Source organism: Enterobacter sp. UCD-UG_FMILLET (genome assembly GCF_000762975.1).
Taxonomy (GTDB): domain Bacteria; phylum Pseudomonadota; class Gammaproteobacteria; order Enterobacterales; family Enterobacteriaceae; genus Enterobacter; species Enterobacter dykesii.
This window is the reverse complement of sequence record NZ_JRJC01000006.1, coordinates 400,620-442,334: the sequence shown is the minus strand read 5'-3', so window position 1 is coordinate 442,334 and position 41,715 is coordinate 400,620. Positions and strand designations below refer to the sequence as shown.

The following is a 41,715-nucleotide window of genomic DNA, read 5'->3' as shown; positions in this document are numbered from 1 at the left end:
TAAGTTTGATGCTCGTGAATTAAACTTCGTAATGAATTACGTATGTTCACTCAGAGACTTGGTATTCATTTATTGTCCGAAGACATTAAGAATCCATGTCACTTTGAGTGCCCACACAGATTGTCTGATAAATTGTTAAAGAGCAGTGCCGCTTCGCTTTTCGCTGCGGCGCGGGGTGTGCATATTACGCTTTCCCGCTTCAGAGTCAAGTAATTAATTTCGCTTTTCTCTGCTGACCCGGCGGCGTGCGTGCCGTTGTTCCGTGTCAGTGGAGGCGCATTATAGGGAGTTATTCCGAAGCCGCAAGGGTAAAGTGAAAATTATTTACTGACCGCTCAATTTCCAGGCAATATTTACTCCAGACCTCAATTTTCGCCTGGTTTTTAAACAAAAACGAGCCGCAAGCGGCTCGTTTTTGCGTTTTGTGACTTACTGCACTGCCACAATCCGATCGTCGTGGGCTTCCAGACGGATAACTTTGCCTGGAATCAACTCTCCGGAGAGGATCTGCTGCGCCAGCGGGTTTTCGATCTGCTGCTGGATAGCACGTTTCAATGGACGCGCACCGTACACCGGGTCGTAACCATTCTCGCTCAGCAGCTTCAGCGCCTCGTCGGAGATATGAATTTCATACCCACGCTCTTCCAGACGTTTGTAAAGACGCTGCAGCTGGATCTGCGCAATCGACGCAATGTGTTTCTCACCCAGAGGATGGAACACCACCACTTCATCAATACGGTTGATGAACTCCGGACGGAAGTTATGGCTGACGACACCGAGCACCAGATCCTTCATATGGCTATAGTCCAGTTCACCGAAACGTTCCTGAATCAGATCGGAACCCAGGTTCGAGGTCATGATGACAACCGTATTACGGAAGTCGACCGTTCTCCCCTGCCCGTCTGTCAGACGACCATCGTCCAGCACCTGAAGCAGGATGTTGAACACATCCGGGTGCGCTTTTTCCACTTCATCCAGCAGGATGACGGAATAAGGGCGACGGCGAACCGCTTCCGTCAGATAACCACCTTCTTCATAACCTACGTATCCCGGAGGCGCACCGACCAGACGCGAAACGGAGTGTTTCTCCATAAACTCGGACATATCAATACGCACCATCGCATCGTCGCTGTCGAACATAAAGTTAGCCAGCGCTTTACACAGCTCAGTCTTACCGACGCCGGTTGGCCCCAGGAATAGGAACGAACCAATCGGGCGGTTTGGATCGGACAGCCCTGCACGGCTACGGCGAATGGCGTTGGAAACCGCCTCAACCGCTTCGTTCTGGCCAATCACCCGATTATGGAGATCTTGCTCCATGCGCAGCAGTTTTTCACGCTCGCCTTCCAGCATGCGCGCCACCGGAATACCGGTCCAGCGAGCAAGCACTTCCGCGATTTCTGCATCCGTCACTTTATTACGTAACAGACGCATCGTTTTCCCTTCTGACTGCGTCGCTATCTCAAGCTGTTTTTCCAGCTCAGGAATTTTGCCGTACTGCAGTTCAGACATCCGCGCCAGATCGCCGACACGGCGAGCCTGCTCAATGGCAATTTTTGCCTGTTCGAGTTCAGCTTTGATGGTCTGCGTACCGGAAAGGGATGCTTTCTCGGCTTTCCACTCTTCTTCCAGCTCAGAATACTGGCGCTCTTTATCGTCCAGTTCTTCATTGAGCATATCCAGGCGTTTCTTACTGGCTTCATCAGACTCTTTCTTCAGCGCCTGCTGTTCCAGCTTGAGCTGAATGATGCGTCGGTCGAGCCTGTCCAGCTCTTCCGGCTTCGAGTCAATCTGCATACGAATGCTCGACGCCGCTTCATCAATCAGGTCGATCGCCTTATCCGGCAGCTGACGGTCAGCAATATAACGGTGCGAAAGCGTTGCCGCCGCAACGATGGCCGGGTCAGTGATCTGCACGTGGTGGTGCAGTTCATAGCGCTCCTTCAAACCACGCAGGATCGCGATGGTATCTTCAACGCTTGGCTCAGCAACAAACACTTTCTGGAAACGACGTTCCAGCGCAGCATCTTTCTCAATGTACTGACGGTACTCGTCGAGCGTGGTGGCACCGACGCAGTGAAGTTCACCGCGCGCCAGCGCAGGTTTCAGCATGTTCCCGGCATCCATCGCGCCGTCCGCTTTACCCGCACCGACCATAGTGTGCAGTTCGTCGATGAACAGGATAACGTTCCCTTCCTGCTTCGCCAGATCGTTAAGCACGCCTTTGAGGCGCTCTTCAAACTCGCCGCGGTATTTCGCACCGGCCACCAGCGCGCCCATATCCAGCGCCAGTACGCGGCGACCTTTCAGGCCTTCCGGCACTTCGCCGTTTACGATACGCTGCGCCAGGCCTTCAACAATGGCGGTTTTACCGACACCCGGTTCACCAATCAGCACCGGGTTGTTCTTGGTACGACGCTGCAGTACCTGAATCGTACGCCGGATTTCTTCGTCACGGCCGATAACCGGGTCAAGTTTGCCCTGTTCAGCACGCTCGGTCAGATCGACCGTAAATTTCTTCAAAGCCTGACGTTGGTCTTCGGCTCCCTGATCGTTCACGCTTTCACCTCCGCGCATTTTCTCAATCGCCTGGGTCACATTGGCGGTGGTCGCACCGGCAGATTTCAGCAGGTCGGTCAAGGTACCGCGTGATTCAAGCGCCGCCAGAACAAACAGCTCTGACGAAATAAAGTTGTCCCCACGTTTTTGCGCCAGCTTGTCGCAAAGGTTCAGCACGCGCACCAGATCCTGCGACGGCTGAACGTCGCCGCCGGTACCTTCTACCTGCGGTAAACGGCTCAGCGCCTGATCGATAGCAGTGCGTAACTGGCCAGCATTAATGCCAGCGGACGTTAATAAAGGACGTACCGATCCCCCTTCCTGATTTAGCAAGGCGCTCATTAAATGAAGAGGTTCGATAAACTGGTTGTCGTGCCCCAGTGCGAGGGACTGGGCATCGGCGAGAGCAAGCTGGAATTTATTGGTAAGACGATCCAGACGCATAACTCCTCCCATAACAGGTCAAATTTGCTACTGGAGATTAAATGAGGTCATCCCTCAATTATTCAAGGTTAATGACCTGAATTATGTGAAAAGAAAACGGCACGTACCGGATCGTCTTGATTCTTTAGGTTATATCAGCCAAATGAAACTTGCCATACGCCCCGTGGTCTTGTCGCGACGATAGGAGAAAAAATCACCCTTTTCGGTGAATGTGCAGCGATCGCCGCCGAAGATCTGCGTAACGCCAACGTTATTCAGACGCTGACGGGCGAGCTGGTAAATATCGGCCAGATATTTATCCCCCGAAGGCAGGAAGGCTTCAACCGCTTGCGGATCTTTATCCATAAAGGCTTCGCGAACCTCCGGCCCCACTTCAAAAGCGCGAGGACCAATGGCCGGGCCAAGCCAGGCCATAATATTGGCGGGCTCATCGCTAAAGCAGGCGAGAGTTTCTTCGAGCACGCCTTCACACAGACCACGCCAGCCCGCGTGTGCTGCTGCCACCTCGGTACCTGCACGGTTACAGAACAGAACCGGCAGACAATCGGCGGTCATCACGGCACAAACGGTTCCCGGAGTATTACTGTAAGAGGCATCTGCGCGTTTAGAAGCATAGGGTTCCCCCGTCAACTTCAGTACCGCGTTACCATGAACCTGTTCCAGCCAGACCGGTTTCGACGGCAAGTTCCCCGCAGCAAACAGACGTTTGCGGTTCTCTTCAACATGCTCCAGGTTGTCGCCACAGTGCGCACCGAGGTTCAAAGACTCCCACGCGCCCTGGCTAACACCGCCAATACGGGTTGAGCTACAGGCAGACACGCCAGCAGGCAATGGCCACTCCGGGACAATCAGTTTGGTCATAACCAGTCCACTTGATCCTTATGTTCTTCGAAATCAGCACGCATGGCGTCGATAAGATCCACCATATCCTGCGGGATAGGCGCATGCCACTCCATCTGAATACCGGTGATAGGGTGATAAAGACGCAGCATAGTCGCGTGCAGCGCCTGACGATCGAATTTACGCAATACGCTGATGAACTCATCCGATGCGCCTTTAGGCGGACGCGGACGACCGCCGTAGACCTGATCCCCCACCAGCGGATGGGTAATATGGGCCATATGCACACGGATCTGGTGAGTACGTCCGGTTTCCAGACGCAGACGCAGGCGCGTATGAATACGGAAGTGCTCCATAATGCGATAGTGCGTCACCGCCGGTTTACCCATCGGATGCACCGACATATGGGTACGTTTGGTTGGGTGACGGCTGATTGGCTCTTCCACCGTTCCGCCAGAGGTCATATGCCCAATGGCTACCGCTTCATACTCGCGGGTGATTTCGCGCAGCTGCAGCGATTCCACCAGACGGGTTTGAGCAGGAACGGTCTTCGCCACTACCATCAAACCGGTGGTGTCTTTATCCAGACGGTGCACGATGCCCGCGCGCGGGACATCCGCGATCGGCGGATAATAATGGAGAAGTGCGTTAAGCACCGTACCGTCAGGGTTCCCCGCGCCCGGATGTACAACCAGGTCGCGCGGCTTGTTGATCACCAGAATGTCATCATCTTCATAGACGATGTCCAGTGGGATATCCTGCGGCTCGAAGCGGATTTCCTCTTCGATTTCAGCATTGATGGCGACAGCTTCCCCACCTAACACTTTCTCTTTTGGTTTGTCCCAGATCTTGCCGTTTACCAGCACGCGCTGGTCAAGGATCCATTCTTTTATGCGTGAACGCGAATAATCAGGGAACAATTCGGCCAAAGCCTGATCTAAGCGTTGACCGAGCTGATTTTCGGAGACTGTTGCGGTGAGTTCTACTCGTTGTGCCATAAACTGCTTCTTCGTTTAACGTTGGGTTTTACGGCTTTGCCGTTTAATATAGTGTGCTATTGTAGCTGGTCTTAATCGGGAGCAGGAACAGAGTTTCTCCCGGACAAACATTTGAGGAAAGTCAAAACGTCATGACGCGCATGAAATATCTGGTGGCAGCGGCCACGTTGAGCCTGGCTTTGGTGGGCTGCTCCGGTTCAAATGAACAGGTCCCTGACAATCCGCCGAATGAAATCTATGCGACTGCACAACAAAAGTTGCAGGACGGTAACTGGAAACAGGCGATAACGCAACTGGAAGCGTTGGATAATCGCTATCCATTTGGTCCGTATTCGCAGCAGGTACAGTTAGATCTCATCTACGCATACTATAAAAATGCCGATCTGCCTCTGGCTCAGGCAACCATCGATCGTTTCATGCGTCTGAACCCGACTCATCCTAACATCGACTACGTGATGTACATGCGCGGCCTCACCAATATGGCGCTGGACGACAGTGCGCTGCAGGGCTTCTTCGGCGTGGATCGTTCCGACCGTGACCCGCAGCATGCTCGTGATGCCTTCAATGACTTCTCCAAGCTTGTGCGCGGCTATCCGAACAGTCAGTACGTGACCGACGCGACCAAACGTCTGGTATTCCTGAAAGATCGTCTGGCAAAATATGAATACTCCGTAGCGGAATACTATACCCGCCGTGGTGCATGGGTTGCTGTGGTTAACCGCGTAGAAGGTATGCTGCGTGATTACCCGGATACTCAGGCAACGCGCGACGGCCTGAAGCTGATGGAAAATGCCTATCGTCAGATGCAGATGACCGCTCAGGCTGAAAAAGTGGCGAAAATCATCGCCGCGAACAGCAGCAACACCTGATCTTGCCTCAATACAAAACGGCAGCCCAAAGGCTGCCGTTTTTTTATTCATTTTAGCGCGTCGCTGAAGCGCTTAAGCCCCAACACATCCAGTCAACTATGGCCCCAATTTTTTCCTTCGACAAGGTAAATCTCACCTCTTCCTGCCCTGCCTCACAAAAAAGATTCCCTGACAAAAACCGACAAAATAACGTGATCTAAATCACACATTTTGACATTAGGTCGGGTATGCTGGAATCACCAAGACGGAAAGACAAGAGGTAAAATTTATGACAATGAACATTACCAGTAAACAAATGGAAATTACTCCGGCAATCCGCCAACACGTCTCAGACCGTCTCGCCAAACTGGATAAATGGCAAACTCATTTGATTAATCCACATATCATCCTGTCCAAGGAGCCGCAGGGTTTCATCGCTGACGCAACTATCAATACTCCAAACGGCCATCTGGTCGCCAGCGCAAAACACGAGGATATGTACACCGCAATTAACGATTTGATCAACAAGCTGGAACGGCAGCTCAATAAAGTGCAACACAAAGGTGAAGCCCGTCGCGCCACGACGTCGGTGAAAGACGCCAGCTTCGCGGAAGAAGTTGAAGAAGAGTAATCCTTTAAATTGAGTGTACCGCCAACGCGCCTTCGGGCGCGTTTTTTGTTTTTTATTGACAGGGTGAAAACAGTACGGGTACTTTAACGGTATCAATCACAGGATGACTTTATGAAACTTACGCCGTTCTTCTTCGCATTCTTTTTTACCTTCCCCTGAACGGGAGGCGTTTCGTCGTGTGATAAAGAATGCGAAGACGAACAACAAGGCCTCCCACACCGGGGGGCCTTTTTTATTGATAACGATAAAATGAGACAGGCAACACTATGACACCGGAAAACCCGTTACTGGATCTGCGAGTAAAAATCAGCGCGCTGGATGAGAAACTGCTGGCGCTGCTGGCCGAACGCCGCGCGCTTGCCGTTGAAGTGGGCAAAGCCAAGCTGGATTCCCATCGTCCGGTCCGTGATATTGACCGCGAGCGGGATCTGCTGGAACGTCTTATTCAGCTCGGCAAAGCGCATCACCTCGATGCCCACTACATCACCCGGTTGTTCCAGCTCATCATTGAAGACTCCGTTCTCACCCAGCAAGCGTTACTCCAGCAGCATCTGAATAAAACCAATCCACACTCTGCGCGTATCGCCTTCCTCGGTCCGAAAGGATCTTATTCTCACCTGGCCGCACGTCAGTATGCCGCACGCCATTTCGAAGAATTTATTGAGAGCGGCTGCGCGAAGTTTGCCGACATATTTAATCAGGTTGAGACCGGCCAGGCGGATTACGCCGTGGTGCCGATTGAAAACACCAGCTCCGGCGCCATCAACGACGTTTACGATTTGCTGCAACACACCAGCCTGTCGCTGGTTGGCGAGCTGACGATCCCAATCGATCACTGCGTGCTGGTCTCCGGATCAACCGACCTGAGCAAGATCGAAACGGTTTACAGTCATCCACAGCCGTTCCAGCAGTGCAGCCAGTTCCTGAACCGCTATCCGAGCTGGAAAATTGAGTACACCGAAAGCACCTCGGCGGCGATGGAAAAAGTGGCGCAGGCTAACTCCCCAACCGTCGCCGCGCTCGGCAGCGAAGCGGGCGGGGCGCTGTATGGTTTGCAGGTGCTGGAACGCAACCTGGCGAACCAGACGCAAAATATCACCCGCTTCGTGGTGCTGGCCCGCAAGGCAATCAATGTATCAGACCAGGTGCCGGCCAAAACCACGCTGCTGATGGCAACCGGCCAACAGGCTGGGGCGCTGGTTGAAGCCCTGCTGGTGCTGCGTAACCACAACCTGATCATGACCAGGCTGGAATCACGCCCAATCCATGGTAACCCGTGGGAAGAGATGTTCTACCTCGATATCCAGGCCAACCTGGAGTCTGCTTCCATGCAGAAGGCCCTGCGCGAACTGGGCGAGATCACGCGCTCCATGAAGGTGCTGGGCTGCTATCCGAGCGAAAACGTCGTCCCGGTCGATCCGACCTAACGTTCGATAAAGCGGCTTTTCTTCATCCCTGCCACGTTCACGGGCAGGGTGAAGATGCCGCCGGAGAGCGGATACTTCGCCACCTCGTCCGCATCCATATTTTCCCGCGTGGTGGTAATAAACAGCGTTTTCATGTCATCGCCGCCAAAACAGACCATCGTCGGGCAACGTACCGGCATGCGATATTCTTCCAGCTGTTCCCCTTGCGGAGAAAAACGCGCAATACGCCAGCCATCAAACAGCGCGCTCCAGTAGCAGCCTTCCACATCCATCGCCGCGCCGTCCGGTATCCCTTCGCCCTCTTTAAACTGACGAAACACCTCGCGCCTGCCGGGTTCGCCCTGCTCATCAAGCGGCGTTCGGTAAATAACGCCATTTGGCGTATCTGAAGTAAACATCCATTGATTATCCGGGCTAAACGCTAAGCCGTTATGACCGTGAATATCGCACTGGATCACTTTCGGCGTCAGGTCGTTGTCGATGCGCATCAACAGGGCACCGTTGTAATCTCCCGGCCCCCAAAACGTGCCCGCGTAGAATCGTCCCAGAGAATCGGTGCCGCCGTCGTTAAAGCGTGCGAGCTGTGGGTTAGAGGGGTTATCGCACACCTTGCGCTGCAGGAGGCCATGCTTATCGGCAAGCCAGATGCCATTACGCATGGCGACGATAAACCCGCCGCGCTCGCGCAGCGCGAAACAGCCCACCTCCTCATGGAAAGAGAGTATGGTGTGTTCTGCCGTCGGCAGATGGTAGCGGTGGATCTCCCCTTCCAGAATATCGGCCCAGTAGAGCGCGTGCTCTTCTGCGCTCCACGTCGGGCATTCAGGCAAATGCCCGGTGTAATTCAACAGCAGCTGCGGTTCGGCCATGACAGTTCCCCAAAATAAAAAAAGCCAGCATTGCTGGCTTTCAGTATATACATCATCGCATTACTGGCGACTGTCATTTGCCTGGCGCAACAGCGTCCGGCTCTCACTCTGGAAACGCTGCGCGTAATCACCAAACCAGTGCTCGACCTTGCGGAAGCTGTCGATAAACGCCTGCTTGTCTCCGCGCTCCAGCAGCGTAATGGCTTCGCCAAAGCGCTGATAGTAGCGCTTGATGAGCGCCAGGTTGTTCTCGGAGGACATAATAATGTCCGCATAAAGCTGCGGATCCTGAGCAAACAGGCGCCCGACCATCGCCAGCTCCAGACGATAGATAGGTGAAGAGAGCGCCAGAAGCTGTTCAAGCTGCACGTTCTCTTCTGCCAGATGCAGACCGTAGGCAAACGTCGCAAAGTGGCGCAACGCCTGAATAAACGCCATGTTCTGATCGTGCTCAACCGCGCTAATGCGGTGCAGTCGCGCGCCCCATACCTGAATCTGTTCCAGGAACCACTGATAGGCTTCCGGCTGACGACCGTCGCAGTAAACCACCACCTGCTTAGCCAGGCTGCCGCTGTCCGGGCCAAACATCGGGTGCAGACCCAGCACCGGGCCCGTATGCGCAGCCAGCATCGCCTGCAGCGGACCATTTTTGACGGAGGCCAGATCCACCAGGATGCAATCTTTCGGTAAAGGAGGAAGCTTCCCGACGATCTGCTCCGTCACGTGGATCGGTACGCTGACGATAACCATCCCGGCATCTTTCATGAGTTCCGGAGCATGCGCCCAGTCCTCTTTTTCCAGAATGCGCACCTGATATCCAGAAAGCGTCAGCATTTTTTCAAACAGACGCCCCATTTGCCCAGCCCCGCCGACAATCACCACCGGCCGCAGGGACGGGCAGAGGGTTTTAAAGCCCTTGTCGTTTTCGCTGGAATAGGATTCCCGCATCACGCGACGCAGAACATCTTCAATTAAATCAGGCGAAACGCCCAGCGCCTGGGCCTCTTTGCGACGAGAGGCCAGCATTGAGGCTTCGCGCTCCGGGACGTAAATCGGCAGGCCGTATTTGCTTTTCACCTCACCGACTTCGGCTACCAGCGCCATGCGGCGCGCCAGCAGGTCCAGCAGCGCCTTATCCACTTCATCAATTTGATCGCGCAGTGCGGTCAATTCAGCAACCATAACTAACCTCTTAAGCCAGACGCGTCGCCAGCTGGCCGTTCAAATCTTTGTGGATCTCACGCAGCAGCGCATCGGTGGTTTCCCAGTTGATGCAAGCATCCGTCACGGAGACGCCGTGCTTCATTGCGCTACGCGGTTGTTCAGATGACTGATTGCCTTCATGAATATTGCTCTCAATCATCAGACCGATAATCGAACGGTTGCCATCTTTGATCTGTGCGACCACGGATTCCGCAACCGCAGGCTGGCGACGGTAATCTTTATTCGAATTACCATGACTGCAATCTACCATCAGTGCCGGGCGCAGTCCCGCCTGCTCCATCTCTTTTTCACACTGTGCCACGTCCGCCGGGCTGTAGTTAGGTGCTTTCCCGCCGCGCAGGATCACGTGACCGTCCGGGTTGCCCTGCGTTTGCAGGAGGCAGACCTGACCCGCCTGGTTGATACCGACGAAACGGTGCGGCATCGCAGCAGCGCGCATGGCGTTGATCGCCGTCGCCAGGCTGCCATCGGTACCGTTTTTAAAGCCAACCGGCATTGACAGGCCAGACGCCATCTCGCGGTGGGTTTGCGATTCTGTGGTACGCGCGCCAATCGCCGACCAGCTGAACAGATCGCCCAGGTACTGCGGGCTGTTAGGGTCCAGCGCTTCGGTTGCCAGCGGCAGCCCCATGCTGACCAGCTCCACCAGCAGGCCACGCGCAATCTTCAGGCCTGCTTCCACGTCAAACGAGCCATCCATGTGCGGATCGTTAATCAATCCTTTCCAGCCGACGGTAGTACGTGGCTTCTCAAAATAGACGCGCATCACCAGATAGAGGCTATCGCTGACCTCCTCCGCTAATGTTTTAAATCGACGAGCGTACTCAATGGCGGTTTCAGGATCGTGAATGGAGCAAGGACCGCATACCACCAGCAGGCGCGGATCGCGGCCGGCGATAATGTCAGAAATGGTCTGGCGAGAGTGCTCGATCTGAGCCTCCTGCGCGACGCTCAGCGGAAATTCCGCTTTCAGTTGATCCGGAGTGATTAACACCTGTTCGTCAGTGATATGTACGTTGTTCAGCGCGTCTTTTTGCATGATGGCGATCCTGTAAAGCTCGTTTGCGATAGTTGTATTCCTCAATGAGGTGAAACCACGATACCATAAAAAGTAAACATTTCAATCCAAAACACGTACACATTACTTTACATTAGCCAATTTAATGCAAAAATCAGCCGATAAAAACGTAAACTTTAAATTACACACAGATTTTCTTTAGCCAGGCTATGCTGAAGAAAAAAGGAGAATGGCTATGCGTTCAATTGCTCTCGCGCTGTTGTCGCTGTTTTTAACGGGCTGTCAGATCAATCCTTACACCTTCCAGCCCGACTGGACCAGCCCATCCTGGTTTGATGCAGGTAAAGAAGACGCCATGAATGGCCTGCCGGTTAAAGATAACCAGGCCCTGGCCGATAGTTTTAACGACACACAGGTTGATCGTAGCGAATATCTTCGCGGCTATGCTGACGGTCAGAAGAAAGTCTGCGAAGAAGGGTTTATTCACGCCTGGGGATTAGCCGGCAAATCTTTCCCTGCCAGTTGCGCTACAGCCGAAAACGCGGCAAAACTGCGTGCGTCATGGCAGCAAGGGATGGATGAAAGTATGCGCTCCAGCAGACTGAATTAATCTAATTTCATCCACCGGAAAATAAACAACAGTAGGATTTAGCTTAGGTCGGCCTCATGCTATTTCTGACATAATGACGGCCCTGATAAACAATGGTATTCTGCCCGCAACTCTTAAAGACATCTATTTCCGGAGCGATGTGGCGGATTCTGGTGAGAAATTTATTCTTGATCTCTTTTTTCCGACTCTCTCTGGTGTTAATGCTGTTCCTTATGGTGGGCCCTGCTGCGGCAGGCACGCTTTCGGAGACGGATAAATCGGTGCGCTCGATTGTCTCAGGTATTGTGAGCTATACGCGATGGCCGTCACTTTCCGGGCAGCCTAAACTCTGCATCTACGCCACTTCTCACTATACGCACGCTCTCAGCGGCGATGAGGGGCATAGCGAGTTACCTTATACGCCAGTTATTGTACGTAACGATCGGGAAGCCCTGGCCGCGACGTGCGATGCGATCTATTTCGGGTCTGAATCACCGGCAAAACAACTTGAATTAATAAGCCAATATCAGGGCAGAGCGTTGCTATTAATCTCAGAGCAAAATCCGGAATGTGTAATTGGCAGTGCCTTTTGCCTGATAATCGATCGCGGCCAGGTACGGTTCGCCGTCAATCTGGACGCATTGACGCGCAGTGGCGTAAGAGTCAATCCGGATGTATTAATGCTGGCACGGAATAAGCAGCATGGATAAAGATTTCACTTCAACGCCACGTCCGACGTTTAAAAGAACGTTGAGGCGAAACAGCATGATAAGCGTCATCATCACGATGACGTTAATATGGCTGCTGCTCTGTTTTGCTTCCGTCGTGACGTTAAAACAATACGCGCAAAAGAATCTCGAATTAACCGGCGCAACAATGAGCCACAGCCTGGAAGCCTCGCTGGTGTTCAACGACTCGCTGGCGGCCAACGAAACGCTGGCTGCGCTGGGCAAACAGGGGCAGTTTGCCGTGGCCGAGGTCATTAACGCGCATAAAAAGCGGTTTGCCTACTGGTCCTGGAACCCGGAGGACAACAACGACACGCTGGGTGCACTGGTCAGCCGCTGGCTTTTCCCCGTACCGGTTGCGCAGCCCATCATGCATAACGGCGCAACGATCGGCGAAATTCGCCTTACCGCGCGTGACAGCCTGATCGGCCATTTCATCTGGATGTCGTTTGCCGTACTGACCGGCTGCATTCTCTTTGCCGCCGTGGTCGCGCTCATCATTACCCAGTCTTTGCATCACGGGATGGTCACGGCCCTGCAGAACATTACCGACGTCGTGCATGACGTACGCACGAACCGCAACTTCTCCCGGCGGGTGAAAGACGGCCGTATCGAAGAGTTTCACCAGTTTGGCGAGGACTTCAACAGCCTTCTGGATGAAATGGAAGAGTGGCAACTGAAACTTCAGGCCAAAAATGCCCAGCTGTTGCGTACCGCCATGCACGACCCGCTTACCGGTCTTGCCAACCGCGCGGCATTTCGTAACAGCATTTCGGCCTTAATGAATGACCCTTCTGCCAAAACAAACTCGGCCCTGCTCTTCCTCGACGGTGATAATTTTAAGTTTATTAACGACACCTGGGGACACGCGGCAGGAGACTGCGTGCTGATAGAAGTCGCCAGCAGAATGATGGAGTTTGGCGATAAACGTCATCAGGCATACCGCCTTGGCGGTGATGAATTTGCCATGGTGCTCTACGGCGTTCACTCTGAGCTTGAGGTTCAACACATTTGTGCTGCGCTTTCGCAGCAGTTTATCCGTCCGTTTGATCTTCATAACGGACAAAAAGCATCGATGTCACTCAGCATTGGCTTTGCTCTGGCGTGGGAAAATGCTTCTGTGGAAGCATTACTGGAGAGGGCTGACCGCAACATGTACCAGGTGAAAAACCAGCGTACGAAAACAATAAGTTAGAAAGGATACACTATGTTAAAACGTTACTTCGCGCCGATAGTACTGGCCTCACTGGTTCTGGCAGGCTGCCAGTCGCCGCCGGAAGGTAAATTCACTCCTGAGCAAATTACGGCGATGAAGTCTTACGGTTTTAACGAGCTGAACGGTGACTGGTCACTTGGCATGTCGGACACCATCCTGTTTGATAAAAATGACGCCAGGCTGCGCCCGGAAAGTGAAACGCAGATCCAGTCCATGGCCTCTCGTCTGGCGGAAACCGGCCTGAACCACGCGCGGATGGACGGTCACACGGATAATTACGGTGAAGAACGCTACAACGAAGCGCTGTCGTTAAAACGCGCCAATGCCGTGGCCGATGCCTGGGCGAAGGGGGCAAATATCCCGCGCAGCAATCTCACCACGCGGGGGTTAGGTCAAAAATACCCGGTTGCGAGCAACAGTACCCCGCAAGGGCGCGCTGAAAACCGCCGCGTTGCAGTGGTGATCAGCACGCCATAGGGTTATTTAGCGGATGATTCGGCGAGCGTCACCCGGGTTGCCGCTCGCCAGCGCAGCCAGTCCACCAGAACAAACAGCGCCAGACTCACGCCCATGACCGGCAAGGCCAGCCCCAGCAGTACGCTGATTACCACCGTAACCCCTCTTCCCCACCCTGACAGCGCCAGCCAGCTCTGACAAAGCGTCTGCACCGGATTTACAGCAGATTGCGCCGGACGACGCATCCACCACATCCGATATCCCCAGATGATGAGCACGCACAGAGCGAGGCCGAACGCCACCAGCAGCAGCTGATTTGCCAGGCCGAATAAGATCCCCATATGGAAATCCACGCCCCAGCGAGTCAGTTTTGCCATTAACGGGAAATCCTCGAATCGGGTTCTGTCCAGGATCTGCATCGTAGTGGGATCAACCGCAACGGCGTCCACCTGAGTCGGCCAGCTGCGATCGATTTCCGTCACGGTCCAGGCGCGATCTGCCGTTTTTGCCGGGCGGATCTCCAGCCTGTTGGCATCAATTCCTGCTTTACGGGCCGCACTTAATACTCCGTCAAACTGCGTCAGATCCATCGCCATTTCCGGCATCATCATGCCGCCGTGATGGCCACGGTGTTCGGCGTGCTCATCCACGATCTCCTGTTGGCCGGAAAGCGTCGTGTTCACCTGCGGGGTAAGCCAGTTCATCTCTGCCCGCAGCTTATCAACGTTCCCGCCTGCCCATTGAGACCAGGTCAGGCCGGTTGCTGAGAACAACAGCATTCCGCCCAGCAGACTCCAGCCCAGCGTCACGTGCATGCGACGACGATTCTGGAAGCGATTATTGATCCGCCGTTTGGGCCGGGTATAAAACCACAGGGCAATACCGCCCAGCGCGGCGACCCACATCCAGGAGGCGGCAAGCTCGCTGTAGAGTCGACCCACGTCGCCCAGCATCAGAGAGGTATGCAGATAATCAATGGTCTGACGCAGCGGTAAAATCCCGCTGGTGCCGTATACCGTCATATCTCCCAGCACCGCCAGGCTCACCGGATCGATAAAAATAGCCCGGTTCTCCGATGGCCCAAGCGTCGGGTCAGCAAACATCACGCGGGTAGTTTCGCCTTCAGCCAGCCCCGGACGCACGGCGTGCAAATGCAAATCTGAGCCAACGGTTTTTTCCGCCACGGCGATTTGCTCCGCCAGCGGCTGCAGCTCGCCTACGGAATTCGTGTGGAGCGCGTGCCGGTAGAGCGCATTCTCCAGCTGTGGAGTCGCCACATATAGCGTACCGGTCAGCGCGGCAAAGAAGATAAACGGACCAACAAAAAGCCCGACGTAGAAATGGAGGCGACGCAGCAGGTTTCCCCATGCCGCGCGCGGAGTGCAGGTAGTCATACTTTTCCTTTTTAAGGCAGTAAGTTATCGATTTATTTTTTAAAGGGAAAAAGCAGACTGCCGCGGCGGCGCGCGGGTATCAGGGTAAAGCCAGGGGAAAAAGTGCCAGTGGCTGACCGCCTGGCGCGGCGGCTTAACGCGAAGCCTCTGCAGCATCACGCTGAGCAGGACGATCAGCGCCAGCATCACGCCAGGGACATGCGCTAACAGCACGCAGTAGCCGCAAGCTTCCGCATGATCGACAGGCATCGTATGCGGCATATCGCCCTGATGCTCGTCCATCGACATCATGCTCATATCATGATGCATGCCCGGCATCGCGCTCATGGGATCTTTCTGCAATGAGACGGAGATCAGCGGCGCCACCACGATCAGCAGGATCGCAAACAGCGCGGTCAATGCCGCTGCGCGTTTCCGGTCAGGCTGATGCAGTACGTTATCCACTTCCCCTCCATTCAAGAGGCAAGCATTGTAAATGATTTATGACAAAAGGGTTAACGCGAGAGGTGCGCAGGGATAAAAAAAGGGCCAGCCTTTCGGCCAGCCCTTTCTAACAGGATGTCGCTTAAGCGAATCTTAGTTCAGACGCTCTTTAATACGAGCAGACTTACCAGTACGCTCACGCAGGTAGTACAGTTTAGCTTTACGTACAGCACCACGACGTTTAACAGCAATGCTGTCAACTACCGGAGAGTGAGTCTGGAAGACACGCTCAACGCCTTCGCCGTTGGAAATTTTACGAACAGTGAATGCAGAGTGCAGACCGCGGTTACGAATAGCGATAACCACGCCCTCGAATGCCTGCAGACGTTTTTTGGAACCTTCAACAACCCATACTTTCACTTCCACGGTGTCACCTGGACGGAAGGAAGGTACGTCCTGCTTCATCTGCTCTTGTTCAAGTTGCTTAATAATGTTGCTCATAATTTAATCTCTTATCCTGGGTAAACTGATATTCGGGAGCGTATTACGCATTCCCATCATGTTCATGCTGCTGGTGCGCGTGTTCTGTTTTGAACTCGGCCAGCAACTTTGCTTGCTCTTCAGTCAGAGCCAGGTTTTCCAGAAGTTCAGGTCTTCTAAGCCAGGTTCGGCCCAGCGACTGCTTCAAACGCCAGCGACGTATCTCGGCATGGTTTCCAGACAGTAACACTGCCGGCACTTCCATCCCTTCTAACACTTCAGGACGAGTATAGTGTGGACAGTCCAGCAACCCATCGGCAAAGGAATCTTCCGTTGCCGAAGCTTCATGGCCCAGAACTCCCGGAATGAACCGGGCGACGGAGTCAATCAGCGTCATTGCCGGTAACTCACCACCGCTGAGAACGTAATCGCCGATAGACCATTCTTCGTCAATCTCGGTTTGAATTACGCGCTCATCTATCCCTTCGTAGCGACCACAGACCAGAATCAGCTTTTGATTCGTCGCCAGTTCGCTCACGCCCGCTTGATCAAGCTTGCGTCCCTGAGGTGACAGATAAATCACCTTTGCGCCTTCACCTGCCGCGGCTTTTGCTGTGTGAATGGCGTCCCGTAAGGGTTGCACCATCATTAGCATCCCCGGTCCGCCGCCGTAAGGACGATCGTCCACGGTACGGTGCCGGTCATGAGTAAAGTCACGAGGACTCCAGCTCTGGATGCTCAGCAGGCCATTCTTTACTGCCCGGCCAGTTACCCCGTAATCGGTAATCGCGCGGAACATTTCAGGAAACAGGCTAATTATGCCAATCCACATAGCGCCGTCTTTTACCGTTTATCCGGAGAATTTAAAAACCAGGATCCCAATCTACTTCAATGGTTTGAGTAGTGAGATCGACTTTCTTGATAACCTGTCCATCGAGGAACGGAACCAACCGCTCCTTGATGCCAAATGCATCTTTCAGGTTTGCCTTAATGACGAGAACGTCATTTGACCCGGTTTCCATCATATCGATGACTTTCCCCAGGCTATAGCCTTCGGTAGTGACTACCTGGCAACCCATAAGGTCTTTCCAGTAGTAGTCGCCCTCTTCCAGCTGTGGCAACTGCGACGAATCCACGACAATTTCACAATTAGTCAGCGCATTCGCAGCATCACGATCGTCAACGCCTTTCAGCTTGATGATGATGTCCTGATTGTGGTGACGCCAGCTTTCCAGCTCGACCTCTTCCCACTTACCGCCTTTCTGGATAAACCAGGGCTGGTAATCAAAAATGCTATCAGCGTCTTCAGTGGAGGAAAACACTCTGAGCCAACCACGGATACCGTAGCAAGAACCCATTTTTCCCAATACGATCGGTTCAACAGGTGCTTTATTGCTCATCATGACCACCGTGACAGATTAAGCTGCTTTGTTTGCTGCTTTGATCAGCGTAGCAACGCGATCGGAAACAGTAGCGCCCTGGCCAACCCAGTGAGCGATACGATCCAGATCCAGACGAGTTTCTTCTTCTGCGCCAGCGGCCAGTGGGTTGAAGAAACCAACGCGCTCGATGAAGCGACCGTTGCGTGCATTACGGCTGTCAGTCACAACAACCTGGTAGAACGGACGCTTTTTAGCGCCGTGACGAGCTAAACGAATAGTTACCATAACATCCTCTTGTGTGAATAAAACAACCGGGCCCCATCGAGGAACGGAGCCCGGGTGTCATATTAAAAGCCCGAAAATTTTACTCATTTTCGGGCAAAAAGCAATCTCAAAAGCGATTAACGCCCTGGAAAACCGGGTGGCATCATGCCTTTCATGCCGCGCATCATCTTCGCCATGCCGCCTTTCTTCATTTTCTTCATCATGCGCTGCATGTCGTCGAACTGTTTCAGAAGGCGGTTAACGTCCTGTACCTGCATGCCGCAACCGGCTGCGATACGGCGTTTACGGGAACCTTTGATGATGTCCGGGTTAGCGCGTTCTTTGAGGGTCATCGAGTTGATGATCGCCTCCATACGCACCAGCACCTTGTCATCCATCTGCGCTTTTACGTTGTCAGGGATCTGGCCCATGCCCGGCAGTTTGCCCATCAGGCTGGCCATGCCGCCCATATTTTTCATCTGACGCAGCTGCTCAAGGAAATCGGTGAGATCGAAACCGTCACCTTTTTTCAGCTTGCTGGCCAGCTTCTCGGCCTGCGCGCGGTCAACCTTGCTCTCGATATCTTCGATCAGCGACAGCACGTCGCCCATGCCGAGGATACGAGAGGCAATACGATCCGGGTGGAACGGCTCGAGCGCTTCAGTTTTCTCGCCCACGCCGAGGAATTTGATCGGCTTACCGGTGATGTGACGAATGGAGAGCGCCGCACCGCCGCGGGCGTCACCGTCCACTTTGGTCAGCACCACGCCGGTTAACGGCAGCGCTTCGTTAAACGCTTTTGCGGTATTCGCCGCATCCTGACCGGTCATGGCATCGACAACGAACAGGGTCTCTACCGGGTTGATAGAGGCATGCACCTGCTTGATCTCGTCCATCATTGCTTCGTCAACGTGCAGACGACCGGCGGTATCCACCAGCAGCACGTCGTAGAATTTCAGCTTCGCTTCTTTCAGCGCCGCGTTAACGATGTCGACAGGCCTCTGCGCCACGTCGGACGGGAAGAAATCTACCCCGACCTGCTCGGCCAGAGTTTCCAGCTGTTTGATCGCCGCCGGGCGATAGACGTCCGCAGAGACCACCAGCACTTTCTTCTTGTGCTTTTCACGCAGGAATTTACCCAGCTTACCGACGCTGGTCGTTTTACCCGCACCCTGCAGGCCCGCCATCAGCACCACGGCCGGCGGCTGAGCCGCCAGGTTAAGCACCTGGTTCTCTTCGCCCATCGCCGAAACCAGTTCATTACGAACGATTTTGACGAACTCCTGACCCGGGGTCAGGCTCTTGTTAACTTCATGACCAACCGCTTTCTCTTTTACGCGGTTGATAAAATCACGAACAACCGGCAACGCGACGTCTGCTTCCAGCAGCGCCATGCGCACTTCGCGCAGCGTTTCCTTGATGTTCTCTTCAGTAAGGCGTCCGCGGCCGCTGATGTTGCGCAGCGTGCGCGACAAACGATCGGTTAAATTATCAAACATTGTCTCTCGCCTGAGTAGAAACGTTGGGCCGCCATGGGCGACACATACACAGAATTTTGCCGGAGTATAACATGAAGGCGCCTTTGTTGTTATGCAACGGTTGGAGCAGGCGTCACGTAACGTTATACTGCTTCTCTTTCTTATTAAGACAACTGTCGATGCCTATATGCCTGTTTTCGCACTGATCGCCCTTGTTGCCTACTCTGTCAGCCTCGCGCTGATCGTTCCCGGACTGCTGCAAAAAAACAGCGGCTGGCGGCGCATGGCTATTCTTTCCGCGGTGATCGCACTGATTAGCCACGCGTTTGCGCTGGAATCACGCATCATTCCCGGCGACGGCAGCGTGCAAAACCTGAACGTCCTCAACGTCGGCTCGCTGGTCAGCCTGATGATCTGTACGGTAATGACCATCGTCGCGTCTAAAAATCGCGGCTGGCTGCTGCTGCCGATTGTCTATACCTTCGCGCTGATCAATCTGGCCCTCGCCACCTTTATGCCTAATGAATTCATTACGCATCTGGAGGCCACCCCGGGGATGCTGGTCCATATCGGCCTGTCGCTCTTTGCCTACGCGACGCTGATCATCGCCGCGCTTTACGCCATGCAGCTCGCCTGGATTGACTACCAGCTGAAAAACAAAAAGCTGGCGTTTAATCATGAGATGCCGCCGCTGATGGTCATTGAGCGTAAGATGTTCCATATCACCCAGGTGGGCGTGGTGCTGCTGACGCTCACGCTCTGCACGGGCCTGTTTTACATGAAAAACCTGTTCAGCGTGGAGAATATCGATAAAGCAGTGCTCTCCATCATCGCGTGGTTTGTCTATATTGTCCTGTTATGGGGCCATTATCATGAAGGCTGGCGCGGTCGTCGCGTGGTCTGGTTCAACGTCGCGGGTGCGGGCATTCTCACCCTTGCCTATTTTGGCAGCCGCTTCATACAGCAATTTGCTGGCTAAGTAACAAAAGGAGTTCCCCCTGGAACACATCTCTACCACCACGCTGATCGTTATCCTGATCGTCATGGTGGTCATCTCCGCCTATTTCTCCGGCTCGGAAACCGGCATGATGACCTTAAACCGCTACCGGTTACGTCATCGTGCCAAACAGGGTAACCGTGCCGCACGTCGCGTTGAAAAACTGCTCCGCAAGCCGGATCGCCTGATAAGCCTGGTGCTCATCGGCAACAACCTCGTCAACATTCTGGCCTCCGCCCTCGGCACTATTGTCGGGATGCGCCTGTACGGCAACGCCGGGGTGGCGATTGCCACCGGCGTGCTGACGTTCGTGGTGCTGGTGTTTGCCGAAGTGCTGCCGAAAACCATCGCCGCGCTTTACCCTGAGAAAGTCGCCTACCCGAGCAGCTTCCTGCTGGCACCGCTGCAGATCCTGATGATGCCCCTGGTCTGGCTGCTGAACATGGTGACGCGCGTACTGATGCGGATGGTGGGGATCAAAGCCGATGTCACCATCAGCAGCGCGCTCAGCAAAGAGGAGCTGCGCACCATCGTGAATGAATCCCGCTCGCAGATCTCCCGGCGCAATCAGGACATGCTCCTGTCGGTGCTGGATCTGGAAAAGGTGAGCGTGAACGATATCATGGTGCCGCGTAACGAAATCGTCGGTATCGACATCAATGACGACTGGAAAGCCATCGTCCGCCAGCTGACGCACTCCCCACACGGACGCATTGTGCTCTATCGCGACTCGCTGGATGACGCCATCAGCATGCTGCGCGTGCGCGAAGCCTACCGTCTGATGACCGAGAAAAAAGAGTTCACCAAAGAGGTGATGCTGCGCGCCGCCGACGAGATTTACTACGTGCCGGAAGGAACCCCGCTCAGCACGCAGCTGGTGAAATTCCAGCGCAACAAGAAGAAGGTCGGCCTGGTGGTCAATGAGTACGGCGACATTCAGGGGCTGGTGACGGTCGAAGATATTCTGGAAGAGATTGTCGGGGACTTTACCACGTCAATGTCGCCTTCCCTCGCGGAAGAGGTCACCCCGCAAAACGACGGCTCGGTGCTGATTGACGGTAGCGCGAACATTCGTGAACTCAACAAAGCCTTTAACTGGCATTTGCCAGAAGATGAGGCTCGTACCATGAACGGGATGATTCTGGAAGCGCTGGAAGAGATCCCGGCGGCGGGCACGCGGGTGCGCATTGAGCAGTACGATATTGATATCCTGGACGTGCAGGACAATATGATCAAGCAGGTGAAAGTCCTGCCCGTAAAACCCCTGCGCGAAAGCATCGCGGAGTAAGGCTGTAGGCCGGGTGAGGCGAACGCCGCCACCCGGCACTACGGATAGCGAATTACGCTTTCGCTTTCGCCACGGTCACCATCGCCGCGCGAATGGTACGGCCGTTCAGGGTGTAACCTTTCTGCATCACGCCCAGCACTTTACCGGCTTCGACCTCTTCGGACTCCACCATTGCAATCGCCTGGTGAACGTTTGGATCCAGCGGTACGTTGGTATCGGCAATGACTTCTACGCCAAACTTACGCACCACGTCGAGCATGGATTTCAGCGTCAGTTCGATACCTTCGATCATCGCCGCGTTGTCCGGATTCGCTTTGTCAGCCACTTCCAGCGCGCGGTCGAGGCTATCGATTACCGGCAGCAGTTCGTTGACGAATTTCTCCAGCGCAAATTTATGCGCCTTCTCAACGTCCTGCTCGGTACGGCGACGCAGGTTTTCCATTTCCGCCTTGATGCGCAGAACACCATCGCGTTCGCGATTCTGCGCTTCTACCAGCTGGGCTTCCAGATTCGCAATTTTTTCATCGCGCGGGTCCACCTGCTCAGCAGATGCGTCTGGCTCTACAGCCTCAACTTCATCGTGCTGTTCCGTGATAATTTCTTCAGGGGCTTGCCCCTCAGGCGTTTTCTGTTCTTTACTACTCATGAATTTCTCCGCGTTTTTCTGCATTCATCTCGCTAACTTCGCTTATTATGGGGATCAGTTTCCGGGATTCAAGGGAACAAGACAGATTGTCATCATTCATCAGGCACAAGGACCTCCAGAAAATGAATAATCATTTCAGGTGTATTGGGATCGTCGGGCATCCGCGTCACCCTACCGCACTAACGACACATGAAATGTTGTATCGCTGGTTGTGTAGCAAAGGCTATGAAGTGATGGTCGAGCAGCAGATTGCTCAGGAGCTGCAGCTGAAGAGCGTCAAAACCGGCACGCTGGCGGAAATTGGCCAACAGGCCGATCTCGCCGTGGTAGTGGGCGGCGACGGCAACATGCTCGGCGCAGCCCGCACGCTGGCGCGTTATGACATCAAGGTCATCGGCATCAACCGTGGCAATCTCGGCTTTTTAACCGACCTCGACCCGGACAATGCGCAGCAGCAGCTGGCCGACGTGCTGGAAGGGCACTATATCAGCGAAAAACGCTTTTTACTGGAAGCGCAGGTGTGCCAGCAGGACTGCCAGAAGCGCATCAGCACCGCGATTAACGAGGTGGTTCTTCACCCCGGAAAAGTGGCGCACATGATCGAGTTCGAAGTTTATATCGACGAAATTTTTGCCTTCTCCCAGCGTTCTGACGGGCTGATTATCTCCACTCCAACCGGCTCAACCGCCTACTCGCTTTCTGCCGGCGGCCCGATACTGACGCCTTCGCTGGATGCCATTACCCTGGTGCCAATGTTCCCGCACACGCTCTCCGCCCGCCCGCTGGTCATCAACGGCGACAGCACGATACGCCTGCGCTTCTCGCACCGCCGTAACGACCTGGAGATCAGCTGCGACAGCCAGATAGCGCTGCCAATTCAGGAAGGTGAAGATGTCCTTATTCGTCGGTGTGATTACCACCTTAATCTGATTCACCCGAAAGATTACAGCTATTTCAACACATTAAGCTCGAAGCTTGGCTGGTCAAAAAAATTGTTCTGATTTTGCATCCAGTACTTTACTGTATAAAAAACCAGTTTATACTGTATGAAAACACAGTTATGGTTTTTCATACAGGAAAACAATTATGCTGGCACAACTGACCATCAGCAACTTTGCCATTGTTCGTGAGCTTGAGATCGATTTCCACAGCGGCATGACGGCGATCACCGGGGAAACCGGTGCAGGTAAATCCATTGCCATTGATGCCCTCGGCTTGTGCCTTGGCGGCCGCGCAGAGGGCGATATGGTGCGCATGGGCGCAAACCGTGCCGACCTGTGCGCCCGCTTCTCCCTGAAAGACACCCCTGCCGCCCAGCGCTGGCTGGAACAGAACCAGCTTGAAGATGGACGTGAGTGTTTACTTCGCCGCGTGATCAGCAGCGACGGTCGTTCACGTGGCTTTATCAACGGCACGGCGGTTCCGCTCTCCCAGCTTCGCGAACTCGGCCAGCTGCTTATCCAGATCCACGGCCAGCACGCGCATCAGCAACTCGTCAAACCAGAACAGCAGAAAGCGCTGCTCGATGGCTATGCGGGTGAGTACGCGCTTACTCAGCTTATGGCGGAGCACTATCGCCAGTGGCATCAGAGCTGCCGTGAACTTGCCCAGCACCAGCAGCAAAGCCAGGAGCGCGCTGCACGTGCGGAGCTGCTGGCGTACCAGCTTAAAGAGCTGAACGAATTCAACCCGCAGCCGGGTGAGTTTGAGCAAATCGACGAAGAATACAAACGTCTGGCGAACAGCGGTCACCTGCTCTCAACCAGCCAGAATGCGCTCAACCTGCTGGCGGATGGCGAAGACGTAAACCTGCAGAGCCAGATGTATAACGTCCGCCAGCTGATTACCGAACTGGCCGGCATGGACAGCAAGCTTTCTGGTGTACTGGATATGCTGGAAGAAGCGGCCATTCAGATCTCCGAAGCCAGTGACGAACTGCGCCACTACTGTGAACGTCTGGATCTCGACCCGAACCGTCTGTTTGAGCTGGAGCAGCGTATCTCCCGTCAGATTTCACTGGCGCGCAAGCACCACGTCACGCCGGAAGAGCTGCCGGTCTACTATCAGTCTCTGCTGGAAGAACAGCAGCAGCTTGACGATCAGGCCGACTCGCAGGAAACCCTCTCTCTGGCGGTGAATCTGCACCATGAACAGGCGCTGGCGACAGCGCAAAAGCTGCATGAAATCCGTCAGCATTACGCTCAGGAGCTAAGCCAGCACATCACCGACAGCATGCACACGCTGGCGATGCCGCACGGTATCTTCACCATTGATGTTCGCTTTGAAGAGAACCACCTGACGGCAGAAGGTGCGGACCGAATCGAGTTCCGCGTCACAACCAACCCGGGGCAGCCGCTGCAGGCTATCTCCAAAGTGGCCTCCGGCGGTGAACTTTCGCGTATTGCGCTGGCGATTCAGGTGATTACCGCGCGTAAAATGGAAACCCCGGCGCTGATTTTCGATGAAGTGGATGTCGGCATCAGCGGCCCAACGGCGGCAGTAGTGGGCAAACTGCTGCGCCAGCTAGGTGAATCAACGCAGGTAATGTGTGTCACCCACCTGCCGCAGGTCGCGGGCTGTGGTCATCATCACTTTATCGTCAGCAAAGAAACCGACGGAGAAATGACCGAAACGCATATGAAGCCATTGGATAAACGCGCGCGTCTGCAGGAGCTGGCACGCCTGCTCGGCGGCAGCGAAGTCACGCGTAACACGCTCGCGAACGCGAAAGAACTGCTGGCGGCATAAACTTTTTCGGGATCTCAGGGTCATACAGAACAACAAAAACGCCGCCAGACCGGTTTCAAAGTGGGGCAAGGTCTATTATCATCGGCATATTACATATGAGCCGCGTTCTGCTCGGGCCCGAAAAGGAATCAAATCACTATGCGTTGTAAAATGCTGACCGCTGCCGCAGCGGTTCTTCTGATGTTGACCGCAGGCTGTTCCACTCTGGAGAAAGTGGTTTACCGTCCTGACATCAACCAGGGGAACTACCTTACCCCTAACGATGTGTCCAAAATCCGTGTGGGGATGACACAACAGCAGGTCGCTTATGCACTGGGAACCCCGATGATGTCCGATCCGTTCGGCACTAACACCTGGTTCTATGTATTCCGTCAGAAGCCGGGCCACGAAGATGCGACCCAGCAGACCCTGACGCTGACCTTCAGCAGCGCCGGTGTGTTGGCCAACATCGACAACAAGCCTGCCCTGACCAAATAATCAGAAGTCAGAAATGCAAAAAGGTGCTCATTGAGCACCTTTTTTGTATCTGAACTCTTGCGCAGAATCGTAGCCCCGGTAAGCGCAGCGCCACCGGTGGAGGAAGAGCTACTTAGCCGATTTCTCCGCACGCTGACGTCGCAGCTCTTTCGGGTCGGCAATCAGCGGACGATAAATCTCCACCCGGTCGCCCTCTTTCAGCACATCACCCAGCTTCACCGGACGGCTATAAATCCCGACCTTATTTTTTGCCAGGTCTATATCGCTGCGAAGTTCGAGGATGCCGGAAGCGCGGATAGCCGCCTCAACGGTTGCCCCCTCTTCCAGCATTACGCGCTGCAGATACTGCTTCTCCGGCAGCGCGTACACCACTTCTACAGCAATCTTATGCGACACTGTAAACCTCTTTGGCGCGGGTGGTGAACGCCTGAACCATATTCGAAGCCAGCTCTTTAAAAATGCGGCCAAACGCCAGCTCAATCAGCTTATTGGTAAATTCAAAGTCCAACTGGAACTCGATGCGACAGGCGTCAGCGCTCAGCGGCGTAAACTTCCAGCCCCCCATCAGGGTTTTAAACGGACCATCCACCAGATGCATCAAAATACTCTGATTGCTGGTCAGCGTATTGCGGGTGGTGAACGTCTTGCTGATCCCCGCTTTGGAGACATCCACCGCCGCGGTCATCTGCGTCGGGCCGGACTCCAGAACGCGGCTCCCGGTGCATCCCGGAATAAATTCTGGATAAGACTGAACGTCGTTCACTAACTGATACATTTGTTCCGCGCTGTAAGGCACAAGCGCAGTACGGCTAATCTGAGGCATAGCATTTCCCATGGTCACACAACGGACAAATAATAACATTTATCACCTGTTAAAAAAACGCTAAGCCTCATCTCGTGCTAAGATAGCGCGTTAGACCTCACAGGACGCAATGAGGTGACTTTTTGAAATCAGATTACCGACGGCTTTACGACACTTATGACGAAGAAAAAAGCACATAAACCAGGCTCGGCGACCATTGCGCTCAACAAGCGTGCTCGCCACGAGTATTTCATTGAAGAAGAATTCGAAGCTGGCCTTGCATTGCAGGGCTGGGAAGTAAAATCGCTGCGCGCCGGGAAAGCCAACATTGGCGATAGCTACGTGATCCTGAAAGATGGCGAAGCCTTCCTGTTCGGCGCGAACTTTACGCCGCTGACCGTCGCCTCCTCACACTACGTGTGTGACCCAACGCGCACCCGCAAGCTGCTGCTGAACAAGCGTGAGCTGGAATCCCTCTACGGACGCATCAACCGTGAAGGTTTCACCGTGGTCGCTCTGTCGCTGTACTGGAAAAACGCCTGGTGCAAAGTGAAAGTTGGCGTTGCGAAGGGTAAAAAACAGCACGACAAACGAACCGATCTGAAAGAGCGCGAGTGGCAGTTGGACAAAGCACGCATTATGAAAAACGCAGGACGTTGATTCTGCACACTTATTGTATTATTCAATAAGTTAGCGTTCCGGGCTGGTATCCAGGAAGTGAAATCTGGTATACTTAGCTCAACACTATTGGGGCTGATTCTGGATTCGACGGGATTTACGAAACCCAAGGTGCATGCCGAGGGGCGGTTTGCCTCGTTAAAAGCCGCAAAAAAATAGTCGCAAACGACGAAAACTACGCTTTAGCAGCTTAATAACCTGCTCTGAGCCCTCTCTCCCTAGCTTCCGCTCTTAAGACGGGGATCAAAGAGAGGTCAAACCCAAAAGAGATCGCGTGGAAGCCCTGCCTGGGGTTGAAGCGTTAAAACTAATCAGGCTAGTTCGTTAGTGGCGTGTCTGTCCGCAGCTGGCGTGCGAATGTAAAGACAAACTAAGCATGTAGTACCGAGGATGTAGAAATTTCGGACGCGGGTTCAACTCCCGCCAGCTCCACCAAATGATGATCCGGATACGTCCGGTGAAGTACAGAAAGCCCGCATGGCACAAGCCCTGCGGGCTTTTTTGTGTCTGTCGCTGTCCGAGAACATCCGGCTAAATCCGGTGATTATTGGTATACGTTTAGGTATACGGTAGGATGTATACCTAACAGCGTATACCAATTCATGAAGGAGCGGCCACAGTGGCACGGACAACACGCCCCCTGACCAACACCGAGGTTCTGCGCGCTAAAGCGTTAGAGAAGGATCTAACGCTGCATGATGGCGATGGGCTTTTCCTGATAGTGAAAACCAGCGGGAAAAAGCTCTGGCGTTTTCGTTATCAGCGTCCGGCAACAAAGCAGCGAACAATGATGGGGCTCGGTGCCTTCCCTGCTCTTTCACTTGCTGATGCCCGAGGGTTAAGAGCGGATTACCTTGCCTTATTAGCCAACGGAATCGATCCACAAATTCAGGCCGAAGTTGCTGAGGAACAGCAGCAAATTGCTCTGGACAGTATTTTTTCTACTGTTGCCGCTAACTGGTTCCAACTCAAAAGCAAAAGCGTTACCCCTGATTACGCAAAAGACATTTGGCGCTCACTGGAGAAAGATGTATTCCCTGCCATTGGTGAGATCCCCGTTCAGCAAATCAAAGCACGAACATTGGTTGAAGCACTTGAGCCAATCAAAGCTCGTGGAGCGCTTGAGACTGTTCGTCGACTGGTGCAGCGCATAAACGAGATAATGATTTATGCGGTTAACACCGGTTTGATTGATGCCAATCCTGCGTCAGGTATTGGTATGGCATTTGAGAAACCAAAAAAACAAAACATGCCGACGCTGCGGCCAGAAGAATTACCGAAGCTGATGCGCTCTTTGGTTATGTCTAATCTGTCTGTTCCGACTCGCTGTCTCATTGAATGGCAACTCCTGACGCTTGTGCGCCCTTCTGAGGCCTCCGGTGCTCGTTGGGCAGAGATCGATTTCGATGCCAAACTTTGGATGATCCCGGCCGAACGGATGAAGGCAAAGCGTGAACATATCGTTCCTTTATCTCCTCAGGCGTTAGATATACTGGAAGTGATGAAACCTATCAGCATCCATCGAGAGTATGTTTTTCCAAGCAGAAATGATCCAAAACAAGCTATGAATAGCCAGACGGCTAATGCTGCTTTAAAACGAATTGGATTCGGAGGTAAGCTTGTAGCACATGGGTTACGTTCAATTGCGAGTACGGCTATGAATGAGGAAGGTTTTAGCCCTGACATAATTGAGGCAGCTCTAGCACATAGCGATAAAAATGAGGTACGACGCGCATATAATCGCTCAACTTATTTAGAGCAGCGAAAAGATCTGATGTCTTGGTGGGGTTTATTTGTTAATAAGACTATTAAATAAGGACTTGCACACATGTCAAACGAACTATTTAAAGCATTCAGGGCATCAGAATTACATGACAAGAATATTAATTTTCTAATTGGATCAGGTGCTTCAGCTACATATATACCAACACTTAAAATTAATGATGATTTCACTTATGAAGATATACTCACAGATAGTGATTATAGTGAAATAAAAGATTTCATTTACTACCAGTACTACAAGAATATTTTACGCAAGAGTTTCTGCTTCTTCAAAAGAGATGACGATGCAGACTTGCGTAAAACCCGTAGGGAAACACTCGGCGCATACCAAGAGTTAATTGATAATATTGTAAACCTTATAAATAGAAAGGGTGCCAATCAAATTCGGCGAGCCAATATTTTCACAACTAACTATGATTTATTTTTCGAAAATGCTTCTGATAGGTTACTTCGTAATTCCACTAATTTTATTTTTAACGATGGTGCCAGAGGATTAAAAACACGCTACCTTCAAATCAGTAATTTTCATACATCAACTTGGCATCAGGGTACAAATGATCTTTATAAATTTGAAATACCAACAATAAATCTCATAAAAATGCATGGTTCTGTTTCTTGGAAAAAAATAAATGAGGAAAAAATTGAAGTAAGTTATCCAAACTCTTACCCAAAAGATTTGGAAGTTGATTTAGATATTCCAGATATCCAAACAGCAATTAAATTAATTGAAGAACTTACACTTACTCATACGGCTAAGGAAAGTTTAGCTCTGACAAATGATGATGAATTGGCGCTTGAAGAATTCAGGAAAGAATATGATAAACTCGCCATCGTAAATCCAACCAAAGCAAAGTTTGAAGAGACTGTTTTCCAACAGCATTATTATCAATCGCTTAGACTTTTAAGTTATGAACTTGAGAAACCTCAAACTGTTCTAATATGTTTTGGTTTTTCTTTTAAAGATGAACACATTCGAGAAATAATTTCTCGCTCGCTCAGCAATCCCTCATTGATAGTTTACGTTTTTTGTTATAAACATGACTCCAAGTCTGAAATAAAAGAGTTAATAAATAACAAGAAAATTATTTTTATTTACCCAGAAAACAATGACGATGACCATTTCATCGACTTAGTTAGGTTCATAGACTGTATTTTTTCTGTCAGCGGAAATGACTCAATGGAGGGGTTAACATGCGGTTTATAATTGGGTATGTTACAGCTGTAAGAGGAACGTCTGTCCGTGCGATCGTTCATCCAAACCTCTATCAGACCACGTATATATATGATGGGGGATTATATCGTGGTGTTGCTATAAATGAATTTATTGTTATAAAAAAAGGATATCATGATATTATTGGAAAAATTGAGGGTGAAGAAATAATTGAAAAGAAAAACTTTGACAACTCGCAGCCTAATCATGAAAAATTTGATAGATTTGTAGATATAAAAATCATTGGGTACGTTTCTGAAAACAAATTCAAATCAGGTATTAAATACCTTCCAATGATTCAGGATGAGTTACATCTAATTTCGGACAAACTCATTTCAGCAGTATATTCTTTCGAAGGAAAAGTAGACGCAAAAACAATACACATTGGTAAATCACTCCTTGAAGAGATACCTATTCACATCCCAATAAATGGCATATTTAATTCACACATAGGGATATTTGGAAATACAGGAAGTGGTAAATCCAATTCTTTAGCAAAGATATATAGCGAATTATTCGCTTGCATTGGAAAAAGATTATTTAAAAAATCCATGTTTGTATTCATTGACTTCAATGGCGAATATAAACCCATCCACAACCAATTGAATGATAAAAGCAATTACATTGTACTTGACACACATTTAAAGAATGGAAATCAAAAATTAAAAATTAAAAAATCAGAATTTTGGGATGTGGAATTGCTTTCAGTCTTGTTTTCGGCCACAGAAAAAACCCAAAAACCATTTCTTAACATCCTTGTTAGAAATAGACTCAAGTATGGTGATGAACTTAATGACTACTTCCATGAAACAATTAGGATTATGTTTGGTCAAAATCAGCATCGTGAAACGATCAGCGTTCTACGGTCAATAATTAACATAGTCAACCCTGCGAAAACAAAAGAAATAAATTCCGAGTTATCTGAGTTTAGTTGGTACTCAAAAGGGGAAAGTAACAAGTATTATAGGAATGGGGTTTTTTATAACACGCCGGATGGTTATCTTGCTCACCTTCCTTCACTGACAGACACTAATATAGATATTGAAACGCTATCATCTTTTCAGCAAATAATTGTCAGAGCAACTCTTCAACTTATAAATTCCGTATCTAGGAATTATGTACAATACGAACACATCAGTCCATTAATTGCCAAGATAAATGCCTCAACTGGCTCACTGGAAAAGGTAATTGAGATAATTGATGATGTTGAAATCGAAGCTAAACCTTTATTATTTATATCATTAAAAAACTGCAATCAAGAAACAAAAAAAACTATTCCGATGTTGATTGCAAAGTGTTCCTTTTTGGAACATAAGAAAAAAGACACTTCGAAAAACAGCTTTCACCTTATCATTGACGAGGCTCATAATATATTATCAGAGACATCAACCAGAGAGTCTGAGACATGGAAAGATTACCGACTAGAATTATTTGAGGAAATAATTAAAGAAGGGAGAAAATTTTCATACTTCGTAACCATTGCGAGTCAACGACCAGCAGACATATCACCAACAATAATTTCTCAAATTCATAATTATTTCCTTCATCGCTTGGTGAACGAAAATGATTTGTTCTTACTAAAAAATTGTATAAGTAATCTTGATAGTTCTTCACGCAGTTTAGTTCCTATATTACCATCCGGAGCCTGTGTAGTATCGGGAACCGCATTTCATACTCCTATGATCATTCAAGTTCAGCGCCTCCCATCAGAATTAGCGCCTGAAAGTGATACTATTAATCTCGATACATTTTGGTAGTAACCTGTATTACTTTGAAGACGAGACTCTAAATCTATATTTAGCTAAACTGCCGTCCTTGGACGGCTTTTATCATTTCCCCTAACCGCACCTACTTAGAAATCAATGGAACCTATAATCCTCCGTTGAGATTTCACACCGCCATTTGCTGCAAGCACACACCATATTGAACATTCTGACTGCGAAAATATATATCAACGTTAGCGCGCAATGCTCTCCCCGCCACGCCTGCCCGCTTAATGGGGCTCTTTTAATGCAGGTACATAGGTGGCCTCAGGCCGCGCCAGAGCTGGCGCTGGCGGGGGAGGCAGGAACGTGAAAACGCATGCAAAACCATGCACCTTATGCATGCATGGCTTAATCCGGGAAAAAGGGCGGGATTTGCGGGGATTTTTGACGGGCTACTGCGCGGCCAGTTCAGCGCGTTTTCGGACGTAATTCTGGTTTTGTGCAGGCGTGAATTTTTCACGATTATCATCCCGCGAAGCCGTGTCAGGCCTGAATCCGATGGCTGTTAAAATGTCATTATCCTGTGCGGAATAATTTATTTTTTCACCAGCGGCCAGCCACACCGACAGCGCTTCACGCAGATAATCGACTGAATGCTGCATCACGCAGTGTTTTACAGCGGGATGCTGGTTGTTATAGCCCATCAGCTCAGGTGCAAGAGCGGCGGTCAGCTCCGCGGCGTGCGTCTGCATAAAATCATTCAGGCGGTTACGTATGCTGATGCGCTGCACGTCCTCATGCGAACGAATATAGCGACCGGCGGCCTGATTAATCTCCCATTTTTTCACGTCGATAATATCGCGCAGGGTTTGCAGGTTACGGGAGCTGTTAGTCTCACCGGTGGCTAACAGTTCTCCGTATTCCTGTTCGGCGTCAGTCAGCTCGTGTTTGCAGTTCAGCCATTTGGCTTTGTTATCCTGGCAGGCTTCAAAAGCCTGTTGTAGCGTTGATGTTGTCATCAGGGAGCTCCGTCGACGTTACAGACTTTGTTTTTTTAATGTCCCTGCATGAGCAGAGATAAATTCATCTTCCATTAAATCATTCTCAGAAGGTGGCCGTATGATCGTGTCAAGAGACTCCATCGTCCGGAATGTGGCCGAACAGAGAATATTGGTGCACTGGTAATAAATCTGTTTGACTGTTTCGGAAAGATAGCGGCTGGTACGTGTCCGTGTCGGACACTGACAGAACGGGCAGTGCATCATGGCAGCATTCCTCGTGCTTCAAGGTCAGCCTTACGCGCACTCAACTTGTCAAAGTAGGCCTTGCGCTGTCCAGCGGTTACTGCAACGCCGTAATCCATATGTGGCAGCGTCTCAGCCGACAACCCGACTTTAAAAAGTAGCGGCTCGTCAGCCAGATGGATATGACAGTTTTTCACTGCTTCCTCAAGCCGCGCTTTTACATACTGCATGACAGCTTTATCCGGGGCTGTGTAACTCTGATTCCCGATGGAGTTAGCGAGCGGATTACTCATCGCCAACATTTTGAGTTTCATCGCCCGGACAAGCGCCCCGCATGTATCATGCAGCGCGTTATCCAGTTCTTTTTCCGCGTACTGACTGAGCACGTTGTGATGTGCCTGGCGGTAGGCTCTGGCCGTACTGTCGCAGTTACCTTTCAGCCGGTCGCATTCAAATGTCAGCACCTCAGCGAGCTGGTCACACTCCTGTACCAGTTCACGTGAAGCTACACGCTCCAGATGCTGTTGTTTCAGCTCGTCCGTCAGCACCGCACCACCTGCACGAAATGCCGTGCGCCATTCACTCGCTTCACTACCGCTCTCCAGCTCAAGCTCTGTTTTTTGCTGTGCGGTACGGGCAATAGCATTGGCTGTGTCATCCATCATGCGGGCGTTTTCAAGATGTTCGGCTCTGGCCGCGCCCAGTTGCCAGAATGCCGAAGACAGATAGTCAGGAATGGTCGTGGTGGTCATGGTGTTACTCCTCAGTGATGTCAAGCTGAGGTGATTCTGCATCGCGTTGTACAACAACTCGATCCAATACAGTTGTGGCAGAAACCCCACAAACGGAGGCTACAAAAGCGGCTGGCCAGAAAAAGGTCGCTGGATAACCTTCTCTCTCTGATTGTTTTTTTACATATAACTATTCACTACTGTTCACTTTAAGAAAAAATATAAACAATACATAAAGTTAAAGAGTGAACAGTTGAGAGAAAAGTGTTCACCAACTGTTCACTACTGTTCACTCGTCCATAAATCGCGAATGTAAATTTTCTGCTTCAGTGCCTATTAATTACTGACATTAATTCGTTAAAAAACGATTGGCATTTCACTTTAATTTTTACCAGTTGCTTCCAGAGGGCTCTAGAGGCAATTAGAGTAGTTGTAGTCATATATTATTCGATTTGATATTTTTGGTGCCTGATTTCCCCCTGTTGCATTGAGGAAAAATATTCACACAATAGAGAGCTACCCGATTCCGGACGGATAAGTTCGGATCTCTGTGGAAATTAATGAGGTAGCGTTATGCACACAGCTTTATCAGTACCAGTTTCCCGCTCTTGAGCACATTTAATGCCAGTTTCAGCCCCGACTCAGGAGCGTTTTTTACGCCTCCCGGAAGTGATCCATCAGTGTGGCCTGTCACGCTCCACTCTCTACGATTTAATCGCCCGTGAGGCTTTCCCGGCGCAGGTCTCCCTCGGCGGAAAAAATGTCGCATGGCTTCAGTCCGAAGTGACCGCGTGGATGGCGGAACGCATTGCTTCACCGCAATCGGAAATGTGACGTATGAATCAGAGCCGCTTTCAAATAACCCCTTTTTCTGGCTTGCATTTGTTGTGTGTTTCCTGGTACAGTTTTCTTGCTGTCGCAAAATCGGCAGCCGGGATTTGCAGCCCGTGTAATTCACAGGCGACACAACACGCGCCTTGCGTGTTTTTTTACGTCGTAGCTCAGGCACACCTATATTTCGGGCTGTGGTGTTTACACCGTGGTTCCAGTCAAATAATGGTGGCTCGAGTGGGGCAGTCTTCGGACTGGCCGGTATTCTGTGAAGCCGGTACTGCAAACCCTGTTCGGGTCACCACCAATGAGATTTGCAGCTCCGGTGGTGGCGTTAACCGCTATTCACAGGAGGTTGCCCTAATGGCTACGCCCCTCACCCAGTCTCACCCCAAATTTATCTTTGTGTTTGCCGCCGTTCGTCGCGCAGACCGCAAGCCCCGTATCTGTATGCTCCGCACTGTTGCCGGTGACGAACAGGCCGCCCGTCGCTCCCTTGTTCGCGATTACGTGCTTTCCCTTGCTGCCCGTCTGCCGGTCGCGGAGGTGTGCCATGCATAACAACACTCAGAGCGTCTCAGCGCGTTGTGAGGTTCAGGAACATCTCAGCCCTGAGTCATTCCATAAACTCAACCGCGCCAGCGCCATGTCGCATTTCGTCGGGCTGGATTTGCAACAGCGTGAACTCTCCGGCCTGCACCAGCTTTCCGTTCCTCATATTCTGAGCTATCTGCATGAGGACATCAGTTATGTGCTGGAGGAGCTGAAGGCTAAAGGCCTGTGTCGGGATTTTATTGCCCCGTCATCTGTGAACGGAGGTGAGCACCATGTGGACTGACCCCGCCCCGGTAGACGATCCTGCCCTATAGTTNATAAACTCAACCGCGCCAGCGCCATGTCGCATTTCGTCGGGCTGGATTTGCAACAGCGTGAACTCTCCGGCCTGCACCAGCTTTCCGTTCCTCATATTCTGAGCTATCTGCATGAGGACATCAGTTATGTGCTGGAGGAGCTGAAGGCTAAAGGCCTGTGTCGGGATTTTATTGCCCCGTCATCTGTGAACGGAGGTGAGCACCATGTGGACTGACCCCGCCCCGGTAGACGATCCTGCCCTATAGTTGGACTGACCCCGCCCCGGTAGACGATCCTGCCCTATAGTTTGGACTGACCCCGCCCCGGTAGACGATCCTGCCCTATAGTTTGAGCATAGGAGGAGCGTATGGGCACACCACGATTTACACCTGAATTTAAGGAAGAAGCCGTCCGTCAGATAACAGAACGCGGTTATTCCGTTGCCGAAGTATCCGACCGTCTGGGCGTTTCTGCACACAGCCTCTACAAGTGGCTACGGGCTATCAAACCTGATAACAGCGAACAGCATGCCCGGGATTTACTGGAAGCCAAAAGCGAGATCCTGAAACTCCGGGCGCAGCTAAAACGCACCGAAGAAGAACGGGATATCCTGAAAAAGGCCGCGCGGTACTTTGCAAGGGAGCCCGACTGAAGTACCGCTTTATCAATGAACACCGCACTGTATGGGGTGTGATGACGATGTGTCGGGTACTGAATGTCGCCCGGGCCGGGTTCTATGCGTGGCTGCACAACCCGGTCTCGGCGCGTGATAAAGATAACCAGCGTCTGCTGATGCTTATCCGCGACTCATATTCACTGAGCGGAGGCGTATACGGTTACCGGCGGGTTCATGGCGACCTGAACGAAATCGGGGAAACCTGCGGCAAAAACCGGGTGGGTCGTATTATGCAACAAAACCGGATCAAAGCCGTACGCGGCTATAAAGCGCCGCGTCGTATCGCCGGCCGGCCTTCAGTGGTTGCCCCTAATCGCGTGCAACGGCAGTTTACTGTTGTCCGGGCCAATCAGGTCTGGGTCACAGATATTACTTATATCCGCACCTGGCAGGGCTGGCTGTATCTGGCGGTGGTTATCGATCTCTTCGCCCGTAATGTGGTCGGCTGGTCGATGAAGCCCACTCTCTCACGCGAACTGGCACTCGACGCGCTGATGATGGCCGTCTGGCGGCGAAAACCGGACGGCGAGGTCATCGTGCACTCAGACCAGGGCAGCCAGTACGGCAGTGACGAGCAGGCGTGGCAACTGCTGGGATAATGCGGTGGCCGAATCGTTCTTCAGTTCGCTGAAAAAAGAGCGGATCAGAAAACGCATCTATAAAACCCGGGATCTGGCCCGGGCCGATATCTTCGATTACATTGAAGTGTTCTACAACCGGGCCCGGCGCCACAGTCACCTCGGCGGCCTCAGTCCGGAGGCCTTCGAACAGGCCTCATCGTGAGGACAGAATTTGTCTACGGGCGTGGGGTCAGTCCAAAGAGCATACAATCGTTCTACTTACCTTGAACAACGAGTAGAACTGATGAGGTGGTGGGGGAGCTACGTCTCCACCTTCAAGTAATCAATTTAATGGAATTAAAATGAGTGCTTCTGTTCATAATCCCGATACATACATGTTTGATTTTCGACAGCTAGTAACTAATGGAAGAAAAAAAATAGGTATTCTTATCGGAGCTGGAGCACCGGTAAGTATTAATATTGGAAAAGACGAAAAATATGAACCTTTAATACCTAACATTGAAGGTTTAACAAAGCATGTAAAGGACTCTCTTACAAAAGAATTGTTAGATATATTTGAAATCCTTGAGGGATCCAGCGGTAAAAACAACCTAGAAAAAATATTATCCGATGTAAGGACTCTTGCTGATATAATCGGGCAACATAGTGTTCATGGAGGCAATGCTGAAACATATAAAAAATTAGAGTTAGATATTTGCTCAAAAATTAAAGAAGTAGTCAGCAAACCTCTTCCTGATAGTCAAAACCCTTATAGTGAATTAATATCTTGGATAAATGGCATTAATAGAAGCTATGGAGTTGAAATATTTACTACTAACTATGATTTACTTTGTGAAGATGCTTTAGAGCGTTCTCAAACGCCTTTCTTTGATGGATTCACTGGTTCCAGATTCTCCTTTTTTGATCCCGCAAGCATTTCAACAAATGACCTGCCACCAAGATGGGTAAGGCTGTGGAAATTACACGGTTCGATAGGTTGGACGATGCGGCCTAATGGACAAGTTACTAGGGTTCCGGAATGTGAAGTTTCTAATATGGTGTACCCTTCGCATATAAAGTATTCTCAAACCCAAGCGGCTCCATTCTCAGCCTTGTTTGAAAGGCTTAAAAACTTCATTATGGAACCAGATACTTTATTAATTACAACAGGATTCTCATTTGCCGATGCTCATATATCATCAAAAATAAGCGAGTGTCTTTCAGCAAACCCTACTAGCGCGGTTATAGCTTTCCAATATAAAAATATTGAAGAAGAATCTTATGCTATAGACTTAGCAAAACGAACGCCAAACCTTAGTGTCTATTGTAGGGATGGTGCAGTAATTAATACAATAAGTGCCCCCTGGAAAACAGGTGAACTGCCTAGTAAAAACTGGAATTATGTTAGAAAAGAATATTTGAATGATAACAAAGAGTTTATCTTAGGAGATTTTAAAGGACTTGCTAGATTCTTAGCAATTGCCGGAGGAGAAGTTTCTTCTTCACCAATACTTTTTGAAAGAAAATCTGAGGATAAAAATGATGACTAAAATAGCTATGGCATCCACGTCAATTGGCGTCATAATATCAATCTCTAGTTCATCAGTCACGATTAGGCTTTCAAAAAAAGTAAACTCTGGGTTATTAGTACTTGAGGGAAGGACGCATAAGGTCGGCCAGGTTGGAAGTTTTGTTAGGATTCCTCAAGGTTATAATGACTTATACGGTGTGGTTGGGTCCAGTAATGAAAATGCGATTATCGATAATAATGAAATAGTCTCCTCCGATAGCAGAATTATTGTTGTCGAGTTAATAGGGGAAAGTTCATGTGGTTTTTTTGACAGAGGTATTAGCCAGTATCCATCGGTTGGTGATGATGTCCACATGGTTTTAGACTCAGATTTAAAGATAGTTTATGGTTCAAAAAGTGACAATTTGGTCACAGTTGGAAAATTAGCCAGTTCAGAAAGTATAGATGTTAATTTAGATATAGATAAACTAGTTACAAGACACTCAGCTGTAGTTGGCTCAACTGGTTCTGGAAAATCAACTAGTGTTTCAGGTCTATTGCGCTCAATTTGTCAGTTAGATGGTACGGACAATAACTCGGCAAGGATACTACTAGTTGATATGCATGGAGAATACTCCGCAGCACTAAAAGATATATCAAAAGTATTTTCTGTCGACCCAATAGGTGAAGAATGTAAGTTAAAAATTCCTTTTTGGGCACTTCCAACAGAGAAACTTATTGATTTTTTATGCGGTAATGTAAATGAAGCCAGTAAAAATTCAATGATTGAATTCATAACTGAAAACAAAAAAGAATCAATCAAATCCAATAATATAAAATATATCAACGAAAGTAAGGTCACTTCTTTCACCCCACTTCCATATAATCTTAATAATTTATGGTTTAAATTTACTTTCGAAGATACAGTGACTTATCTGGAAAAGGAGTTTATTCGCCCTGCTTTTAAAGATAACATTCAAGGTGACGCATCTACTCTGGAACCACCAAAATTTATCCCGCCAGGAACGGCAAGCAACCCTCCCTTTAAGAAAGGCAGTCATGTTCTAACAAAGCAATTAAATCTAATGAAAGCCAGAATGCTTGACAGTCAATATTCCTTTTTCCTTTCACCTGAAGGATATACCCCTGAAGAAAATGGAAAGATTACTAATGACCTTGATCATCTTCTAAGTGAGTGGTTAAACCATGAAAAACCAATATCAATTTTAGATTTATCTGGAATGCCTTCGAATCAGTTAGATATGCTTTTAGGATCTATAGTGAGCATTGTATTTGAAGCATCTATTTGGGGTCGTAATTTAGATGCTGGATTGAAGCGTAACCCAGTACTTTTCGTGCTAGAGGAGGCTCATAGATACCTTTCTAACAATGATGATGGTCTAACAAAAAATCTTGTGCAACGTGTCGCTAAAGAGGGAAGAAAGTTTGGAGTTGGCCTAATGATTATTAGCCAGCGGCCATCCGAAGTTGACGATACCATTTTGTCTCAATGTGGAACATTGTTTGCCTTAAGGTTAACCAATGCAAGCGATCGGTCTAAAGTAAAAGCTGCAATGTCCGATGGTCTAAGTTCTCTAATTGACTCATTACCCATATTGAGAACAGGGGAAGCAATAATTATTGGAGAGGCAGCAAAACTGCCTTCACGATGTAAATTTAAGTTACCACCAGACGGCCTTTATCCTGACAGTCAAGATCCTGACGTCAGCAAATCATGGTCAAATCCTAGAGATCCCAAGAAAAATTACACCAAAGTTATCGAAGCATGGCGTTTAAACAAACCAATTAAAGAGGATTAATAAATGGAAAGAAAAGCTGTTAACTCATCTAACTTAGCATCGGTTGGATATGACGAACCATCTCAAACACTTGAGATTGAATTTCATCATGGTGGTGTTTATCAATACTATGATGTACCAGAACATGTTTACATGGAATTAATAAATGCTGGTTCTATTGGTTCTTATTTTAGCCATAATATAAGGAATGATTACCCTACTCAAAAAATATAACCTATCGCCATTTTCGCGCAATGCTCTCCCCGCCCCGCCTGCCCGCTTAAGGGGCCGCTATTGATGCAGGTGCATGAACGGCCCCTGAGCGCGCCAGTGCTGGCGCTGGCGGGGGATTTAGTGTCGGTAAGACGCATGCGAAACCATGCACCTTATGCATGCATGGCTTTTATACTTAAAAATAGCGGGATTTTTTGGGATTTTTAAGGGGACTACTGCACGGCCAGTTCTGCACGGCGGCGGGTATAATTCAGGTTCTGTGCAGGTGTGAATTTTTCACGACTATCATCGCGCGAAGCCGCGTCAGGCCTGAATCCGATGGCCGCTAAAATGTCATTATCCTGCTCCGAATAATTAATTTTTTCACCGGCGACCAGCCAGAGCTGTAGCGCCTCCCTCAGATAGTCGAGTGAGTGCTGCATGGCGCAGCGCTGAACGGCGGGATGTTGCCCGGAATAATTCATCAGTCCAGGGGCAAGTGCGGCGGCCAGCTCCGCACCGTGCACCTGCATAAAATCATTTAAACGGTCGCGGATGCTGATTCGCTGTACTTTCTCATACAATCAGATATAACAGTCCGCAACCTTATGAATTTCCTACTTATTTACCTCAATCTCACGCAGCGTTTACAGTCTTCGTCCGTTGTTTCCGTCACTCACGTGTAATAAACTACCAGCATTATTATCAGCCCCAAAAGGGCTGATAATAATGCAACTAATTTTGACTTACCGTTAAAAAAGCCAGCGACCAGCATTTGCCGATTCAATAAGCATACTTACTGTCAACGGCTCGGGCGCATGATGATCGGTTCTAAGATAGCGGGGCAATATCGCATTTGGGAGGAATCGAATCCCCTCATTAGGGAAATATCGATTAAAGACAAAATCAGACATATTCACATTCAGGCTTTCTGAATATTCCTCCAGAAAATCAGTCATATCTTCCGGCAGTACACTTTGTTTTCCTGTGCTTACAGAAGTATCGTCAGACATTTCCCAGAAGTGTTTTTTAATGAGTTCCCTGACGAGTGCTGCTTTGTCTGTCATTACCTTTCTCCTTGCCCAACGATAAGCTGATAACGGTGGATAACGTTATGGGTGATCATGGCAAGGTCATAGGCCGTCAGTACGGCACCAACCCAAGGGAGCCATCTCCCGATGTATGCTCCTATACTGGTTGTGTATGCCCATTCGCCACGCAAGAGTTTTGCCCATGTGATGGTTCTACGACCCTGCTTAAAACGCTGTCGAATAAGCGCACGAAGTCCAAGAGAAAGCGGGCTTGTCCCCCTGGTTGCAGCGCCAGCCCCCAGCTTCCCACTGACAGGGATTACCGGCAAGCTGACTAACATGGAAGCAATTGCCATCAAATCAATCACATCACTAAACTGCTTTTTAAATTCATCCAGAATAAGCCAGTAAAGTAGCTCCTCTTTGTCGACGCTCATTCCCTCAAAGAAGTATGTTCCGTTTAACTGTTCGGTCGTATCCATAGCCTTTCCCTGTTTAAGCTAACGAACTAAATGCTAATACTGGCCTTTGGTGTCGTCCAGAACATACTCCACAACATTATCCTAAATTTGGATTTAGGCGTTGCCGCTACAAGGAATGTAGGGAAAGAATGCAAACCAAGTCAACTTTGCATATCTTCAAGCTTCAATGGATACCAGAAATTGC

At 50.5% G+C, this 41,715-nt stretch carries 46 protein-coding genes, 1 other RNA gene, 2 pseudogenes and 1 other annotated feature (1 of these 50 cut by a window edge); of the genes and pseudogenes, 27 read left to right on the top strand and 22 right to left on the bottom strand.

The genetic code is table 11. The features are described 5' to 3' along the window. Window positions 1–429: 429 nt before the first annotated feature. The 3 genes from clpB to rluD form a co-directional block, all read right to left on the bottom strand. Entirely contained in the window at window positions 430–3,003 is a 2,574-nt protein-coding gene (gene clpB, locus LA04_RS02575; RefSeq protein WP_047650363.1) for an ATP-dependent chaperone ClpB, read from the bottom strand. A gap of 129 nt (window positions 3,004–3,132) precedes the next feature. Then, window positions 3,133–3,864 carry a purine nucleoside phosphorylase YfiH gene (gene yfiH, locus LA04_RS02570; protein ID WP_047650362.1) on the bottom strand — a complete coding sequence of 244 codons (732 nt, stop codon included), beginning with the start codon at window positions 3,862–3,864 and terminating at the stop codon, window positions 3,133–3,135. Further along, entirely contained in the window at window positions 3,861–4,841 is a 981-nt protein-coding gene (rluD, locus tag LA04_RS02565; protein WP_023308866.1) for a 23S rRNA pseudouridine(1911/1915/1917) synthase RluD, read from the bottom strand. The genes yfiH and rluD overlap by 4 nt, the downstream gene beginning before the upstream one ends. Window positions 4,842–4,972: 131 nt before the next feature. Here rluD and bamD point away from each other — a divergent pair, with 131 nt between their 5' ends. The 4 genes from bamD (at window position 4,973) to pheA (ending at window position 7,747) form a co-directional block, all read left to right on the top strand. Continuing rightward, window positions 4,973–5,710, top strand: a complete 738-nt coding sequence (gene bamD, locus LA04_RS02560) for an outer membrane protein assembly factor BamD (RefSeq protein WP_023308867.1) — start codon at window positions 4,973–4,975, stop codon at window positions 5,708–5,710. 268 nt (window positions 5,711–5,978) lie between these two features. Next, window positions 5,979–6,320, top strand: coding sequence for a ribosome-associated translation inhibitor RaiA (raiA, locus tag LA04_RS02555; RefSeq protein ID WP_047650361.1), 342 nt, complete (start codon window positions 5,979–5,981; stop codon window positions 6,318–6,320). Window positions 6,321–6,430: 110 nt separating this feature from the next. Then, window positions 6,431–6,556, top strand: a sequence feature (Phe leader region). After that, window positions 6,432–6,479 carry a pheA operon leader peptide PheL gene (gene pheL, locus LA04_RS24245; RefSeq protein WP_100249759.1) on the top strand — a complete coding sequence of 16 codons (48 nt, stop codon included), beginning with the start codon at window positions 6,432–6,434 and terminating at the stop codon, window positions 6,477–6,479. It overlaps the preceding feature by 48 nt. Before the next feature lie 30 nt (window positions 6,557–6,586). Next, window positions 6,587–7,747: a bifunctional chorismate mutase/prephenate dehydratase gene (pheA, locus tag LA04_RS02550; protein WP_047650360.1), complete on the top strand. Its 1,161-nt coding sequence runs from the start codon at window positions 6,587–6,589 to the stop codon at window positions 7,745–7,747. Here pheA and LA04_RS02545 read toward each other — a convergent pair. From LA04_RS02545 to aroF, 3 genes are read right to left on the bottom strand one after another with little or no spacing between them, the layout of a single operon-like run. Next, window positions 7,744–8,616, bottom strand: coding sequence for an SMP-30/gluconolactonase/LRE family protein (locus LA04_RS02545; protein WP_047650359.1), 873 nt, complete (start codon window positions 8,614–8,616; stop codon window positions 7,744–7,746). The two genes, pheA and LA04_RS02545, sit on opposite strands and share 4 nt — an antisense overlap. 60 nt (window positions 8,617–8,676) lie before the next feature. Beyond that, a complete protein-coding gene (gene tyrA, locus LA04_RS02540; protein WP_047650358.1) occupies window positions 8,677–9,798 on the bottom strand; it encodes a bifunctional chorismate mutase/prephenate dehydrogenase in 1,122 nt (373 codons plus the stop codon). 10 nt (window positions 9,799–9,808) lie between these two features. Beyond that, window positions 9,809–10,879 carry a 3-deoxy-7-phosphoheptulonate synthase AroF gene (gene aroF / locus LA04_RS02535; protein ID WP_047650357.1) on the bottom strand — a complete coding sequence of 357 codons (1,071 nt, stop codon included), beginning with the start codon at window positions 10,877–10,879 and terminating at the stop codon, window positions 9,809–9,811. Window positions 10,880–11,093: 214 nt separating this feature from the next. Here aroF and LA04_RS02530 point away from each other — a divergent pair, with 214 nt between their 5' ends. The 4 genes from LA04_RS02530 (at window position 11,094) to LA04_RS02515 (ending at window position 13,868) form a co-directional block, all read left to right on the top strand. Continuing rightward, window positions 11,094–11,468: a DUF2799 domain-containing protein gene (locus LA04_RS02530; RefSeq protein ID WP_047650356.1), complete on the top strand. Its 375-nt coding sequence runs from the start codon at window positions 11,094–11,096 to the stop codon at window positions 11,466–11,468. A gap of 137 nt (window positions 11,469–11,605) precedes the next feature. Further along, window positions 11,606–12,157, top strand: coding sequence for a YfiR family protein (locus tag LA04_RS02525; RefSeq protein WP_200882513.1), 552 nt, complete (start codon window positions 11,606–11,608; stop codon window positions 12,155–12,157). Then, window positions 12,150–13,370: a diguanylate cyclase DgcN gene (gene dgcN, locus LA04_RS02520; RefSeq protein WP_047650355.1), complete on the top strand. Its 1,221-nt coding sequence runs from the start codon at window positions 12,150–12,152 to the stop codon at window positions 13,368–13,370. The genes LA04_RS02525 and dgcN overlap by 8 nt, the downstream gene beginning before the upstream one ends. Before the next feature lie 12 nt (window positions 13,371–13,382). Continuing rightward, window positions 13,383–13,868: an OmpA family protein gene (locus tag LA04_RS02515; protein WP_047650354.1), complete on the top strand. Its 486-nt coding sequence runs from the start codon at window positions 13,383–13,385 to the stop codon at window positions 13,866–13,868. A gap of 2 nt (window positions 13,869–13,870) precedes the next feature. Here LA04_RS02515 and LA04_RS02510 read toward each other — a convergent pair whose 3' ends face one another. The 7 genes from LA04_RS02510 to ffh form a co-directional block, all read right to left on the bottom strand. Then, window positions 13,871–15,241, bottom strand: coding sequence for a PepSY-associated TM helix domain-containing protein (locus tag LA04_RS02510; protein ID WP_047650353.1), 1,371 nt, complete (start codon window positions 15,239–15,241; stop codon window positions 13,871–13,873). 39 nt (window positions 15,242–15,280) lie between these two features. Next, complete coding sequence (locus tag LA04_RS02505) at window positions 15,281–15,685, bottom strand: DUF2946 domain-containing protein (protein WP_047650352.1); 405 nt, start codon at window positions 15,683–15,685, stop codon at window positions 15,281–15,283. 132 nt (window positions 15,686–15,817) lie between these two features. After that, the gene (gene rplS / locus LA04_RS02500) at window positions 15,818–16,165 is read right to left on the bottom strand and encodes a 50S ribosomal protein L19 (protein WP_002914145.1); all 348 of its coding nucleotides are present in this window, start codon (window positions 16,163–16,165) and stop codon (window positions 15,818–15,820) included. A gap of 43 nt (window positions 16,166–16,208) precedes the next feature. After that, window positions 16,209–16,976, bottom strand: a complete 768-nt coding sequence (gene trmD, locus LA04_RS02495) for a tRNA (guanosine(37)-N1)-methyltransferase TrmD (RefSeq protein WP_014832949.1) — start codon at window positions 16,974–16,976, stop codon at window positions 16,209–16,211. Window positions 16,977–17,007: 31 nt separating this feature from the next. Next, window positions 17,008–17,547 carry a ribosome maturation factor RimM gene (rimM, locus tag LA04_RS02490; protein WP_029741020.1) on the bottom strand — a complete coding sequence of 180 codons (540 nt, stop codon included), beginning with the start codon at window positions 17,545–17,547 and terminating at the stop codon, window positions 17,008–17,010. Between the two features lie 15 nt (window positions 17,548–17,562). Then, window positions 17,563–17,811: a 30S ribosomal protein S16 gene (gene rpsP / locus LA04_RS02485; RefSeq protein ID WP_003863133.1), complete on the bottom strand. Its 249-nt coding sequence runs from the start codon at window positions 17,809–17,811 to the stop codon at window positions 17,563–17,565. 116 nt (window positions 17,812–17,927) lie between these two features. Continuing rightward, window positions 17,928–19,289, bottom strand: a complete 1,362-nt coding sequence (gene ffh, locus LA04_RS02480; RefSeq protein WP_047650351.1) for a signal recognition particle protein — start codon at window positions 19,287–19,289, stop codon at window positions 17,928–17,930. A 166-nt stretch (window positions 19,290–19,455) separates the two neighbouring features. Between ffh and LA04_RS02475 the strand changes: the two genes are divergently transcribed. Both LA04_RS02475 and LA04_RS02470 read left to right on the top strand, forming a co-directional pair. Further along, window positions 19,456–20,247 carry a cytochrome C assembly family protein gene (locus LA04_RS02475; RefSeq protein ID WP_047650376.1) on the top strand — a complete coding sequence of 264 codons (792 nt, stop codon included), beginning with the start codon at window positions 19,456–19,458 and terminating at the stop codon, window positions 20,245–20,247. Window positions 20,248–20,266: 19 nt separating this feature from the next. After that, window positions 20,267–21,553 (top strand): HlyC/CorC family transporter, encoded by a 1,287-nt coding sequence (locus LA04_RS02470; RefSeq protein WP_047650350.1) that lies wholly within the window; start codon window positions 20,267–20,269, stop codon window positions 21,551–21,553. Between the two features lie 52 nt (window positions 21,554–21,605). On the opposite strand, the gene grpE is transcribed toward LA04_RS02470, so the two are convergent. After that, the gene (gene grpE, locus LA04_RS02465) at window positions 21,606–22,199 is read right to left on the bottom strand and encodes a nucleotide exchange factor GrpE (RefSeq protein WP_023333122.1); all 594 of its coding nucleotides are present in this window, start codon (window positions 22,197–22,199) and stop codon (window positions 21,606–21,608) included. A 122-nt stretch (window positions 22,200–22,321) separates the two neighbouring features. Here grpE and nadK point away from each other — a divergent pair, with 122 nt between their 5' ends. The 3 genes from nadK (at window position 22,322) to bamE (ending at window position 25,424) form a co-directional block, all read left to right on the top strand. Next, on the top strand, window positions 22,322–23,200 hold the full coding sequence (nadK, locus tag LA04_RS02455; RefSeq protein ID WP_008502500.1) for an NAD(+) kinase: 879 nt from the start codon (window positions 22,322–22,324) through the stop codon (window positions 23,198–23,200). An 85-nt stretch (window positions 23,201–23,285) separates the two neighbouring features. Next, window positions 23,286–24,947: a DNA repair protein RecN gene (gene recN / locus LA04_RS02450; protein WP_047650349.1), complete on the top strand. Its 1,662-nt coding sequence runs from the start codon at window positions 23,286–23,288 to the stop codon at window positions 24,945–24,947. Between the two features lie 138 nt (window positions 24,948–25,085). Then, entirely contained in the window at window positions 25,086–25,424 is a 339-nt protein-coding gene (gene bamE, locus LA04_RS02445) for an outer membrane protein assembly factor BamE (protein WP_047650348.1), read from the top strand. A gap of 108 nt (window positions 25,425–25,532) precedes the next feature. Here the strand turns inward: bamE and LA04_RS02440 are convergent, their stop codons facing one another. Continuing rightward, a complete protein-coding gene (locus LA04_RS02440; protein WP_047650347.1) occupies window positions 25,533–25,820 on the bottom strand; it encodes an RnfH family protein in 288 nt (95 codons plus the stop codon). Then, window positions 25,810–26,247, bottom strand: a complete 438-nt coding sequence (locus tag LA04_RS02435; protein ID WP_024908332.1) for a type II toxin-antitoxin system RatA family toxin — start codon at window positions 26,245–26,247, stop codon at window positions 25,810–25,812. The genes LA04_RS02440 and LA04_RS02435 overlap by 11 nt, the downstream gene beginning before the upstream one ends. A gap of 156 nt (window positions 26,248–26,403) precedes the next feature. On the opposite strand from LA04_RS02435, the gene smpB reads away from it, so the two are divergent. The 5 genes from smpB (at window position 26,404) to LA04_RS02415 (ending at window position 31,653) form a co-directional block, all read left to right on the top strand. Further along, a complete protein-coding gene (smpB, locus tag LA04_RS02430) occupies window positions 26,404–26,886 on the top strand; it encodes an SsrA-binding protein SmpB (protein WP_008502505.1) in 483 nt (160 codons plus the stop codon). 89 nt (window positions 26,887–26,975) lie between these two features. Further along, window positions 26,976–27,339: a transfer-messenger RNA gene (ssrA, locus tag LA04_RS23265) on the top strand. Between the two features lie 184 nt (window positions 27,340–27,523). Further along, window positions 27,524–28,720 carry an integrase domain-containing protein gene (locus LA04_RS02425; RefSeq protein ID WP_047650346.1) on the top strand — a complete coding sequence of 399 codons (1,197 nt, stop codon included), beginning with the start codon at window positions 27,524–27,526 and terminating at the stop codon, window positions 28,718–28,720. A gap of 12 nt (window positions 28,721–28,732) precedes the next feature. Beyond that, the gene (locus LA04_RS02420; protein WP_047650345.1) at window positions 28,733–29,890 is read left to right on the top strand and encodes an SIR2 family protein; all 1,158 of its coding nucleotides are present in this window, start codon (window positions 28,733–28,735) and stop codon (window positions 29,888–29,890) included. Further along, the gene (locus LA04_RS02415; RefSeq protein ID WP_047650344.1) at window positions 29,878–31,653 is read left to right on the top strand and encodes an ATP-binding protein; all 1,776 of its coding nucleotides are present in this window, start codon (window positions 29,878–29,880) and stop codon (window positions 31,651–31,653) included. The genes LA04_RS02420 and LA04_RS02415 overlap by 13 nt, the downstream gene beginning before the upstream one ends. Window positions 31,654–32,054: 401 nt before the next feature. Here the strand turns inward: LA04_RS02415 and LA04_RS02410 are convergent, their stop codons facing one another. The 3 genes from LA04_RS02410 to LA04_RS02405 are packed head-to-tail and all read right to left on the bottom strand — an operon-like array spanning window position 32,055 to window position 33,598. Then, on the bottom strand, window positions 32,055–32,621 hold the full coding sequence (locus tag LA04_RS02410; RefSeq protein WP_047650343.1) for a phage polarity suppression protein: 567 nt from the start codon (window positions 32,619–32,621) through the stop codon (window positions 32,055–32,057). Window positions 32,622–32,639: 18 nt separating this feature from the next. Then, window positions 32,640–32,867 carry an ogr/Delta-like zinc finger family protein gene (locus tag LA04_RS23260; protein WP_080750241.1) on the bottom strand — a complete coding sequence of 76 codons (228 nt, stop codon included), beginning with the start codon at window positions 32,865–32,867 and terminating at the stop codon, window positions 32,640–32,642. Continuing rightward, complete coding sequence (locus LA04_RS02405) at window positions 32,864–33,598, bottom strand: hypothetical protein (protein ID WP_047650342.1); 735 nt, start codon at window positions 33,596–33,598, stop codon at window positions 32,864–32,866. The genes LA04_RS23260 and LA04_RS02405 overlap by 4 nt, the downstream gene beginning before the upstream one ends. Window positions 33,599–34,198: 600 nt before the next feature. On the opposite strand from LA04_RS02405, the gene LA04_RS02400 reads away from it, so the two are divergent. From LA04_RS02400 to LA04_RS23245, 8 genes and pseudogenes are all read left to right on the top strand, one after another. Then, entirely contained in the window at window positions 34,199–34,411 is a 213-nt protein-coding gene (locus LA04_RS02400) for a helix-turn-helix transcriptional regulator (RefSeq protein WP_072015494.1), read from the top strand. Between the two features lie 3 nt (window positions 34,412–34,414). Further along, entirely contained in the window at window positions 34,415–34,969 is a 555-nt protein-coding gene (locus LA04_RS23255) for a host cell division inhibitor Icd-like protein (RefSeq protein ID WP_072015493.1), read from the top strand. Then, complete coding sequence (locus LA04_RS02390) at window positions 34,962–35,246, top strand: hypothetical protein (RefSeq protein WP_047650341.1); 285 nt, start codon at window positions 34,962–34,964, stop codon at window positions 35,244–35,246. The genes LA04_RS23255 and LA04_RS02390 overlap by 8 nt, the downstream gene beginning before the upstream one ends. Before the next feature lie 27 nt (window positions 35,247–35,273). Beyond that, a complete protein-coding gene (locus tag LA04_RS02385; RefSeq protein WP_047650340.1) occupies window positions 35,274–35,495 on the top strand; it encodes a hypothetical protein in 222 nt (73 codons plus the stop codon). Window positions 35,496–35,627: 132 nt separating this feature from the next. After that, window positions 35,628–36,719: pseudogene (locus LA04_RS02375) on the top strand (IS3 family transposase). Window positions 36,720–36,858: 139 nt separating this feature from the next. Then, the gene (locus LA04_RS23250; protein ID WP_072015492.1) at window positions 36,859–38,046 is read left to right on the top strand and encodes an SIR2 family protein; all 1,188 of its coding nucleotides are present in this window, start codon (window positions 36,859–36,861) and stop codon (window positions 38,044–38,046) included. After that, window positions 38,036–39,826, top strand: coding sequence for an ATP-binding protein (locus LA04_RS02370; RefSeq protein WP_235211309.1), 1,791 nt, complete (start codon window positions 38,036–38,038; stop codon window positions 39,824–39,826). The genes LA04_RS23250 and LA04_RS02370 overlap by 11 nt, the downstream gene beginning before the upstream one ends. 3 nt (window positions 39,827–39,829) lie before the next feature. Then, window positions 39,830–40,039: a KTSC domain-containing protein gene (locus LA04_RS23245; protein ID WP_072015491.1), complete on the top strand. Its 210-nt coding sequence runs from the start codon at window positions 39,830–39,832 to the stop codon at window positions 40,037–40,039. Window positions 40,040–40,251: 212 nt separating this feature from the next. On the opposite strand, the pseudogene LA04_RS02365 reads toward LA04_RS23245, so the two are convergent. The 3 genes and pseudogenes from LA04_RS02365 to LA04_RS02355 form a co-directional block, all read right to left on the bottom strand. Further along, window positions 40,252–40,599: pseudogene (locus LA04_RS02365) on the bottom strand (phage polarity suppression protein); the annotation flags it as partial. A gap of 171 nt (window positions 40,600–40,770) precedes the next feature. Beyond that, window positions 40,771–41,085 carry a DUF1493 family protein gene (locus LA04_RS02360; RefSeq protein WP_045357486.1) on the bottom strand — a complete coding sequence of 105 codons (315 nt, stop codon included), beginning with the start codon at window positions 41,083–41,085 and terminating at the stop codon, window positions 40,771–40,773. After that, window positions 41,085–41,531, bottom strand: a complete 447-nt coding sequence (locus LA04_RS02355) for an STM2901 family protein (RefSeq protein WP_045357489.1) — start codon at window positions 41,529–41,531, stop codon at window positions 41,085–41,087. Before LA04_RS02355 ends, LA04_RS02360 begins: the two co-directional genes overlap by 1 nt. A 30-nt stretch (window positions 41,532–41,561) precedes the next feature. Between LA04_RS02355 and LA04_RS24620 the strand changes: the two genes are divergently transcribed. Then, window positions 41,562–41,715 carry the 5' portion of a hypothetical protein gene (locus tag LA04_RS24620; RefSeq protein ID WP_045357491.1) on the top strand. 116 nt of this gene lie beyond the right edge of the window, so 154 of the gene's 270 nt are visible here — the first part of the coding sequence; it begins with the start codon at window positions 41,562–41,564; the stop codon falls past the right edge of the window.

Bases quoted from the DNA above. Each gene is read 5' to 3' on its own strand.
- clpB (WP_047650363.1), bottom strand. From the start codon at position 3,003: ATGCGTCTGGATCGTCTTACCAATAAATTCCAGCTTGCTCTCGCCGAT.
- yfiH (WP_047650362.1), bottom strand. From the start codon at position 3,864: ATGACCAAACTGATTGTCCCGGAGTGGCCATTGCCTGCTGGCGTGTCT.
- rluD (WP_023308866.1), bottom strand. From the start codon at position 4,841: ATGGCACAACGAGTAGAACTCACCGCAACAGTCTCCGAAAATCAGCTC.
- bamD (WP_023308867.1), top strand. From the start codon at position 4,973: ATGACGCGCATGAAATATCTGGTGGCAGCGGCCACGTTGAGCCTGGCT.
- raiA (WP_047650361.1), top strand. From the start codon at position 5,979: ATGACAATGAACATTACCAGTAAACAAATGGAAATTACTCCGGCAATC.
- pheA (WP_047650360.1), top strand. From the start codon at position 6,587: ATGACACCGGAAAACCCGTTACTGGATCTGCGAGTAAAAATCAGCGCG.
- LA04_RS02545 (WP_047650359.1), bottom strand. From the start codon at position 8,616: ATGGCCGAACCGCAGCTGCTGTTGAATTACACCGGGCATTTGCCTGAA.
- tyrA (WP_047650358.1), bottom strand. From the start codon at position 9,798: ATGGTTGCTGAATTGACCGCACTGCGCGATCAAATTGATGAAGTGGAT.
- aroF (WP_047650357.1), bottom strand. From the start codon at position 10,879: ATGCAAAAAGACGCGCTGAACAACGTACATATCACTGACGAACAGGTG.
- LA04_RS02530 (WP_047650356.1), top strand. From the start codon at position 11,094: ATGCGTTCAATTGCTCTCGCGCTGTTGTCGCTGTTTTTAACGGGCTGT.
- LA04_RS02525 (WP_200882513.1), top strand. From the start codon at position 11,606: ATGTGGCGGATTCTGGTGAGAAATTTATTCTTGATCTCTTTTTTCCGA.
- dgcN (WP_047650355.1), top strand. From the start codon at position 12,150: ATGGATAAAGATTTCACTTCAACGCCACGTCCGACGTTTAAAAGAACG.
- LA04_RS02515 (WP_047650354.1), top strand. From the start codon at position 13,383: ATGTTAAAACGTTACTTCGCGCCGATAGTACTGGCCTCACTGGTTCTG.
- LA04_RS02510 (WP_047650353.1), bottom strand. From the start codon at position 15,241: ATGACTACCTGCACTCCGCGCGCGGCATGGGGAAACCTGCTGCGTCGC.
- rplS (WP_002914145.1), bottom strand. From the start codon at position 16,165: ATGAGCAACATTATTAAGCAACTTGAACAAGAGCAGATGAAGCAGGAC.
- trmD (WP_014832949.1), bottom strand. From the start codon at position 16,976: ATGTGGATTGGCATAATTAGCCTGTTTCCTGAAATGTTCCGCGCGATT.
- rimM (WP_029741020.1), bottom strand. From the start codon at position 17,547: ATGATGAGCAATAAAGCACCTGTTGAACCGATCGTATTGGGAAAAATG.
- rpsP (WP_003863133.1), bottom strand. From the start codon at position 17,811: ATGGTAACTATTCGTTTAGCTCGTCACGGCGCTAAAAAGCGTCCGTTC.
- ffh (WP_047650351.1), bottom strand. From the start codon at position 19,289: ATGTTTGATAATTTAACCGATCGTTTGTCGCGCACGCTGCGCAACATC.
- LA04_RS02475 (WP_047650376.1), top strand. From the start codon at position 19,456: ATGCCTGTTTTCGCACTGATCGCCCTTGTTGCCTACTCTGTCAGCCTC.
- grpE (WP_023333122.1), bottom strand. From the start codon at position 22,199: ATGAGTAGTAAAGAACAGAAAACGCCTGAGGGGCAAGCCCCTGAAGAA.
- nadK (WP_008502500.1), top strand. From the start codon at position 22,322: ATGAATAATCATTTCAGGTGTATTGGGATCGTCGGGCATCCGCGTCAC.
- recN (WP_047650349.1), top strand. From the start codon at position 23,286: ATGCTGGCACAACTGACCATCAGCAACTTTGCCATTGTTCGTGAGCTT.
- bamE (WP_047650348.1), top strand. From the start codon at position 25,086: ATGCGTTGTAAAATGCTGACCGCTGCCGCAGCGGTTCTTCTGATGTTG.
- LA04_RS02435 (WP_024908332.1), bottom strand. From the start codon at position 26,247: ATGCCTCAGATTAGCCGTACTGCGCTTGTGCCTTACAGCGCGGAACAA.
- smpB (WP_008502505.1), top strand. From the start codon at position 26,404: ATGACGAAGAAAAAAGCACATAAACCAGGCTCGGCGACCATTGCGCTC.
- LA04_RS02420 (WP_047650345.1), top strand. From the start codon at position 28,733: ATGTCAAACGAACTATTTAAAGCATTCAGGGCATCAGAATTACATGAC.
- LA04_RS02415 (WP_047650344.1), top strand. From the start codon at position 29,878: ATGCGGTTTATAATTGGGTATGTTACAGCTGTAAGAGGAACGTCTGTC.
- LA04_RS02410 (WP_047650343.1), bottom strand. From the start codon at position 32,621: ATGACAACATCAACGCTACAACAGGCTTTTGAAGCCTGCCAGGATAAC.
- LA04_RS23260 (WP_080750241.1), bottom strand. From the start codon at position 32,867: ATGATGCACTGCCCGTTCTGTCAGTGTCCGACACGGACACGTACCAGC.
- LA04_RS02405 (WP_047650342.1), bottom strand. From the start codon at position 33,598: ATGACCACCACGACCATTCCTGACTATCTGTCTTCGGCATTCTGGCAA.
- LA04_RS02400 (WP_072015494.1), top strand. From the start codon at position 34,199: ATGCCAGTTTCAGCCCCGACTCAGGAGCGTTTTTTACGCCTCCCGGAA.
- LA04_RS23255 (WP_072015493.1), top strand. From the start codon at position 34,415: ATGAATCAGAGCCGCTTTCAAATAACCCCTTTTTCTGGCTTGCATTTG.
- LA04_RS02390 (WP_047650341.1), top strand. From the start codon at position 34,962: ATGCATAACAACACTCAGAGCGTCTCAGCGCGTTGTGAGGTTCAGGAA.
- LA04_RS23250 (WP_072015492.1), top strand. From the start codon at position 36,859: ATGAGTGCTTCTGTTCATAATCCCGATACATACATGTTTGATTTTCGA.
- LA04_RS02370 (WP_235211309.1), top strand. From the start codon at position 38,036: ATGATGACTAAAATAGCTATGGCATCCACGTCAATTGGCGTCATAATA.
- LA04_RS23245 (WP_072015491.1), top strand. From the start codon at position 39,830: ATGGAAAGAAAAGCTGTTAACTCATCTAACTTAGCATCGGTTGGATAT.
- LA04_RS02360 (WP_045357486.1), bottom strand. From the start codon at position 41,085: ATGACAGACAAAGCAGCACTCGTCAGGGAACTCATTAAAAAACACTTC.
- LA04_RS02355 (WP_045357489.1), bottom strand. From the start codon at position 41,531: ATGGATACGACCGAACAGTTAAACGGAACATACTTCTTTGAGGGAATG.